54 protein-coding genes are annotated in these 55152 nt (G+C 72.4%); 27 read left to right on the top strand and 27 right to left on the bottom strand.

Going from position 1 to position 55152, the window contains the following annotated elements; genetic code table 11:
* Positions 1–90 precede the first annotated feature (90 nt).
* Positions 91–261 (top strand): 50S ribosomal protein L32, encoded by a 171-nt coding sequence (rpmF, locus tag AB0937_RS22765; protein WP_366714023.1) that lies wholly within the window; start codon positions 91–93, stop codon positions 259–261.
* Here rpmF and AB0937_RS22760 read toward each other — a convergent pair.
* A complete protein-coding gene (locus AB0937_RS22760) occupies positions 244–951 on the bottom strand; it encodes a nucleotidyltransferase domain-containing protein (protein ID WP_366714022.1) in 708 nt (235 codons plus the stop codon). The genes rpmF and AB0937_RS22760 overlap by 18 nt on opposite strands.
* A gap of 130 nt (positions 952–1081) precedes the next feature.
* On the opposite strand from AB0937_RS22760, the gene AB0937_RS22755 reads away from it, so the two are divergent.
* Both AB0937_RS22755 and AB0937_RS22750 read left to right on the top strand, forming a co-directional pair.
* A complete protein-coding gene (locus AB0937_RS22755; protein WP_366714021.1) occupies positions 1082–2068 on the top strand; it encodes an LLM class flavin-dependent oxidoreductase in 987 nt (328 codons plus the stop codon).
* 11 nt (positions 2069–2079) lie between these two features.
* Positions 2080–4425, top strand: coding sequence for an excinuclease ABC subunit UvrA (locus tag AB0937_RS22750; protein WP_366714020.1), 2346 nt, complete (start codon positions 2080–2082; stop codon positions 4423–4425).
* A 284-nt stretch (positions 4426–4709) separates the two neighbouring features.
* Here AB0937_RS22750 and AB0937_RS22745 read toward each other — a convergent pair whose 3' ends face one another.
* The gene (locus AB0937_RS22745) at positions 4710–5525 is read right to left on the bottom strand and encodes a lysophospholipid acyltransferase family protein (protein WP_366714019.1); all 816 of its coding nucleotides are present in this window, start codon (positions 5523–5525) and stop codon (positions 4710–4712) included.
* Positions 5525–6292, bottom strand: coding sequence for a GNAT family N-acyltransferase (locus AB0937_RS22740; RefSeq protein ID WP_366714018.1), 768 nt, complete (start codon positions 6290–6292; stop codon positions 5525–5527). The genes AB0937_RS22745 and AB0937_RS22740 overlap by 1 nt, the downstream gene beginning before the upstream one ends.
* Before the next feature lie 218 nt (positions 6293–6510).
* Between AB0937_RS22740 and gvpO the strand changes: the two genes are divergently transcribed.
* From gvpO to AB0937_RS22700, 8 genes are read left to right on the top strand one after another with little or no spacing between them, the layout of a single operon-like run.
* Positions 6511–6834, top strand: coding sequence for a gas vesicle protein GvpO (gene gvpO, locus AB0937_RS22735; protein WP_366714017.1), 324 nt, complete (start codon positions 6511–6513; stop codon positions 6832–6834).
* A gap of 37 nt (positions 6835–6871) precedes the next feature.
* Positions 6872–7354 carry a gas vesicle structural protein GvpA gene (locus AB0937_RS22730; protein ID WP_366714016.1) on the top strand — a complete coding sequence of 161 codons (483 nt, stop codon included), beginning with the start codon at positions 6872–6874 and terminating at the stop codon, positions 7352–7354.
* Positions 7351–8118 (top strand): GvpL/GvpF family gas vesicle protein, encoded by a 768-nt coding sequence (locus AB0937_RS22725; RefSeq protein ID WP_366714015.1) that lies wholly within the window; start codon positions 7351–7353, stop codon positions 8116–8118. The genes AB0937_RS22730 and AB0937_RS22725 overlap by 4 nt, the downstream gene beginning before the upstream one ends.
* 4 nt (positions 8119–8122) lie before the next feature.
* Positions 8123–8380 carry a gas vesicle protein GvpG gene (locus tag AB0937_RS22720; RefSeq protein ID WP_366714014.1) on the top strand — a complete coding sequence of 86 codons (258 nt, stop codon included), beginning with the start codon at positions 8123–8125 and terminating at the stop codon, positions 8378–8380.
* Positions 8377–8721: a gas vesicle protein gene (locus tag AB0937_RS22715; protein WP_366714013.1), complete on the top strand. Its 345-nt coding sequence runs from the start codon at positions 8377–8379 to the stop codon at positions 8719–8721. The genes AB0937_RS22720 and AB0937_RS22715 overlap by 4 nt, the downstream gene beginning before the upstream one ends.
* Positions 8718–9569 (top strand): GvpL/GvpF family gas vesicle protein, encoded by an 852-nt coding sequence (locus AB0937_RS22710; RefSeq protein WP_366714012.1) that lies wholly within the window; start codon positions 8718–8720, stop codon positions 9567–9569. The genes AB0937_RS22715 and AB0937_RS22710 overlap by 4 nt, the downstream gene beginning before the upstream one ends.
* Positions 9566–9814 carry a gas vesicle protein gene (locus AB0937_RS22705; RefSeq protein ID WP_366714011.1) on the top strand — a complete coding sequence of 83 codons (249 nt, stop codon included), beginning with the start codon at positions 9566–9568 and terminating at the stop codon, positions 9812–9814. Before AB0937_RS22710 ends, AB0937_RS22705 begins: the two co-directional genes overlap by 4 nt.
* Entirely contained in the window at positions 9811–10104 is a 294-nt protein-coding gene (locus AB0937_RS22700; RefSeq protein WP_030851265.1) for a gas vesicle protein K, read from the top strand. The genes AB0937_RS22705 and AB0937_RS22700 overlap by 4 nt, the downstream gene beginning before the upstream one ends.
* Before the next feature lie 179 nt (positions 10105–10283).
* Here AB0937_RS22700 and AB0937_RS22695 read toward each other — a convergent pair whose 3' ends face one another.
* Genes AB0937_RS22695 through AB0937_RS22685 form a run of 3 tightly spaced genes read right to left on the bottom strand, consistent with a single transcriptional unit; the run spans position 10284 to position 13685 of the window.
* On the bottom strand, positions 10284–11030 hold the full coding sequence (locus AB0937_RS22695) for a succinate dehydrogenase/fumarate reductase iron-sulfur subunit (RefSeq protein WP_234749664.1): 747 nt from the start codon (positions 11028–11030) through the stop codon (positions 10284–10286).
* The gene (locus AB0937_RS22690; RefSeq protein WP_366714010.1) at positions 11027–12976 is read right to left on the bottom strand and encodes a fumarate reductase/succinate dehydrogenase flavoprotein subunit; all 1950 of its coding nucleotides are present in this window, start codon (positions 12974–12976) and stop codon (positions 11027–11029) included. The genes AB0937_RS22695 and AB0937_RS22690 overlap by 4 nt, the downstream gene beginning before the upstream one ends.
* A 1-nt stretch (position 12977) precedes the next feature.
* Positions 12978–13685 (bottom strand): succinate dehydrogenase, encoded by a 708-nt coding sequence (locus AB0937_RS22685; protein WP_366714009.1) that lies wholly within the window; start codon positions 13683–13685, stop codon positions 12978–12980.
* Positions 13686–13767: 82 nt separating this feature from the next.
* On the opposite strand from AB0937_RS22685, the gene AB0937_RS22680 reads away from it, so the two are divergent.
* Complete coding sequence (locus tag AB0937_RS22680; RefSeq protein ID WP_366714008.1) at positions 13768–14652, top strand: LysR substrate-binding domain-containing protein; 885 nt, start codon at positions 13768–13770, stop codon at positions 14650–14652.
* 99 nt (positions 14653–14751) lie between these two features.
* Here AB0937_RS22680 and AB0937_RS22675 read toward each other — a convergent pair whose 3' ends face one another.
* The 4 genes from AB0937_RS22675 to AB0937_RS22660 all read right to left on the bottom strand — a co-directional run bounded on the left by AB0937_RS22675 (position 14752) and on the right by AB0937_RS22660 (position 19744).
* Complete coding sequence (locus tag AB0937_RS22675; protein WP_366714007.1) at positions 14752–16896, bottom strand: EAL domain-containing protein; 2145 nt, start codon at positions 16894–16896, stop codon at positions 14752–14754.
* Positions 16893–17705 carry an SAM-dependent methyltransferase gene (locus AB0937_RS22670; RefSeq protein ID WP_366714006.1) on the bottom strand — a complete coding sequence of 271 codons (813 nt, stop codon included), beginning with the start codon at positions 17703–17705 and terminating at the stop codon, positions 16893–16895. The genes AB0937_RS22675 and AB0937_RS22670 overlap by 4 nt, the downstream gene beginning before the upstream one ends.
* A gap of 334 nt (positions 17706–18039) precedes the next feature.
* Entirely contained in the window at positions 18040–19011 is a 972-nt protein-coding gene (locus AB0937_RS22665; protein ID WP_366714005.1) for an SCO0930 family lipoprotein, read from the bottom strand.
* 292 nt (positions 19012–19303) lie between these two features.
* Complete coding sequence (locus tag AB0937_RS22660) at positions 19304–19744, bottom strand: hypothetical protein (RefSeq protein ID WP_366714004.1); 441 nt, start codon at positions 19742–19744, stop codon at positions 19304–19306.
* Positions 19745–19772: 28 nt separating this feature from the next.
* Here AB0937_RS22660 and AB0937_RS22655 point away from each other — a divergent pair, with 28 nt between their 5' ends.
* The 3 genes from AB0937_RS22655 to AB0937_RS22645 all read left to right on the top strand — a co-directional run bounded on the left by AB0937_RS22655 (position 19773) and on the right by AB0937_RS22645 (position 21464).
* Positions 19773–19904 carry a hypothetical protein gene (locus AB0937_RS22655; protein WP_366714003.1) on the top strand — a complete coding sequence of 44 codons (132 nt, stop codon included), beginning with the start codon at positions 19773–19775 and terminating at the stop codon, positions 19902–19904.
* A gap of 24 nt (positions 19905–19928) precedes the next feature.
* On the top strand, positions 19929–20693 hold the full coding sequence (locus AB0937_RS22650) for a DUF4239 domain-containing protein (RefSeq protein WP_366714002.1): 765 nt from the start codon (positions 19929–19931) through the stop codon (positions 20691–20693).
* 222 nt (positions 20694–20915) lie between these two features.
* Positions 20916–21464, top strand: a complete 549-nt coding sequence (locus AB0937_RS22645; protein ID WP_366714001.1) for a hypothetical protein — start codon at positions 20916–20918, stop codon at positions 21462–21464.
* Between the two features lie 120 nt (positions 21465–21584).
* On the opposite strand, the gene AB0937_RS22640 is transcribed toward AB0937_RS22645, so the two are convergent.
* Entirely contained in the window at positions 21585–22106 is a 522-nt protein-coding gene (locus tag AB0937_RS22640; RefSeq protein WP_366714000.1) for a hypothetical protein, read from the bottom strand.
* 351 nt (positions 22107–22457) lie between these two features.
* On the opposite strand from AB0937_RS22640, the gene AB0937_RS22635 reads away from it, so the two are divergent.
* A complete protein-coding gene (locus tag AB0937_RS22635) occupies positions 22458–23126 on the top strand; it encodes a class F sortase (protein ID WP_366713999.1) in 669 nt (222 codons plus the stop codon).
* A gap of 39 nt (positions 23127–23165) precedes the next feature.
* Here the strand turns inward: AB0937_RS22635 and AB0937_RS22630 are convergent, their stop codons facing one another.
* Complete coding sequence (locus tag AB0937_RS22630) at positions 23166–23999, bottom strand: polysaccharide deacetylase family protein (protein ID WP_366713998.1); 834 nt, start codon at positions 23997–23999, stop codon at positions 23166–23168.
* An 89-nt stretch (positions 24000–24088) separates the two neighbouring features.
* Complete coding sequence (lysX, locus tag AB0937_RS22625; RefSeq protein WP_366713997.1) at positions 24089–27379, bottom strand: bifunctional lysylphosphatidylglycerol synthetase/lysine--tRNA ligase LysX; 3291 nt, start codon at positions 27377–27379, stop codon at positions 24089–24091.
* A 185-nt stretch (positions 27380–27564) separates the two neighbouring features.
* On the opposite strand from lysX, the gene AB0937_RS22620 reads away from it, so the two are divergent.
* Complete coding sequence (locus AB0937_RS22620; protein ID WP_366713996.1) at positions 27565–28026, top strand: universal stress protein; 462 nt, start codon at positions 27565–27567, stop codon at positions 28024–28026.
* Between the two features lie 29 nt (positions 28027–28055).
* Here AB0937_RS22620 and AB0937_RS22615 read toward each other — a convergent pair whose 3' ends face one another.
* Positions 28056–29207, bottom strand: a complete 1152-nt coding sequence (locus AB0937_RS22615) for a CapA family protein (RefSeq protein ID WP_366713995.1) — start codon at positions 29205–29207, stop codon at positions 28056–28058.
* A gap of 221 nt (positions 29208–29428) precedes the next feature.
* On the opposite strand from AB0937_RS22615, the gene AB0937_RS22610 reads away from it, so the two are divergent.
* From AB0937_RS22610 to AB0937_RS22595, 4 genes are all read left to right on the top strand, one after another.
* The gene (locus AB0937_RS22610) at positions 29429–29974 is read left to right on the top strand and encodes a sigma-70 family RNA polymerase sigma factor (RefSeq protein ID WP_366713994.1); all 546 of its coding nucleotides are present in this window, start codon (positions 29429–29431) and stop codon (positions 29972–29974) included.
* A 152-nt stretch (positions 29975–30126) separates the two neighbouring features.
* Entirely contained in the window at positions 30127–30639 is a 513-nt protein-coding gene (locus AB0937_RS22605; protein WP_366713993.1) for a hypothetical protein, read from the top strand.
* A gap of 151 nt (positions 30640–30790) precedes the next feature.
* Entirely contained in the window at positions 30791–31447 is a 657-nt protein-coding gene (locus AB0937_RS22600; RefSeq protein ID WP_366713992.1) for a zf-HC2 domain-containing protein, read from the top strand.
* 150 nt (positions 31448–31597) lie between these two features.
* Entirely contained in the window at positions 31598–32740 is a 1143-nt protein-coding gene (locus AB0937_RS22595) for a SpoIIE family protein phosphatase (protein ID WP_366714104.1), read from the top strand.
* A gap of 16 nt (positions 32741–32756) precedes the next feature.
* Here AB0937_RS22595 and AB0937_RS22590 read toward each other — a convergent pair whose 3' ends face one another.
* Positions 32757–33620, bottom strand: a complete 864-nt coding sequence (locus tag AB0937_RS22590) for a DNA-formamidopyrimidine glycosylase family protein (RefSeq protein ID WP_366713991.1) — start codon at positions 33618–33620, stop codon at positions 32757–32759.
* A 22-nt stretch (positions 33621–33642) separates the two neighbouring features.
* Entirely contained in the window at positions 33643–35730 is a 2088-nt protein-coding gene (locus tag AB0937_RS22585) for a SpoIIE family protein phosphatase (RefSeq protein WP_366713990.1), read from the bottom strand.
* Between the two features lie 296 nt (positions 35731–36026).
* Here AB0937_RS22585 and AB0937_RS22580 point away from each other — a divergent pair, with 296 nt between their 5' ends.
* A complete protein-coding gene (locus AB0937_RS22580; RefSeq protein WP_366713989.1) occupies positions 36027–37448 on the top strand; it encodes a lipase maturation factor family protein in 1422 nt (473 codons plus the stop codon).
* Between the two features lie 21 nt (positions 37449–37469).
* Here AB0937_RS22580 and AB0937_RS22575 read toward each other — a convergent pair whose 3' ends face one another.
* Positions 37470–37943 carry a carboxymuconolactone decarboxylase family protein gene (locus AB0937_RS22575; protein ID WP_366713988.1) on the bottom strand — a complete coding sequence of 158 codons (474 nt, stop codon included), beginning with the start codon at positions 37941–37943 and terminating at the stop codon, positions 37470–37472.
* 156 nt (positions 37944–38099) lie between these two features.
* Here AB0937_RS22575 and AB0937_RS22570 point away from each other — a divergent pair, with 156 nt between their 5' ends.
* From AB0937_RS22570 to AB0937_RS22560, 3 genes are all read left to right on the top strand, one after another.
* Positions 38100–39125 (top strand): prolyl oligopeptidase family serine peptidase, encoded by a 1026-nt coding sequence (locus AB0937_RS22570; protein WP_366713987.1) that lies wholly within the window; start codon positions 38100–38102, stop codon positions 39123–39125.
* A 140-nt stretch (positions 39126–39265) separates the two neighbouring features.
* On the top strand, positions 39266–40609 hold the full coding sequence (locus tag AB0937_RS22565; RefSeq protein ID WP_366713986.1) for an amidase family protein: 1344 nt from the start codon (positions 39266–39268) through the stop codon (positions 40607–40609).
* A gap of 207 nt (positions 40610–40816) precedes the next feature.
* The gene (locus tag AB0937_RS22560) at positions 40817–41236 is read left to right on the top strand and encodes a VOC family protein (RefSeq protein WP_366713985.1); all 420 of its coding nucleotides are present in this window, start codon (positions 40817–40819) and stop codon (positions 41234–41236) included.
* Between the two features lie 152 nt (positions 41237–41388).
* On the opposite strand, the gene AB0937_RS22555 is transcribed toward AB0937_RS22560, so the two are convergent.
* The 7 genes from AB0937_RS22555 to AB0937_RS22525 form a co-directional block, all read right to left on the bottom strand.
* Positions 41389–41841, bottom strand: coding sequence for a GNAT family N-acetyltransferase (locus AB0937_RS22555; RefSeq protein WP_366713984.1), 453 nt, complete (start codon positions 41839–41841; stop codon positions 41389–41391).
* Positions 41842–41896: 55 nt separating this feature from the next.
* Positions 41897–42070: a hypothetical protein gene (locus tag AB0937_RS22550; protein ID WP_366713983.1), complete on the bottom strand. Its 174-nt coding sequence runs from the start codon at positions 42068–42070 to the stop codon at positions 41897–41899.
* Positions 42071–42535: 465 nt separating this feature from the next.
* Positions 42536–44038 carry an SDR family NAD(P)-dependent oxidoreductase gene (locus tag AB0937_RS22545; protein ID WP_366713982.1) on the bottom strand — a complete coding sequence of 501 codons (1503 nt, stop codon included), beginning with the start codon at positions 44036–44038 and terminating at the stop codon, positions 42536–42538.
* A 104-nt stretch (positions 44039–44142) separates the two neighbouring features.
* Positions 44143–45486 carry a wax ester/triacylglycerol synthase family O-acyltransferase gene (locus tag AB0937_RS22540; RefSeq protein ID WP_366713981.1) on the bottom strand — a complete coding sequence of 448 codons (1344 nt, stop codon included), beginning with the start codon at positions 45484–45486 and terminating at the stop codon, positions 44143–44145.
* 260 nt (positions 45487–45746) lie between these two features.
* On the bottom strand, positions 45747–46967 hold the full coding sequence (gene glgC, locus AB0937_RS22535; RefSeq protein ID WP_351333395.1) for a glucose-1-phosphate adenylyltransferase: 1221 nt from the start codon (positions 46965–46967) through the stop codon (positions 45747–45749).
* A gap of 51 nt (positions 46968–47018) precedes the next feature.
* Complete coding sequence (glgA, locus tag AB0937_RS22530) at positions 47019–48170, bottom strand: glycogen synthase (RefSeq protein ID WP_366713980.1); 1152 nt, start codon at positions 48168–48170, stop codon at positions 47019–47021.
* Between the two features lie 39 nt (positions 48171–48209).
* Positions 48210–48965: a (2Fe-2S)-binding protein gene (locus tag AB0937_RS22525; RefSeq protein ID WP_366713979.1), complete on the bottom strand. Its 756-nt coding sequence runs from the start codon at positions 48963–48965 to the stop codon at positions 48210–48212.
* A gap of 210 nt (positions 48966–49175) precedes the next feature.
* On the opposite strand from AB0937_RS22525, the gene AB0937_RS22520 reads away from it, so the two are divergent.
* The gene (locus AB0937_RS22520) at positions 49176–50507 is read left to right on the top strand and encodes a DMT family transporter (protein WP_366713978.1); all 1332 of its coding nucleotides are present in this window, start codon (positions 49176–49178) and stop codon (positions 50505–50507) included.
* Here the strand turns inward: AB0937_RS22520 and AB0937_RS22515 are convergent.
* The gene (locus tag AB0937_RS22515) at positions 50497–51708 is read right to left on the bottom strand and encodes a transglycosylase family protein (RefSeq protein WP_366713977.1); all 1212 of its coding nucleotides are present in this window, start codon (positions 51706–51708) and stop codon (positions 50497–50499) included. The two genes, AB0937_RS22520 and AB0937_RS22515, sit on opposite strands and share 11 nt — an antisense overlap.
* A 349-nt stretch (positions 51709–52057) precedes the next feature.
* On the opposite strand from AB0937_RS22515, the gene gndA reads away from it, so the two are divergent.
* On the top strand, positions 52058–53497 hold the full coding sequence (gene gndA / locus AB0937_RS22510; protein ID WP_366713976.1) for an NADP-dependent phosphogluconate dehydrogenase: 1440 nt from the start codon (positions 52058–52060) through the stop codon (positions 53495–53497).
* Between the two features lie 682 nt (positions 53498–54179).
* On the opposite strand, the gene AB0937_RS22505 is transcribed toward gndA, so the two are convergent.
* Complete coding sequence (locus AB0937_RS22505) at positions 54180–54524, bottom strand: N-acetyltransferase (protein ID WP_366713975.1); 345 nt, start codon at positions 54522–54524, stop codon at positions 54180–54182.
* 33 nt (positions 54525–54557) lie between these two features.
* The gene (gene panD, locus AB0937_RS22500; RefSeq protein WP_366713974.1) at positions 54558–54977 is read right to left on the bottom strand and encodes an aspartate 1-decarboxylase; all 420 of its coding nucleotides are present in this window, start codon (positions 54975–54977) and stop codon (positions 54558–54560) included.
* Positions 54978–55152: the final 175 nt, after the last annotated feature.

The raw sequence follows: 55152 nt of genomic DNA, 5'->3' as shown, positions 1-55152 counted from the left end.
GACAGCGGTGGCGGACACCGGGACGCATATTGTTAATGGGATCCATTTTCATGTAGCGTCTCGGTGCCCGACCACCGAGGAGGAGTCCCCATGGCCGTCCCGAAGCGGAAGACGTCCCGCAGCAACACCCGCCACCGCCGCGCCCAGTGGAAGGCGGTCACCCCGGCGCTGGTCCCGGTCACCGTGGACGGCGTCCGGCACCTCGTACCGCAGAACCTGGTGAAGGCCTGCGAACGAGGCCTGCTACGCCCCGACGGCTGAACCCGTCTCCGCCCAGAAGCAGGCCCGTACCCGGCGCAGCCAGGCCTCGACCGGCGCCTCGTCGGGTTCGTCCGGCAGTGCTGTGGGCCCCTCGCCGAACGCGGCCTCGTAGTGTCCGAGCAGGGGCAGGGCGACCGACGGGTCGGCGGCGACGCGCTCGCCGAAGGCGTGGTACTCGTCCGGGTCCTCGACACGGATCGTCAACCGCCCGCTGGTGTAGAGCTCCAAGCCCTGCGCGCACAGCCGTTTGAGGTGCCGGGCGTGCTTCGCGGTGCGCCGCCGGGTGTCGGCGGAGAACGAACCGTCGCCGCGCGCCTCCAGCCGACGGAACTGCTGCGTGGCGTAACCGAGGTAGGCGTCCCTGACGCGCTTGGCGCTCAGGAACGCCGTTCGGATGCCGATGAGTTCGTCGCCGAGCGGGGTACGGACCTCGTACAGGTCGTCCGGGAGCCACACCAGCTCCATCGCGGTCGGGTTGCCGCCGAGGGCCAGCCGGCACCACTTGGCGGCCTCGTGCAGGGTGCGGTCCGGCGCCGTGCTGACGTGTGACTCCTTCGGCCGGCGCAGACCGTGCAGCTCTTCGGTGGGCGCGGCGAAGAGGCCGAGACGGTCGATGTCGGAGCCGGGGCGCGCGAGGCCGTAGGCGGTCGATCCGACGATGCCGGAGAGCAGGACATTGGGGACGGTCACGGTCGGCCGCCTTTCGCTACGGGGTACCGGAACAGTTTCCTGATCCGCCGGGACCCGGTCACCCCCTTTTCCGGCGGTGGGCGACACGGGGCGGCGGAATACCGGCGGCCCCGCCCGGCGTAGAACCGGTATGGATTCCGTGCGCCTGTCCGTCCTCGACCGCTCCCGCACGCGCGCGGGGCACACCCACCCCGAGGCGCTGCGCGACACCGTGCGGCTCGCGCAGGAGCTGGAGCGGCTCGGCTACCACCGGTTCTGGGTCTCGGAGCACCACGGCGTACCCGGGGTCGCCGGCTCCGCGCCGACGGTGCTGGCCGCCGCTGTGGCGGGCGCCACCCGGACGATCCGGGTCGGCACCGGCGGGGTGATGCTGCCCAACCACCGTCCCCTGGTCGTGGCCGAGCAGTTCGGCGTGCTGGAGTCGCTGTTCCCCGGGCGGATCGACATGGGCCTGGGCCGGTCCGTCGGATTCACCGACGGAGTGCGCAGGGCCCTGGGCCGCGACAAGGGCGACGCCGACGACTTCGAAGCCCAGCTCGCCGAGCTGCTCGGCTGGTTCCGGGGCACCTCCCCCACCGGGGTGCACGCCCGGCCCGCAGAGGGGCTGAGCGTGCCGCCGTTCGTCCTGGCCATGGGCGAGGGCGCCGGCGTCGCCGCCCGCGCGGGCCTGCCCATGGTCATCGGCGACCTCAGGAACCGCGACAGGATGCGGCGCGGCATCGACGCGTACCGCGAGTCGTTCCGCCCCTCCACCTGGGCCGCTGAACCGTACGTCGTCGTCTCGGGCACCGTCGCCGTGGCCGGCACCCCCGAGGAGGCCCGGCGGCTGCTGATCTCCGAGGCCTGGTCGATGGCGCACTCCCGCACCCACGGCACCTTCCCGCCGCTGCCACCCGCCGAGCGCGTGGCGGCGCTCACGATGACCGCCAAGGAACGCGGCTTCTACGAGTCCGGCCTGACCGGCCACATCGCCGGTACCGAGGAACAGGTGGCGCACGAGCTGGAGACGCTGCTGAAGGAGACGGGCGCGCAGGAGGTACTCGTCACCACCAGCACCTACGACCGTGAGGCCCTGCTGGACTCCTACCGGCGGCTGGCCTCGATCACCTCCGGTTAGAGTCGTCTGCCATGCACGACCGCGACCCCCATGACCCCTTCGTCCGTGTCCGCGGAGCCCGGGAGCACAACCTCCGGGGCGTCGACGTCGACATCCCCCGGGACGTACTGGCCGTGTTCACCGGCGTGTCCGGCTCGGGCAAGTCGTCGCTGGCGTTCGGCACGATCTATGCGGAGGCGCAGCGCCGCTACTTCGAGTCGGTGGCGCCGTACGCGCGCCGGCTGATCCACCAGGTCGGCGCGCCGAAGGTCGGGGAGATCACCGGTCTGCCGCCGGCCGTCTCGCTCCAGCAGCGCCGGGCGGCGCCCACCTCGCGCTCCTCCGTCGGCACGGTCACCAATCTCTCCAACTCCCTGCGCATGCTGTTCTCCCGGGCCGGCACCTACCCGCCCGGCGCCGAGCGCCTCGACTCCGACGCCTTCTCCCCCAACACCGCGGCGGGGGCCTGCCCGGAGTGCCACGGGCTCGGGCGGGTGCACCGCACCAGCGAGGAGCTGCTGGTGCCCGACCCGTCGCTGTCGATCCGGGACGGGGCGATCGCGGCATGGCCGGGGGCCTGGCAGGGCAAGAACCTGCGGGACATTCTCGACGCGCTCGGCCACGACGTGGACCGGCCGTGGCGGGAGCTGCCGGCGGTCGAACGGGAGTGGATCCTGTTCACGGACGAGCAGCCGGTGGTCACCGTGCACCCGGTGCGGGACGCCGACCGCATCCAACGGCCGTACCAGGGAACGTACATGAGCGCCCACCGGTACGTGATGAAGACGTTCTCGGACTCCAGGAGCCCGACCCTGCGGGCCAAGGCCGAGCGGTTCCTCACCAGCGCGCCCTGTCCGGCGTGCGGGGGCAGCCGGCTGCGCCCCGAGGCCCTGGCGGTGACGTTCGGCGGCAGGACCGTCGCCGAGCTGGCGGCGCTGCCGCTGGTGGAGCTGGCCGCCGGTCTCGACGCGACCTCGGAGGCCGCCCGGGTCCTCACCGGCGACCTGAGGTCCCGTATCGCGCCGGTCGTCGAGCTGGGTCTCGGCTACCTCAGCCTCGACCGGCCGACCCCCACCCTCTCCGCGGGCGAACTGCAGCGCCTGCGACTCGCCACCCAGCTGCGCTCGGGCCTGTTCGGGGTCGTCTACGTCCTCGACGAGCCGTCGGCCGGGCTGCACCCGGCGGACACCGAGGCGCTGCTCACGGTGCTGGAGCGACTGAAGTCGTCCGGGAACTCGGTGTTCGTCGTGGAGCACCACCTGGACGTGGTGCGTGGCGCCGACTGGCTGGTCGACGTGGGTCCGGGCGCGGGCGAGCACGGCGGGCGGGTGCTGCACAGCGGCCCGGTGGCCGGGCTGGCGGGCGTCGAGGAGTCGGCGACGGCCCGCTACCTGTTCGACCACTCCGCCGCCCCGGCCCGGGAGGTGCGCGAGGCGACCGGCCGGCTCACGACCGGCCCGATCACTCGGCACAACCTGCGCGGGGTGACGGCGGAGTTCCCGCTCGGCGTGTTCACCGCGGTCACCGGGGTGTCCGGCTCGGGCAAGTCGACGCTGATCGGCGAGATCACCGAGGAGTCGGCGGGGGTGGGCCGGCTCGTCTCGGTCGACCAGAAGCCGATCGGCCGCACCCCGCGGTCGAACCTCGCGACCTACACGGGTCTCTTCGACGTCGTACGCAAGGTGTTCGCGGCCACCGACGGGGCCCGCGCACGCGGTTTCGGCGTCGGGCGGTTCTCCTTCAACGTGGCGGGCGGGCGCTGCGAGACCTGCCAGGGCGAGGGGTTCGTCAGCGTGGAGCTGCTGTTCCTGCCGAGCACGTACGCACCGTGCCCGGACTGCGGCGGGGCGCGTTACAACCCGTCGACGCTGGAAGTGACCTACCGGGGGCGCAACATCGCGCAGGTGCTGGATCTGACGGTGGAGGGCGCGGCGGAGTTCTTCGCGGACACCCCGGCCGTGGCCCGAAGCCTCGCCACCCTGCTCGACGTCGGCCTGGGCTACCTCCGTCTCGGCCAGCCCGCGACCGAGCTCTCCGGCGGCGAGGCCCAGCGCATCAAGCTGGCGAGCGAACTGCAGCGCGGCCGTCGCGGCCACACGCTGTACCTCCTCGACGAGCCGACGACCGGCCTGCACCCGGCCGACGTGGACGTCCTGATGCGCCAGTTGCACGGCCTCGTGGACGCCGGGCACACCGTGATCGTCGTCGAGCACGACATGTCCGTCGTCGCGGGCGCGGACTGGGTGATCGACCTGGGCCCCGGCGGCGGCGACGAGGGCGGCCGGATCGTGGCGGCGGGCCCGCCGGGCGACGTCGCACGCTCGGCCGACAGCCGGACGGCGCAGTATCTGGCGCGCGCCCTGTCCGGGTCCCGCTGAGGCCGGGGAGCGCACCTGCGCACCCGGGACCGGCTGAGGGCACAAGACCAGCCGGGCACAAGACCAGCCGAGGGCACGCGGCCGGCCCGGGGCACCCGGCCAACCAGGGCACGCGGCCAACCAGGGCACGCGGCCGGCCAAGGGATGGCGGCCGGCCAAGGGATGGCGGCCGGCCAAGGGATGGCGGCCGGTCAAGGGCACCCGGTCAGCCAAGGACACGCCGCCGACCAAGGGCCCGGGGAGCAGCCAAGGGCCCTGGTCCGCCTGCGCGCGCCGGGGTCCGCCTACGCCACCAGCACGGTGTGTGTCCACGACGGTGCCGTCGTCTCCGGTGGCTGGGCGGCGCGCGCCAGGGCGCGGCGGTCCATGCCGCCGCCCGGCAGGATCGGGTCCCGGACCTCGACCTCGGCGACCAGGCCGCGGGCCGTCGCCACCCGCCACAGGGAGGCCAGCAGAGTGTCCGCACCGACGTAGGCGGGCGCCGTGGTGGTCGTGCCGTCCCCGAGCCGGTAGCGGAGCCGGACCGGCTGGACCGGCACCCGGGCGTCCAGGGCGGCCTGGAAGACGGCCCGGCGGAAGGTGCCCTGGGCCCGGCCGCACCAGGTGCTGCCCTCGGGGAAGGCCGCGACCGCGGTGCCCTCGCGCAGTGCCCCGGCGATCCGGGCGACGGTGTCCGGGAGGGCCCGCAGCCGGTCCCGTTCGATGAACAGGGTTCCGCCGCGTGCGGCCAGCGCGCCGGCGACGGGCCAGCGGCGCACCTCGGTCTTGGCCAGCATCCGGGCGGGGCGTACGGCGGCGAGCAGCGGTATGTCCAGCCAGGAGATGTGGTTGGCGACCAGCAGCAGTCCCCCGGTGGGGGCGGCGGCGCCGGTGACACGGACCCGGACACCGGCGGCCCGTACGATCCACCGGCACCAGCGCCCGACCAGCGACGCCGGTATCCGGGCCCCGAAGGGCGACAGCGCGATCCCCGCGAGCAGGAGCAGGACGACCGCGCCGAGCCGCAGCACGGCACGCGGCACGTCCCGCGCCCGCACCGCCGACGGTGCCCGGACACAGGCCTCGGGCGTGCAGGGCGCGGTGGGCAGCCAGGCGCTCATCAGGCCGGCACGAGGGACAGGAAGTGGCGCAGGTAGCGCCCGTTGACGCGGCTCATCGGCAGCAGCACGTACAGGTCGGCGACCCCGAAGTCCGGGTCGTGGGCCGGTGCGCCGCACACCCAGGCGCCGAGGCGCAGGTAGCCGCGCAGCAGGGCGGGCAGTTCGACGCGGACGGCGGGTGCGGGGCCCGGTGTCCAGGGCAGCAGCGGCCGCACCCGGAACTCCTCCGGCGAGAGGTGCCTCTCGCTCACCCGGTCCCAGGTGGCGGAGGCGAGGGCGCCGCCGTCTGCGAGCGGGACGGAGCAGCAGCCGGCGAGCCACTCGTGGCCGCGGTCGGCCATGTAGCGGGCGATGCCGGCCCAGATGAGGCTGATGACCGCGCCGTCGCGGTGGTCGGGGTGCACGCAGGAACGGCCGACCTCGACGAGCTGCGGCCGGATCCCGTCGAGCGCGGTGAGGTCGAACTCGCCCTCGGAGTACAGCCGCCCGGCGACCGCCGCGCGCTCCGGCGGCAGCAGCCGGTAGGTGCCGACGACCTGGCCGGTCGTCTCCTCCCGTACGAGCAGATGGTCGCAGTACGCGTCGAACGCGTCGGCGTCGAGGCCCGGCTGCGGGCCGGCCAGCAATGCGCCCATCTCCCCGGCGAAGACGTCGTGCCGCAGTCGCTGGGCGGCCCGCACGTCCTCCTCGTTCCGGGCGAGGGCGACGGTGTAGCGGGTGGGGGCCGTGGGCTGCGCGGGGCGGTCGGCGGTCAGTACGCCGGTCATGGCACTCTCCTGGTCACGGGCCGGTCGGTGAGGCGGTGCGGGGCGCTGAGCGGTGTCGTGCGGTCGTACGCCTCTGTTCTTCCGATGCCGGCTGACCTTCGCGTGTCATGTGCAGAGAGAACGGGTGTGAGGTTGCTGAACGGCTCGCGCCCGCCGGCGCGGCCCGGATGGCCTAGCTGCGCACGCGTACCCCGGCTCCTGCGGCGAGAGTGGGCTGCATGACAGAACCCGGAGCCGGCGGGCGACGCGGTGGCTCGGCCCCGTCCACCAAGCGCCGGCGCACCGTACGTGGTGCCGGTGAGGCCGCGCGGCGCGCCGCGGAGGCGCTGACGGAGCTGATCAGCCATCGCCTCGAAGGGGTGTCCGCGGTGCGCCCGGGCGAGGACGACGGCTGGGTCGTCGACGTCGACGTGCTCGAACTGGCCCGCATCCCCGACACCACCAGCCTGCTCGCGACGTATCAGGTGGAGCTGGACTCGTCGGGCGAACTGGTGCAGTACCGCCGGATCGCGCGCTTCCGGCGCGGCGCCCAGGACCAGTGACCGGACCGCCGCACCCGCTGACCGGAAGGACCGCCGCATGACCGTCTACAGCGATGAGATCGTCTGTTCGCCTCGCGCCGGAACGCTCTACGACGTGCTGGAGCTGATTCTCGACCGCGGCATGGTGATCGACGTCTTCGTGCGTGTCTCGCTGGTCGGGATCGAGATCATCAAGATCGACGCGCGCATCGTGGTCGCCAGCGTCGACACGTACCTGCGCTTCGCGGAGGCGTGCAACCGCCTGGATCTCGAGAACGACCCCCACACCAAGACCGTGCCCGAGCTGTTCGGCGGGCCGGTCTCCAAGGCCGTCGGCAAGGCGGGCGCCAAGCGTGCCGCCGGTTCCCTGACCGACAAGGTGCGCGACTTCCTCACCCCGGACGACGACACCGACGACACCGACGACGACGTGGACGACGAGGCCGAGGCCCGTACCGAGCGCGCCCCGCGGCCGGCCCGCAAGCGCCGCAGTGACGACGACCGCCCGCGGCCCCGGCGCCGCAAGGCCGAGGAGGAATGACCGTGACGGCCACCGCAGCCCTCACCACCGCCGGCACGCTCGGCACCCTGTACGTGTACGGCATCGCCCCCGCGGGCGTCCGGACCCCGCGGGCGTCCGGGGTGGACGGCGCGGCGGTGCGGCTGCTGACCGAGGACGGGCTCTGCGCCGCCGTCTCGGACGCCCCGGCGTCCGTCCGGGCGCGGCGAAGAGACCTGATGGCCCATCAGGCGGTGCTCGGCGAACTCGCCGCGCAGAGCCCCGTCCTGCCCATGCGGTTCGCCGTCCTGACTCCCGACGCGGAGTCGCTGCGCGGGCAACTGCGCACCGACCGAGCCCGCTTGGCGGCGCAGCTCGACGTGGTACGGGGCTGCGTCGAGATGAACGTCAAGGGCACCGTCGTGCACGGGCACTTCGCCGACCTCGTACGCCGGGACGACTCCCTGCGCACGCTCGCCCGCCAGACCCGGCACCGCCCCGGCTACGAGGCGAACGTGCGCCTGGGCGAGGCGCTCGCCAAGGGTGTCACGCGCGAGGCCCGGGGCGCGGCACGGGAGGTGCTCGCCCGCCTGGCTCCGCTCGCCGTGCGCACGGCGCCGGGTCCGGTCGACGACGAGCAGGTGCTGAGCACGTCGTTCCTGGTGCGTTCCGCCGACGAACAGCGCTTCCGGCAGGCGGTGGCCGCGCAGGCGCGCGACGTCGGTGACCGGCTGGCGCTCAGCGTGACCGGTCCGCTGCCGTGTTACAGCTTCGTCGACGCGCCGTCCGCCACGGCAGGCCGGTGACCCGGTGGGACTCGTGACCGGGCTCCTGCTGCTGCCGTTCGCCCCGGTGCGCGGCACGCTCTGGGTCGCCGACCACCTGCTCCAGGAGGCCGAACGTCAGGCCGGCGATCCGCGTGCGGTGCAGGCGCGCCTGGCTGCACTCAACCGGGCCCTGGAGGAGGGCGCCATCGACGAGGCGGCCTTCGAGGAAGAGGAGGAGCGGTTGCTCGCCCGCCTCGACAGTCCGGTCCGGTACACAGGACGTCGCGGGGGCGCTTCGTGACCGACCTCGGCACCTGGCCCGCGGGCCCCGGAGTACAGCCGGCCGGGCCGCCCTCCGGAAGCCTCGCGGACCTGCTCGAACGTGTCCTGGACAAGGGCATCGTCATCGCGGGCGACATCAAGATCGACCTGCTCGACATCGAGTTGCTCACCATCCGTCTGCGTCTGTTCATCGCCTCGGTCGAGACCGCCAAGAAGGCGGGCATCGACTGGTGGGAGACGGACCCGGCGCTGTCCTCGCGCGCGGCGCGGGACGCGCTGTCCGAGGAGAACGCGCGTCTGCGCGCCCGCCTCGAGGCCCTGGAGGACGCCGATACCGACCCCTCCGAGGTGGCTCGATGACCACGCTCCCGGCCGACCGGGCGCCCACGACCGGACCGGACGCGTCGCGCCCCACCGTCACCTGCGTGTTCGCCGTGACGGACACGCCTCCGCCGGACGAGGCGGTGTCGATGACACCGGGCCATGACGGCGGCGGTCCGCTCCGGGTCCTGGCCGCGGGCCCGCTGCACCTGATCGTGCAGGACGTTCCCGCGGCGGCCTTCGGCGAGGAGGCGCTCGCGGAGCGGCTGAACCGGCCGGACGAGTTGGAGCGCTGCGCCCGCGCCCACCACCGGGGCGTGGAGACGGCCGCGAGCGCGGGCCCCGTCGTTCCTCTGCCGATGGCGACGCTGTACCTGGACGACCGCAACGCGGTGCGGGCCGTCACCGCCCGGTCCGCGTCCCTGCGCACGCTGCTGGACCGGCTGCGCCACCGCACCGAGTGGGCGGTGAAGGTGCACGGCCCGGGAATCGCGCGCGCGTCCGGCGCCGCCGGGGACGGGCCCGCCGACGGGCGGTCCTACCTGCGCCGGGTGAGCGAGCGGCGGCGCACCGAGCGCGAGGAGCGCGAGCGGGCCCTGGCGCGGGCCCACGCCGTCGACCGGGAGCTGCGGCGCCACGCCGTCGCGGCGACGCGGCACCGGCCGCAGAGCGAGCAGCTGACCGGCAGGAGTGCCCCGCAGTTGCTCAACGCGGCCTATCTGGTCGACGACGGGCGGCGCGCCGAGTTCGTCAGGGCCGTCGGCGAACTGGCCCGCGACGCCCACCGGTCGGCCGTGGAGGTCACCATGTCGGGGCCCTGGATCCCGTACTCCTTCGCCCGCTCGGACGAGGCGGAGCGCGACGCGCTTGAGGAGGCCGGCACATGACGGTACCGGTGCCCGGCGGTGCCGACCGCACGGCGGTGCCCTGGGACGGCCCGGAGCCGTACGCGCCCATCGGGGTGCCGCTCGTGGACCTGCTCGACCGGGTGCTGGCGACCGGTGTCGTGGTCAGTGGTGACCTGGTGCTGGCCATCGCGGACGTGCCGTTGGTGCGGATCTCCCTGCACGCCCTGCTGGCGTCGGTCAGCGACCGGGTCCCCGCGCCCTGGCCGGACAGCGGGCCGCTGTGACCGCGCCGCGCACCCACGCGCTGGACCTCGATCCCGAGCGCGTCACGAACGATCTGGCGGCCCTGGTGCTGACCGTGGTGGAACTCCTGCGGCAGCTCATGGAGCGCCAGGCGGTGCGCCGATTCGACGAGGGGACGCTCAGCGCCGAGCAGGAGGACCGGCTCGGTACCGCATTGATGCTGCTGGACGAGCGCATGGACGAGCTGTGCGCGCAGCACGGGCTGCGGCGCAGCGACCTCAACCTGGACCTCGGCCCGCTGGGGCCCCTCCTCGCCGATCCCGGCCCGTGACGCACAGCAGCGAGACGGGGCCGGAAGAGCACCACACCCGGCCCCGCCCGTCCGCACCTGACGGCGAACGTTCACTGCACCCCTGGGGCGCGCGGAACCGCAACTCCCCAGGGGCGCGGGAAACGCGCGACCGGCCACCACCCATCCGCGGCCGCCGAACGACCGTCCCCGCAACCGCGCTACCGCTTCACCTTCCGCGCGGCCCGCAACCACTCCTTGTTCATGCTCGTGATGGACATCAGCGGAATCCCCTTGGGGCAGGCGGTGGCGCACTCGCCCGCGAGGGTGCACCCCCCGAACCCCTCCTCGTCCATCTGCTCCACCATGTCCAGCACGCGGGTCTCCCGCTCGGGCGCCCCCTGCGGCAGCACATTGAGATGGTTGATCTTGGCGGACGTGAACAGCATCGCCGCCCCGTTGGGACAGGCCGCCACGCACGCCCCGCACCCGATGCACTCGGCGTGCTCGAAGGCGAGGTCGGCGTCCGGCTTCGGCACGGGCGTGGCGTGCGCCTCGGGGGCCGCTCCCGTCGGCGCGGTGATGTACCCGCCGGCCTGGATGATCCGGTCGAAAGCCGACCGGTCCACGACCAGGTCCTTGATCACCGGGAAGGCCGACGCCCGCCACGGCTCCACGTCGATCGTGTCGCCGTCCTTGAACGAGCGCATGTGCAACTGACAGGTGGTGGTCCGCTCGGGCCCGTGCGCGTCGCCGTTGATGACGAGCGAACACGCGCCGCAGATGCCCTCGCGGCAGTCGTGGTCGAAGGCGACGGGGTCCTCGCCCTTGACGATGAGCTCCTCGTTGAGCGTGTCGAGCATCTCCAGGAAGGACATGTCGGGCGAGATGCCGTCCACCTCGTACGTGGACATCGTGCCGTCGGCGTCGGCGTTGCGCTGCCGCCAGACGCGCAGGGTGAGCTTCATGCGTAGCTCCGCTGGGTGGGGTGGACGTACTCGAAGACCAGGTCTTCCTTGTGCAGGACGGGAGCCGCGCCGGTGCCGGTGAACTCCCAGGCGGCGGCGTAGGAGAACTCCTCGTCCTTGCGGGCGGCCTCGCCGTCGGGTGTCTGGGACTCCTCGCGGAAGTGGCCGCCGCAGGACTCCTCGCGGTGCAGCGCGTCGAGGCACATCAGTTCGGCGAGCTCCAGGTAGTCGACGATGCGGTTGGCCTTCTCCAGCGACTGGTTGAACTCCTCGCCGGTGCCGGGCACCTTGATGCGCCGCCAGAACTCCTCACGGATCTGCGGGATGCGCTCCAGTGCCTTGCGCAGTCCCGAGTCGGTGCGGGCCATGCCGCAGAACTCCCACATGAGTTCGCCGACTTCGCGGTGGAAGGAGTCGGGGGTGCGGTCGCCGTCCACGGACAGCAGCAGGTTCAGCCGGTCCTGGGTGTCGGCCAGCACCTCCTGGACGACGGGGTGTTCGTCGGTCACCGCGTCGTGGTGCGGGTTGCGGGCCAGGTAGTCGTTGATGGTGGAGGGCAGGACGAAGTAGCCGTCGGCGAGTCCCTGCATCAGCGCGGAGGCGCCGAGCCGGTTGGCGCCGTGGTCGGAGAAGTTGGCCTCGCCGATCGCGAACAGGCCGGGAATCGTGGTCTGGAGGTCGTAGTCGACCCACAGGCCGCCCATCGTGTAGTGCACGGCGGGGTAGATCCGCATCGGCACCTCGTACGGATCCTCGTCGGTGATCCGCTGGTACATGTCGAAGAGGTTGCCGTACTTGGCCTCGACGGCCTTGCGTCCCATCCGCGCGATGGCGTCGGCGAAGTCCAGGTACACGCCCTGGCCGCCGGGGCCCACTCCCCTGCCCTCGTCACAGACGTTCTTCGCGGCGCGGGAGGCGATGTCCCGGGGCACGAGGTTGCCGAAGGACGGGTAGATGCGCTCCAGGTAGTAGTCGCGCTCGTCCTCGGGAATCTCGTTCGGGGGCCGCTGGTCGCCCTTCGCCTTCGGCACCCAGATCCGCCCGTCGTTGCGCAGCGACTCGCTCATCAGCGTCAGCTTGGACTGGTGGTCGCCGGTGCGCGGAATGCACGTCGGGTGGATCTGGGTGAAGCACGGGTTGGCGAAGTACGCGCCGCGCCGGTGCGCCCGCCAGACGGCGGTTGCGTTGGAGTTCATGGCGTTCGTCGACAGGTAGAAGACGTTGCCGTAGCCGCCGGAGGCGAGGACGACGGCGTCCGCGAAGTACGTGCCGATCTTGCCCGTGACCAGGTCCCGGGCGACGATCCCGCGCGCCCGCCCGTCGACGACGATGAGGTCGAGCATCTCGGTGCGCGGGTGCATCTCGACGTTCCCCGCGGCGATCTGCCGGCTGAGCGCCTGGTACGCGCCGAGCAGCAGCTGCTGTCCCGTCTGGCCGCGGGCGTAGAAGGTGCGGGACACCTGCACGCCGCCGAACGACCGGGTGTCGAGCAGTCCGCCGTACTCCCGGGCGAAGGGCACGCCCTGGGCCACGCACTGGTCGATGATCTCGACGGAGATCTGCGCGAGCCGGTGGACGTTGGACTCGCGGGCGCGGAAGTCGCCGCCCTTGACGGTGTCGTAGAACAGGCGGTGGACGGAGTCGCCGTCATTGCGGTAGTTCTTCGCGGCGTTGATGCCGCCCTGCGCGGCGATGGAATGGGCGCGGCGGGGCGAGTCCTGGTAGCAGAACTGGACGACTTGGTAGCCCTGTTCGGCGAGGGTGGCGCCGGCCGAGCCGCCGGCGAGGCCGGTGCCGACGACGATCACGGTGTGCTTGCGCCGGTTGGCGGGGTTGACCAGCTTGGCTTCGAACCGGCGCCTGTCCCACCGCTCGTGGACCGGGCCGGAGGGCGCCTTGGCGTCGACGACCGGCTCGCCGGTCACGTAGTCCGCGTAGGAGGTCATGTCAGCTCACCACTCCGGTCATGACGGCCACGGGTACGGCGATGAAGCCGGCCGTGAGCAGCAGCGCGAGGACGTTCGCGAGGGTCTTCAGGGCACGGTCGCGGGTGCGGCTGCCGACGCCGAGGGTCTGAGCGGCGCTCCAGAACCCGTGCCGGACGTGCAGACCGAGCGCCAGCATCGCGATGATGTAGACGACGTTGCCGTACCAGGTGGAGAACGTGTCCAGGACGTTCTGGTACGGGCGGCCCTCCTGGAAGCCGCCGGAGTGCACGGTGCCGGTCGTCAGGTCGAGGATGTGCCAGACGATGAACAGGCCGAGGATGATCCCGCCCCACCGCATGGTGCGCGTGGCGTAGCTCGCCCGCGGCTTCTTGTGCACGTACTTGCCTGGCCGGGCCCTGATGTCGCGGCGGCTGAGCTGGTACGCCGAGGTGGCGTGCGCGACGACGGCGACGACCAGCACGATGCGGACGAGCCAGAGCGTCCACTCGTAGTGCATGAACGGCTCGCCGACGGTGCGCAGCCAGTGGGCGTAGTGGTTGAACTCGCCCGCCCCGAAGAAGATCTTCAGGTTCCCGATCATGTGGACGACCAGGTACAGCAGCATGATCAGACCGCTGACCGCCATCACGGTCTTCTTGCCGACGGTGGAGTCCCACACGGTGCGTGCGAAGGACGGCCGCCGGTCCGTCCGCGTTGCCAGAGCCATGCACAGCACGCTACGGACGCGATGCCGATCGGTCCAAGACATGGACCGGCTTGATTCCATAGGCCGGGGCTATCGTGGGAGCATGCAGTTCCAGCAGCTCCAGTACTTCGTGGCCGTCGCCGAGACCCGGCACTTCACCCGGGCCGCCGACCTGGTCCACGTCGCGCAGCCGTCGCTGTCGCAGCAGATCAAGGCGCTGGAACGAGAGCTGGGCGCGGACCTGTTCCTGCGTGCCCGGGGCAACATCACGCTCACGGACGCCGGTGAGGCGCTCCTGCCGCTGGCCCGCCGCATCCTGGCCGACGCGGACACGGCCCGGCACGAGGTGCAGGAGCTGGTGCAGCTGCGGCGGGGCCGAGTCCGGCTGGGGGCCACGCCCAGCCTCTGCACGGGTCTGCTCCCGGACGTCCTGCGGTCCTTCCACGACCGCTATCCCGGCATCCAGCTGCTGATCGAGGAGGGCGGCTCGCACGACCTGGTGCGGGAACTCGCGCGCGGAGCGCTGGACCTGGCGCTGGTGGTCCTGCCGCTGCCGACCCCGTCGCCCGCGCTCACGACGGTGGAGCTGCTGCGGGAGGACCTGGTCGTGGTCTCCTCCCCGGACGCCCCGCGTCCCGGCCGGGGCCGCCGTGCGGTGCGCATCTCCGATCTGGAGGGCGAACGCCTGGTGATGTTCCGGCACGGCTACGACCTGCGCGAGCTGACGGTGGGCGCATGCCGTGCAGAGGGGTTCGAACCCGACTTCGCCGTGGAGGGCGGGGAGATGGATGCGGTGCTGGGGTTCGTGCGGGCCGGGCTGGGGGTCGCCGTGGTGCCGCGGATGGTGGCAACGAGGTCGGGGCGCGGGCTGCGGGTGACTCCGCTGGCCCGGCCCGGACTGCATCGCACGATCGCGCTGGCGCATCGCAGTGATGTGGCCCCGCCCCGGGCCGCCCGGGAGTTGCAGCGGATGCTGCTCGAGCGGTGAGGAGGTCTGTGCCATGAGCGCCGTGGAGTGCGGGAGCGCGGGGCCGTCGTGGCCGTCGTGGCCGTGCGCACAGTTCCCCGCACCCCCAGGCGTCACCCCCTAGCCCGTCGCGTCCACCAGTGCCAGCTCGTGCAGCCGTTCCGGCGGGCCCGGCCTCGCGTAGTACCAGCCCTGGGCCGTGTCGCAACCGAGGATGCGCAGTTGTTCGGCCTGGGCGCCCGTCTCCACGCCTTCCACCGTCACCGCCAGGTCCAGGCTGTGGGCCAGGGAGACGATCCCCTCGACGATCTTCAGGTCGACCGGGTCGGCCGGGAACTGCTGCATGCTCTGTGTGAAGGACCGGTCCAGCTTCAGGATGCTGACCGGCAGCCGCCGCAGGTTGGCGAGGTTGGAGTACCCCGTCCCGAAGTCGTCCAGGGCGATGTCGACGCCCATCTCCGCCAGCCGCCGCAGCGGCTTGAGCAGATCGTCGTCGGCCCCGATCAGCGCCGACTCGGTGACCTCCAGGCACAGCGCGTCCGGCTCGACGCCGTTGCGCTCCAGGATGTCGACGGTGTCCTGCACCAGACCGGGATGCGTCAACTGGCACGGCGACAGGTTCACGTTGATCCGCAGCGGACCCACCACCTCGGCGCCGCCCTGCAGTTCCCGCCACTCGCGGGCCTGGCGCACCGACTGCTCCAGCACCCACCGGCCCAGCGGCACGATGAGTCCCGTGTGCTCCGCGAGCGGGATGAACCGGTCCGGACCGAGCACCCCGTGCTGCGGGTGCAGCCAGCGCACCAGGGCCTCGGCGCCCCGGACACTGCCGTCGCCGAGGTGCACCAGCGGCTGGTACTCGATGAAGAACTCGCCACGCTCCAGCGCCGTCGGCAGCGCCGTGGTCAGTCCGTGCCGGGTGATGGCCCGGGCGTCCGCCTCGGGGTCGGCGAGTTCGAAGCGGTTGCCGCCCGCCGACTTGGCCCGGTACATGGTGATGTCCGCACTGCGCAGCACCTCCGCCGGACTGCGTTCCCCGGCCGGGCCCTCGACGATGCCGATGCTGCCGCGCACGGTCAGCTCCCGCCCGTCCACGCTGACCGGCGCCAGCAGCGCGTTCATGATGCGCCCGGCGAGCTCGTCGACGCCACGCTGGGTGTCGGGCCCGGTGGTCAGCGCCACGAACTCGTCACCGCCGAGCCGCGCGACCATCTCCCCCGGTGCCGTGGCGCAGGACTGCAGCCGGTCGGCGACCTCCACCAGCAGCCGGTCCCCGGCGGCGTGACCGAGGCTGTCGTTGATGGTCTTGAAGCCGTCGAGGTCCAGGTAGCACAGCCCGAACCGCTGGCCTTCCCCCGCGCCCAGCGCCTTCTCCAGGCGTTCGAAGAAGAACGTCCGGTTCGGCAGCCCCGTCAGCGCGTCGTGCGTGGCCTCGTAGCGCAGCCGCAGGTTGAGCAGCCGCCGCTCGGTGGTGTCCTCCATGAGGGCGAGCTGGTACTGCGGATCGCCGTCGGCGTCGCGCAGCAGGGAGACCGTCAGATTGGTCCACAGCACCGTCCCGTCGGGGCGGTAGAACGCCTTCTCCAGGTGGTAGTGCTCCCGCTCGCCGCGGACGAGTTCGTCGTAGAGGCGCCAGGTCTGCGGGGCGTCGTCGGGGTGGGTCCACTCCCGGACGTTGCGGCTGCGCAGCGTGTGTTCGGAGACCCCGAACATCCGCAGCAGCGCGCCGTTGACCTGCAGTATGTTGCCCTCGAGGTCGGCCATGCCGATTCCTATGGCCGCGCCTTCGAACACCGCGCGGAAACGTGCCTCGCTCGCGTGCAGCGCCTGAGCCACCACGCCCTGCGCCTTGAGGGCGGCCTGCGCGACGGCCTCCTGCTCGGCCAGGGTCCGCTCGCGCAGCGCCCGGGCGAAGCCGGCCGCCATCGCGTGCTGGATCCGCGCGCACCGGGCCCGCAGGTCCTCCTGGTCGCCGTCGCCCCCGCAGTACAGGACCAGGTAGGCGTCGACGCAGTCCAGGGTGCGGCTGAGCGCCTCGGGGTCGGTGCAGTGCACGTCCACCAGGGCGGCGCCGACCGCCCGGCCCGCCTCGGGGTCGAAGGCCCGGGCCCGCAGCGCATCGCTCAGCCGCCGGGCCTGGGGCAGCAGTTGTGCCTCGAACTCGGGGCGGGTCGACGACGTCGAGGTGACGGGGAAGACGGCACGGCTCCAGATCGTCGCGAACCGGCGCAGTCTGTCCTCCGGCCCGTCCGGTTCCGCGGTCACGCGGTACGCCCCACGCCCGCGAACCCGGAGAACGCGTACGGATCCTCGTCCTCCGGTGCGGCGTCGGGCCGCCAGCACGGCATCGCCACCAGTCCGGGTTCCACCATGTCGTACCCCTCGAAGAACCGCGCGATCTCCTCGCGCGAGCGCATGATCAGCGGGTTGCGGATGTTCTTGTACACGTCCACCGCACCCCCGGCCCGCTCCTGCGGCAGCGGGACCCCCTCGTAGGAGGCGTGGGTCAGCACGAGCAGGCTGCCGGGCGCGAGCGCCTCGCGCAGTTCGGCCACGGCCCCGTACGGGTCGTCCTCGTCCTCCACGAAGTGCAGTATGGCAACGAGGAGCAGCGCCACGGGCTGATCGAGGTCGATCAGCCGCTCCACCTCGGGGCTGCGCAGGATCTCCTGGGGCTTGCGCAGGTCCGCGGCGACGACGCCCGCGTCCTCGTTGCCCTCCAGGACCGCCTGGCTGTGCGCGACGGCCACCGGGTCGTGGTCGACGTAGACCACCCGGGCTCCGGGCCGGGCGGCCTGTGCCACCTCGTGGGCGTTGCCGAAGGTGGGGATGCCGGAGCCGATGTCGAGGAACTGGGAGATGCCCTGGTCGACGGCGTAACGCACGGCGCGGCGCATGAACGCACGGTTCGCCTGCATGATCTTGGGAAGCCCCGGCATGAACTCCATGGCCCGGCGGGCCGCTTCCCGGTCGACCTCGAAGTTGTGCGATCCGCCCAGGTAGTAGTCGTACATCCGGGAAACACTGGGCACCGAGATGTCGATGCTCCGTGGGGCCCAGGCGGGACGCTCCATCAATCTCTCCAAGGCGTAGGCGATCCGGTGTTCGAGCAGAGGCTACTGATCGCCCGCCAATGGAGCGACCTGAAACGGAAATTGACCATCCGTTCCCGGTCACTGCCTGCGGCACGTGCCGAATTGATACCCCTGCGCCTGCCCTTCGAACACATGACGAACAGTGCCCGGGGCATCCCGGAGAGTTCCGGTTCGGAAGAAGGGAGACCGTTCGGAATCCGATGACTTCAGGTGAAGCACGGCAAAACGGTCCGCCCCTCCGTGGAGCACGGAGGGGCGGACCGGGTCTGCGCGTCGGGTGGACGAGATGATCAACCCTGGGGAGGTTTCACCACTACTCCGACGCGCCGACCAGCTTTCCGTCGGGCCGGACGGCGTACCAGGTGCCGCCGACGCCCTGGCCGTTGGTGTCGCCGGGGGCCTTGTCCCCGGCGAAGGTGTAGATGGGCGAGCAGTTGATCGTCTGCTGCTTGCCCTTGCCGTCGGCCCGGTCGAAGATCATGTAGCCCTTCTTCTGGATGCCCTTGGTGTCGGCGAAGTCGACGGGCTCCACCAGGGGCCACTTCTCCAGGCACGCACCGGTGCAGTTGGAGACCGGCTTGGGCCAGGCCTCGTCCTTCTTGAACCGGTAGACCGTCATGCCGTTCTTGTCGACGACGATCTCGCCGAGCTTGGCGTCGTTGCGCGTGGACAGGCCGGCCTGGACCGCCTCGCCGCCGCCCGCACCACCCTGCGCCTTCTTGCCGTCGGGGGCGAGCGCGTACCACTTGCCGCCCACGCCCTGGCCCTTGACGTCACCGGCGTTGACGTCCTTGGCGTAGCGGTAGGCGGGCCAGCCGGCGACCGTGAGCTGCTTGGTGCCGTCGGCCCGGGTCACCGAACCGAGCAGTGCCTTGTCGATGCCCTCGCCGGCCTCCGCGTCGTCGGCCGGAACCGGCGGCCAGGTCTTGGCGCAGTCGCCGTCGCAGTTCGACTTGGGCGGCTGCTCGGTGTCCTGGTCGAACCGGTACAGGGTGAGGCCGAGGCTGTCGGTGACCACCTTGCCGACCTTCTCGGCGGTGGAGACGGACAGCTTGCCGGCGGGATTGGACGAGCTGGAGGCGCCCGGCGCGGCCGGCTGGCCGGTCGCGGTGCCGGCTGCTCCGTTCCCGGTGCCCGCACCGATGTTTCCGTAGTCCCCGGGCGCGGCCGTGGCGCCCACGTTCTGGCTGGCCGCCGGTGGGCTGTCCTGACCGCACGCCGTCGTCAGCGCCAGGACCGCCGCGGCGCTCGCCACGAGTGAGGCGCTCCGCCAGGAGGTCTTCATCGTCAACTCCCCATATTCGCAAGGGTGTTGCAGCGCCCTGCTGCGCCGCCGCACGGCCATGAGTACGCATGGGGACGCCGATTGTGTTCAACCGTCGGCCAAAAATCTTTCCGGAAACCCCGACGGGCCCCGCCGTGCCCTCGCACATCTGCGCACCTCGGACTCCTGGTCGGCGGCCGCCGATCGAACCGGCGATGCCGAATGTCCCTCTTTCGGGGCAATCCCCTTGCACCCCGGCACATCCTGACGGCACAGGGTTCATGATCTTCGTCGTGCATGGACCCCATTCCACTCAAACCGCCCTGGCGGTACGGACCTTGGCAGCTGCAACGCTGACCTGGGCGCTCGTCGGCGCGCCGGCCGGGGTCGCGGTGGCCGACGCCTGTGCGTACGCCTCGACGGGACCGGACGGCACGGAGGCGGTGGCGTACGCCGGGAGCGGGAAGACCTGGCCGTGCCCGACTCCCACGCCGACCCCCGCCCCCACACCGGCTCCCTCCCCCACGGCGAGCCCGTCCCCGACGCCGGCCCCTTCCCCCACGCAGAAACCGGCACCGTCGAAGCCGCCGCCGGATCCGCGGCCCTCGCCGAAGCCCCGGCCCCCGGATCCGGCCCCCACGGCCGGGCCCGCGCCCGCACGCCCCACGCCCCGTCCGACGCCGGCCTCGTCCCGGCCCGCCGCGCGGCCCGTGACGACGACACCCGCTTCCCGGCCACCGGCTCCGCCGGCCACGGCCGCACCCGGTCCGTCCGCGGCGCCCGTGCACTACCCGCGCTACCGCGCCGCACCGCCGCGGCCACGGCGGGCGAACGGCACGCTGGCGCCGCTCACCTTCGTCCTGCTCGTCACGGTGCCCGCGGTGGTGGCCGTCGCAGCGCTGCGCGCGCGCTGATCCCTGAAGCCCTGGAGGTACCTCTTGCCGGAATGGCTTGTTCTCACCCTCGCGATGCTGGCCGCCTGTGCCGTGGTGGTCGTCATCACCTTCGTACGCCACCGCGCGGCGCCCGAGGACGAGGATCCCAGTGAGACCCCGGACGTCATCGAGTACATGACGATGTGGATCGGCGTGGTCTACGCCATCGTCCTGGGCCTGGCGATCGCCGGCGTCTGGGAGGGCCGCAGCGCCGCACAGGACCACGTGCAGGCCGAGGCGACCGCGCTGCACGAGATCTCGGAGCGGGTGCGGGTGTATCCGGCCGAGGAACGCGACCGCATCCGGGAGGACGTCCGGACGTATGTCAGCCATGTCGTGACCACCGAGTGGGACACGATGGCCGACAAGGGCGAGGTGACCCCTCGCGGCACCGAGCTCTTCGAGCGGATCCGCCAGGACGTCACCGACTACGAGCCGGCGACGGACTTCGAGGCCCAGGCCTACCAGCCGCTGCTGGACCAGGTGACCGCGGCGAACCAGGCCCGGATCGGCCGGGCCGAGTCGACCGGGGAGACGATGCCGGGCGTGGTGTGGTTCGGGCTGATCGCGGGAGCCGTCATCACCATCGGGATGATCTTCGCACTGCAGATCCGCAGAACGACACGCGAACTGGTGCTCGCCGGGCTGTTCTCGGCGCTGATCGCCTTCCTGCTGTTCCTGATCTGGGACTTCGACTCGCCCTACAGCAGGGGCGTGACCGCCTCGGCGGACCCGTTCCTGAACCTCTTCCCGGGCGTCGGTGACTGACGGCGCACCCACCACAGACACCGGCCGGGGGACCGCGACACGCCGTCACGGTCCCCCGGCCGCGTCAGCGGCGTTCCCCCGGCCGGCCCACACGTGTGCCCCATTCGCGCTACTGCGATCGCGCCAGCACGCACACTTTCTTAGCGTTTCGGGCATCGAGGTGCATGTGTGACGTGAGCGGAACAGGTCCGCGGCTGCCCCTCGGGACCCGGAGGATTGACCATGCGCGCGATATGCCTCGCCTCGGCCGTACTGCTGGGCGCCGGTGCCCTCACCTCCTGCGTGCCCGCCGACGCGGCGATCCGGACCGACTTCGGCTTCAGTGTCGTGCCCTCCACCGTGGCGGCGGGGGGCGAAGTCACCGTGCAAGTCGTCCGCAACCAGGCGTGCCAGGGGGAGGCGGCGGTCAACTCGCAGGTGTTCGACCTGGTCACCATCCCGCCGGACGAGTCCTGGGCGACGGCGGTCGTCGACTGGGACGCCAAGCCCGGCGCCGTGTACGACGTGGAGTTCGAATGTGACGAGTCGAGCGGCACCGCGCGGCTGACGATCGCCGGCGGCCATCCGACGCACCACCCCACACATCACCCGACGCACCACCCCACCCACCACCCGACGCACCACCCCCACAAGGGTGTGCACGCCGGTGAGGGCGGCACTCTCGCCGGCTTCGACCTCAAGGAGATCGGCCTCGGCGCGGCGCTGATCGCCGGGTCGCTCGGCGTCGCCTACCACTTCTCGCGCCGCCGCACCGACGAGGACGCCGGCTGACACACCCCGCGGCAGGTCTTTCGCCCCGGCTCCCCTGGTGAGAGGGAGCCGGGGCGAAAGGCGTCACGTGCGGGGCGGCGACCGCCGTCGGGACGAAGCACGGCGAGGCGCGCGTGTGCGTCAGATGCGCCGCTCGGCCCGGCGGCGCATCCAGAACACGCCTCCGCCGACGAGCGCCGCGGCCACGAGACCACCGCCGATGGCCATGTCCGTCGGCGTCGCACCGGTGGTGCTGCTGCCGCCGATGCCGCCGCGGACACCGCCGATGACGGTGAAGGCCTGCGGCTTGGTGATCCGCCTGCCGTTGCAGTCGACCGTGATGTCGTACGGCCCCGGGCGGGCGTCGCTGTTGATGGTGGCGGTGCCCCGCGCGGTCCCGCTGCCGGCGCCGCCCCGGTCGCCCTCGTTGCCCTTGCCGCCGCCGCCGACCGGCGAGAGCTGCGTCGGCGAGAACGCGTTGGACGTCGCCGTGCCGCCGTTGCGGCAGCCGTCGACCGTGATGGTCAGCTGGCCGCCACGGGCGATCACGCTGGGCAGGGCGGTGATGTTGCTGGGCGTGTCCCACGCGACGGCCGCGGGGGCGGAGAGGCCGAGGGCGGCGACCGCTGCGCCGGCGACCGCCAGGGCACGAGAGTTACGCATGTGAACCTCCGCGGAAGACGCCCCGGGACCCGTCCCCGGTCGATCGGCGAGAAAGCGCCTCCCAGAAAGACAGTCAGTTGCCGTGCCGCGAGCCGCATTTCGGGAATGGTCCGTCCCGGTGAGCGAAGGCCGTGCGGGAGGAGCTTTCATTCGGACATCGCCGCAGGTCACGGACCGTCAGAAATTTCTGCACGGCGGCAACTCGGATGGCGCACCTCATGTCCCCGCACCGCCCCTCACCTCCCCCGGCCACCCGTTCGCCGCCGCCCCGTCGCCGGTTTGACGCACGCCACTTAGCGTGTCGCTATGCGCGATGGACACGGCGACGGCCGCGTCGAGAGGGGATGGCGAATGTCTGCGTCCGAGCTGGCCCAGGCGGAAGAGGAGGCCCGGCCCAGGAAGCGCGCCCCGTGGGGCGTGATAGCGCTGGTCCTGCTGACCGGTCTCGCCCTCATCCGTAACGGTTCGGGGGAGTTCGACGAGGGTCCGCCCCAGCCGGCGACGGCGGCGGCTGCGGACAGCCGGGTACCGGGCGGCACGTTCGCGGGTAACGTCCGGCCCTTGCCCTACGCCCTCCCGGACCGGGTCAGGATTCCGGCGATCCAGGTCGACGCGCCGATCATCCCGGTGGGTCTGGACGCGGACGGCTGGGTCGGCGCGCCGCCGCCGGAGGACCCCAATCTGGCCGGCTGGTTCACCGGTGCCGTCACCCCCGGCGAGAAGGGCACGGCGGTCGTGGTCGGGCATGTCGACAACCAGCAGGGCCCGGCCGTGTTCTACGGACTCGGGGCGCTGAAGCAGGGCAATCGCGTCGAGGTCGCCCGGCAGGACGGGAAGACCGCCGAGTTCGAGATCTACGGCGTCGAGGTGTTCGAGAAGAACAACTTCCCCGGCGACCGTGTCTACGCCTCCAAGGGCGCGCCGGAACTGCGGGTCATCACCTGCGGCGGCGGTTTCTCCAAGCAGGAGGGCTATGCGGGGAACGTGGTCGCCTTCGCCCGCCTGGTCGCGGTGCGCTGAGCGCTCCCGGCCCGGCGGGCGAAGGCCCGGAGGCGCCCCTCAGGCGTAGTGCCGCCGGGGCACGGTGACGTGGTAGCCGGAGTCCAGCAGTTCGGGCAGATAGTGCCGCAGGGCCCGCACGCTCTGCGAGCGGTCGCCGCCGGCGTCGTGCGAGAGCACCACGACCCCGGGTGCGGCGCCCCGTTCCACCCGGTTCGCGATGGACCTGACTCCGGGGGTGGCCCAGTCGAGGGTGTCCACCGTCCAGGCGAGGGGCTCCATGCCCAGTTCGGCGCCGAACTGGAAGGCGGCCCGGTTCCAGGCTCCGTAGGGCGCGCGGAACCACTCGGGGCGCTCCCCGTAGGCGTCCTCGATGACATCGCTGGTGCGTTCCATCTCGGAGCGGATCTGCCGCCGGGTGAGCCGGGTGAGCAGCGGGTGGGACCAGGTGTGGTTCCCCACGACATGTCCCTCGTCGGCCATGCGGGCCAGCAGGTTCCGGCCGCCGGCGACCATCTCGCCGCACACGAAGAACATCGCCCGCACGTCGTACTCGGCCAGGATGTCCAGGATATGCGGGGTGTAGCGGGGATCGGGGCCGTCGTCGAAGGTCAGCACCATGGTGCGGCCGCGGCCGGACACGCGCAGTGGCGCCTCACGGCGTACCAGGGTCCGGCGGGGTGCGGCGCGCGGCGGGCCATAGCCGGTCAGGGGCTCCAGCCGGTAGGCGGATGACGTGACGGGGCGCCGGGCCTGGGGGCCCGCGGCGGGGGTGGAGGGGGCGGGTCCGTCCCCGGTGACCGCCGTGACCACTCCGGCGGTCGCGGCCGCTCCCACGGCTCCGGCGCCCGCGATCAACGCCCGGCGCCGGGTGAGCAACTGATCCTTCTTCATGACTCATCAGTCGCCCGGCGGACGGCCGACGCACGCGAGCAACACCGGTGCGGCGGCACGCATTCACCCGTTCGGCGCACGCAAATGGATCAGCGGCGGCGCACCAGGGGGAAGGGCAGGGTCTCGCGGATGGTGAGGCCGGTGAGGAACATGACCAGCCGGTCGACGCCGATACCGAGTCCGCCGGTGGGGGGCATGGCGTATTCGAGCGCGTCGAGGAAGTCCTCGTCGAGTTCCATCGCCTCGGGGTCACCTCCGGCGGCGAGCAGGGACTGGGCGGTGAGGCGGCGGCGCTGCTCGACGGGGTCGGTGAGTTCCGAGTAGGCGGTGCCCAGTTCGGTGCCGAAGGCGACGAGGTCCCAGCGTTCGGCGAGACGCGGGTCGGTGCGGTGCTGCCGGGTCAGCGGGGAGACCTCGGTCGGGAAGTCCTTGTAGAAGGTGGGCAGCTCGGTCTTCTCCTCGACGAGCCGCTCGTACATCTCCAGGACGACGTCGCCGTGGCCGTCGTCGGGGGTGTACGGCACGCCGGCGCGGTCGCAGAGCCGGATCAGCTCCGGCAGTTCGGTGCCGGGGTGGATCTCCTCCCCGAGGGCCTCGCTGATGGCGCCGTAGACGGTCTTGACGGGCCACTGCCCGGAGATGTCGTACTCCTCGCCGTCCTTGCGGGCGACGGGCTTGCCGAACGCGGCGGTGGCGGCGCCCTGGATCAGTTCGCGGACGAGGTCGAGCATCACGTCGTAGTCGGCGTACGCCTGGTAGGCCTCCAGGATGGTGAACTCGGGGTTGTGCTTGTAGTCCGTGCCCTCGTTGCGGAAGGTGCGGCCCATCTCGAAGACCTTCTCCACTCCGCCCACGCACAACCGCTTGAGGTACAGCTCGGGGGCGATCCTCAGGTAGAGGTCGAGGTCGTAGGCGTTGATGTGGGTGGTGAAGGGCCGGGCGTTGGCGCCGCCGTGGATCTGCTGGAGCACCGGCGTCTCGACCTCCAGGTAGCCGCGTGCCAGCAGGCCCTGGCGCACGGCCTGGACGGCGGTGGAGCGGGCGCGGACCACGTCGCGGGCGGCGGGGCTGGCGGCCAGGTCGAGGTAGCGCATGCGGACCTTGGCCTCGGGGTCGGCCAGGCCGCGGCGCTTGTCGGGCAGCGGGCGCAGGCACTTGCCGGTGAGCTGCCAGGAGGTGACGAAGACGGTCGGCTCGCCCTTGTCGCTGACGCCCGCCCGGCCGGTGACGGTGACGAGGTCACCGATGTCGGTGTCGGCGGTGAAGCGGTCCAGGGCGGGGCCGGAGCGGTCGCGTGTCAGGGCGAGTTGGTGGTCGCCGGACCAGTCCCGCAGGACGACGAAGACGATGCCTCCGAAGTCGCGGACCAGCATGATCCGGCCGGCGACGGTGACCTCCTCGCCCCTCGGGACCTCGGCGAGGGTGTGGGTGCGGGCCGGGATGCCCACCGGGTAGGGGTCGGTGCCGTCGGCGCGCAGCCGGTCGAGCTTGCGGTGCCGGACGCGGACCTGGTCGGACAGGCCGGAGAGGGGGTCGGCGGGCTCGGTCCCGTCCCCTCCGGCGAGGCCGAGCGCCGCCAACGACGGCAGCCCCTCCGTGGTGGCGGGCCGCTGCCCGCCCTTCGGGTGCCCCTTTCCCTTGCCCCACAACGTGCGCATCGACGGTACGGAGACGAAGCCCTCGGCGATGCCGGAGGCGAGTCCGACCCGGGCGAGGGAGGCGGCTTCCGCATAGCAGAGGAAGCGGGGGTACCACTCGGGGTGGTACTTGGCGTTGGAGCGGTACAGGGCCTCCAGCTGCCACCACTTGGAGAAGAACAGCAGCATGCGACGCCAGAGGCGCAGGACCGGTCCAGCGCCGATGCGGGCGCCCTCCTCGAACACGGAGCGGAACACGGCGAAGTTCAGCGAGACCTTGCGCACGCCCAGTTTCGGGGCGACGGCGCACAGTTCGGCGACCATGAACTCCATGACGCCATTGGGGGCGGTGCGGTCACGGCGCATCAGGTCCAGGGAGACGCCGTCCTTGCCCCAGGGCACGAACGACTGGATGGCGAGGAGCCGGCCCTCCCGGTCGAGGGCCTCGGCGAGGAGGCAGTCGCCGTCGGCGGGGTCGCCGAGGCGGTCCAGGGCCATGGAGAAGCCTCGTTCGGTCTCGGTGTCGCGCCAGGCGTCGGCACGCTCGACGAGCTGGCGCATCTCCTCCTCGGAGAGAGTGGAGTGGCGGCGGACGCGGCAGGTGACGCCGGTGCGGCGGACCCGGTTGACGGCCTGGCGGGTGACGCGCATGTCGCGGCCGTCCAGGTCGAAGTCGAGGACGTGCAGGATGGCCTCGTCGCCGAGCTGGAGCGCGCCGAGCCCGGCACGGACGTAGGCCCGGGCGCCCTCCTCGGAGGCGCCCATCACGGCCGGGACCCAGGCGTAGCGGCGGGCCACGTCCTGCCAGGCGGCGATCGCGTGCGGCCAGGCCTCCCGGTCGCCCACCGGGTCGCCGCTGGCCAGGCACACCCCGGCCTCGACGCGGTAGGTGACGGCGGCCTTGCCGCTGGGTGAGAAGACGGCGGCCTTGTCGCGGCGGGTGGCGAAGTAGCCGAGCGAGTCCTGGTCGCCGTAACGGCCGAGGAGGGCCCGGATGCGGGCCTCCTCGTCGTCGTGCAGGGCGGCTTCGAGGCGCTGGGAGCGGAACAGGGTGGCGGCGGCGTTCAGCAGGGCCAGCGCGCCGAACAGGCCGAGCAGGAAGTACAGGGCGTGCGGGGGCCGGCCGTCGAAGCTGCCGGCGGGGACGAGACCGCCGCAGACCCGGTTCGCGGCCCAGGCCAGGCGCTCTCCGCTGGGCAGGCTGCCCGGGAAGGCCTTGACCAGGGCCCAGCCGACCAGGATCGCGACGACCAGTCCGGCCACCAGGACGACCAGGGCGCGTCGTACCGCGGCGCGGCGGGAGGCGGCGTAGAACTCCTTGCGGGCGTAGACCAGCAGGATCAGGGCGAGGCCGCACACCACGAAGGAGGGGACCGACTCGGCGAACTCGCCCACGGCCATGCCGAGGATGTCGGTCAGGACCAGCAGGCCGAGGTAGACGACGACCAGCCACCAGGCGATCTTCTTGCGGGCGCCGGTCGCGGCGGCGAGCAGGAAGAGGAAGACCGCGTAGGCGAGGTTGGCGCTGACCGGGACGAGCAGGAGGTCCAGGAAGTGGACGAGGGGACGCAGCGCCGTGCGCAGCGGGGGGATCAGCGCCAGCAGGGCGCAGAGGAAACCGAGGGCGGCGAAGAAGACCGCGAAGCCCTCGGGTACCCGGCTCAGGAAACCATGCGCCCGGCGGGGCGGCCGTATGGCGCCGGAGATGTCCTCGGCCGTCCCGGTGTCCGCGATGACACTCATGCCTTCGACTCTAGAAACACCTGCGCCACCTCGCCCGTCGAGCGCTCCCGCCCCGCGCGCCACAGGAAACCGGACCGAGGCCCTGGGTCCGGCGCGGCGTCTGCCGGCTCACCGGCCCCGGGTGCCGTCCGCCGGACCCCGTCCCGCCCGGCGGCCGGAGCTGGTCGTTCCGATAGCCTCGCGGCGTGACGGAACAGCACTCCCCCCGGTTCGAACGGGGCACGGACGGGCCGAAGGTGATCGTGGCGGGGGTCGACGGCTCCGACTCCTCCCTGCGGGCCGCGGCCTACGCCGCCGGCCTGGCCCGGCGCCAGCACGCGCTGCTCGCCGTGGTGTACGTGCAGCCGGTGCTGGCGGCCGGTACGGCGCTGGGGGTGCCGGTGGCGGAGACGACGGACGAGATCGCCGAGGACCTGGTGGCGCAGATCCGGGACTCGGCCGAGCGGCTCAAGGGGATATTCGAGGTCCGCTGGGAGTTCCACACCTTCCGCGGCGACCCGTACAACGGCCTGGTGGCGGCGGCCGACGAACTCAAGGCGGACGCGGTCGTCGTGGGCGCCTCGGAACAGGCGGGCCACCGCATCGTCGGCTCGGTGGCGGTACGCCTGGTGAAGGCGGGGCGGTGGCCGGTGACGGTGGTGCCGTAGGCCGTACGGCACCCGGGTCGCGGGGGCCGCTACTCCCCCATCACCAGTCCGTCCTCAGCCGCGCCGCGGCTGAGCACCACGTCGCGGATGCGGTCGCGGACGGCCCGGACGTCGGCGCCCTGGGTGAGCGCCCGGTTGAGGTTCACGACCCGGCCGGCGTCGACGTCGAAGAGCTGCGGGACGAACTCCGCCTTGGTCACCTGCCAGCGCTCTCCCGGCCGGGCCGGCGGGGCGAAGGTGAAGCGGCCGAGGGTGGACTGGTTGCCGCGCGGGTCCTTGACGCCCTCGTAGTTGGTCATCTCGCCGGCGATCTGATCGCCCATGCCGTAGATCACCCAGGTGCCGTTGACCCTCTCGTAGGCCTGCGGGACGTGCGCGTGGGTGCCGAGGATCAGATCGATGTCGGGGCGGCCGCCGGTGCGCGCGGCGGTGAGGTTCCGGGCCAGGGTCTGCTGCCGGTCGTCGGGGGCGTCCAGCCACTCGGTGCCCCAGTGCAGGGAGACCACGACCACGTCGGCGCCCGCCCGGCGTGCGGCCCGGGCGTCCTCGACGATCCTGTTCTCGTCGGTGAGGTTGACGGCCCAGGGCTGCCCGTCGGGGAATGCGATGCCGTTGGTGTCATAGGTGTAGGCGAGGTGGGCGACCTCGGCCGGGCCCGCTCGGAGGACGGTCGTGGTGCGTGCCTCCTCCTCGGTGCGTGCGGAGCCGGCGTGCCGTACGCCCGCGCGGTCGAGGGCGTCGAGGGTGCGGCGGATTCCGTCGGCTCCGTCGTCGAGGCTGTGGTTGGAGGCGGTGGAGCAGCCGTCGTAGCCGGTGGCGGCGAGGGCGCGGGCCACCTCGGGCGGGGACTTGAAGGTGGGGTAGCCGGTGTAGACGCCGTTCGCGCCGTAGACGGTCTCCATGTGGCACAGGGCCACGTCGGCGCGTGAAACGACGGAGCGGATCCCGGAGAGCATCGGCCGGAAGTCGTAGCCGGTGCCGCCTGCGTCGAAGCGGGCCCGGTCGATGATCGTGCTGTGCGGGAGGACGTCACCGGAGGCGACGAGTGTGAAGCCGCGGGGCCCGGCGGCCGGTGCCGGGCGTCCGCGGTCGGGCTTGTCGTGGTCGCGGGCCTGGCAGGCGGCGCCTGCGGCGAGGACGACGGTCAGGGCCAGGGCGATCTGTCGACTGCGCGCGAGCATGCATTCACCCCACTGTGGGCGTTGTGGTCATATTTACGCACCATCAGGAAAGAAGGCTCCTGGCGTCCCACGCGTCCCCGACACGCTCATCAGCCCGTCGGCCACCCGCATGGCCGGGTGCCCGACCGTTCGTCGAACCGTTCGTCGACGCGATCGACCGTCCGTCGCACAGCCGGGTACGTGCCCTGTGCCGGGGCCGCGCGCTGCGGTGCCATACGGCCATGACGGCCGGATCCACTCTCACGAACGGAACGACCGCCGAGCACGAGCTCGCCGCACTGCAGCGCGAGCACGGCCGGCCCCTCTTCGCGCTGCTGCTGCGGCTCTGCGACGGCGACCGGCAGCGTGCGGAGGACCTCGTCCAGGAGACGCTGGTGCGTGCCTGGCAACACCCCGAGGCCCTGCGCGCCGACGACTTCGACTCCGTGCGGCCCTGGCTGATGACCGTCGCGCGCCGGCTCGCGATCGACGCCCGGCGGGCCCGCCAGGCCCGTCCGCCCGAGGTCGGCGACGCGGTGCTGGAGAACGCGCCGGTCATCTCCGACCACGCCGAGCGGGCAGCCGCGATGCTCGACGTCCGCGAGGCTGTGAAGACACTCACTCCGCAGCACCGTGAAGTCCTGGTGCTCGTGTACTTCCAGGGGGCGAGTGTGGCGGAAGCAGCGGCAACCCTCGGGATCCCGCCCGGTACCGTGAAGTCCCGCGCGTACTACGCGCTGCGCGCCCTGCGCAGGGTGCTACCGGGATACGCCGCCGACCTGCGATGAAACCGATGGGTGGGTCAAGCCTCCGTAAAGCGCCTTGCCGATGACCCCGGTTGAGTAATCGGGTGTTCTCATCCGTGTTCCGGAGGGGGCCGTCAGCGCTCCCGGGGCCCGGTGTCGGGCGACGCGCACGTACCGGAGGAAGGCAGGAAGGGATGCTGGACGAAGAGCAGGGGGGCACGGACGGTGCCGACGGTGAACTGACCGTCCCCATGGCGTGGTTGTACGCCGAATACATCGCCGACGAGCTGCTGCGGACCGGCGATCTGATGCCGCCGACGTCCTTCGAGTTCCGCGCCGGGCGGGATGCCCTGGCGCTGACCATCTTCCTGTCCGACACCGACGGGGAGCTCTCCGGCATCCGGGTCGTCACGCAGCTCGAGACGTGGCTGTCGCTGACCGCCTACGACCAGCCGTGGCAGGAGTGGGTGCGCGAGCGGCTGGCCGAGCTCGCCACCGGCGCCGCGGCGTCGGGCCGGCCCGCGCCGGACCTCGGCCTCGCCGAGGAGGCCTGGCGCTGGCTGCAGGAGACGGAGCTGCTCGCGCCCGATCTGAACGCGGTGCCGGGAGGCGCGCCGGTGGCCGGGGAGGACGAGGGACCGAAGGTCTGGACGCCCGCCTGGCAGCTCGGACTGCCGCTGGGACACCTCGCGATCCATCTTTTTTAGACTTCTGCGGCCCCGGACCAATCCGCGGGCCGGAGGGCTCCGAATCCTTTGGTTGCGATTGTGTCACCGGCTTGAGTGATTCCGCTGCCTGGTCCGTACCGGTGGGAGCAAGGAGTAACCCCACCCGCACCCAACGGCACGAGGATTCGGCATGAGGTCCCTGGAGAGGCATCGCGACGTCGCGGCCTACGCGCTCGGCGTGCTGGACGAGGCGGAGGCCTTCCGCTTCGAGGACCACCTCATGGAGTGCCCTCGGTGCGCTGCAGAGGTGACGGAATTCGGCGCGACCACACGGCAGTTGATGCTGTACCGGCGGTCGACGCCACGGTTCGTGCACCCGCTGGCCCAGCCCGGGCCGCGCATGCTGGACGGGCTGCTGGCCGAGGTGGCGACCCGGCGGCGGGCCGGACGCAGGCGTCTGCTGTTCGCACTTGCCGCCTCGGTCGTCTTCGCGGCGTCGGTCCCCGGCATCGCGATGATGGCGGAGGGCAGTGCCGAGGAGCAGCCCCGGACCGTTGCGGCGACCGACACACGGACGGGAGTGTGGGCGCAGGTCACGACGGAGGACGAGGCCTCGGGCAGCCAGGTCGAGCTGAAGGTCAGGGACGGCTCGGGCCCGCGCGCCTGCCACCTGGTGATCATCGGCCACGACGGCGCCGAGGAGACCGCCACCAGCTGGCACGGGCCCGGGCACGACGAGCGCCCCAACACGATGATGGCCAGCTCCTCCATGCATCCGGAGGACATCGCCCGCTACGAGATCCGCTCGGCCGCCGGCGAGGTCCTGTGGAGGATCCAGCCGAGCTGACCGTCCGTCCGCCCCGTGTCGCCGGGCGCCGGGCGTGCCCCGGTCTGAGACTGCTGGACGACGCACCCGGGTGATCGCCGGGTGCCGGCGGTCCCGGCGAGGGGAGACGAGGTGACGGCAGAGACCGGGGACGGCCGCCTGGAGGACTTCCTGGCCGACCCGGAGAACGCGACCCTGGACCTGCCCACCGCGGCGGCCCGCTGCACCAAGGCCCTCGGCCTGCAGAGCTCCGTGGTCTACCTCTCCGACATCCAGCAGCGCCGGCTGGTGCCGCTCACCGACGTGGTCCCTCCCCTGCTCATCGACAACTCACTCGCGGGCTGGACCTACCGCACCCAGTCCCTGCGCGTGGCGGTGTCCGAGGAGAAGGTTGGCATGACGGCCTGGCTCCCGCTCGTGGACGGCGCGGAACGCCTGGGCGTCCTCGCGGTCGACTCCCCCGCCCTGACACCCGATGTCCTGCGCCGCGCCCGCGCCCTGGCCACGCTGCTCGCCATGATGATCACGTCGGCGCGGGCCTACCAGGACTCCTTCGTACGGCGTCTGCGCACCCGGCCGATGCGTCTGCCCGCCGAGATGCTGCGGGCCTTCCTCCCGCCCCGGACGATCGGCACCTCACACGTCGTGTCGACGGCCGTGCTGGAGCCGGCCTACGAACTCGGCGGCGACGCCTTCGACCACTCGCTGACGGAGACGACGCTGCACGTCGCGGTGCTCGACGCCATGGGGCACAACCTGGCGTCCGGGCTCACCACGGCGGTGTCCCTGGCCGCGTGCCGCAACGCCCGGCGCACCGGGGCGGACCTGCCCGAGCTGGTGGAGAGCGTCGACGACGCGCTGTCGCAGTGGCTCCCGGACCAGTTCTGCACGGGTGTTCTCGCCCAGCTGGACCTGGCGTCGGGGATGCTGCGGTGGGTGAACTGCGGGCACCCCACCCCGCTGCTCATCCGCGACCGGCGGCCGCTGGTCGACGCCATGCGGCGCGAGGCGAGCCCGCCGATGGGGATGCCGTCCCTGCTGACCGAGCGGCGGCGCGAGACACACGAGATCGTGCTGAAGCCCGGCGACCGGGTGCTGATGTACACCGACGGGGTCACGGAGGCCAGGGCCGTCGACGGCGCGGAGTTCGGGCTCGAACAGTTCGCCGAGTACATCATCGGGGCGACGGCCGCGGGCGAGCTGCCGTCCGAGACGCTGCGACGGCTCATCCACTCCATCCTGGACTCGCCGACGAGCCGGCTGCGGGACGACGCGACCATCCTGATGTTCGAGTGGTCACCGCCGTCCCGGTAGCCGGGACCCGGCCGGGTCACTTCAGCAGCCGGGACATCCTGCGGTCCGCCAGCGGCTTGCCGCCCGTCTGGCAGGTCGGGCAGTACTGGAGCGAGGAGTCGCTGAAGGACACCTCACGAATGGTGTCGCCGCACACCGGGCAGGGCTCACCCGTGCGGCCGTGGACGCGCAGTCCGCTCTTCTTCTCGGCCTTGAGCCGTCCCGCCGCCACGCCCCGGGAACGCTCGACCGCCCCGGTGAGCGTGTCGCGCAGGGCCGCGTACAGCCGCCCGGTCTCCTCCTCGCTCAGAGATGCCGCCAGTTTGAACGGCGACATCCTCGCCACGTGCAGGATCTCGTCGCTGTAGGCGTTGCCCACGCCCGCGATCAGGCTCTGGTCGCGCAACGCGCCCTTGAGCTGCCGCCGTTCACCGGCCAGGAGCTCCGCGAGGCGCCGCTCGTCGAAGTCGTCGGCGAGCGGGTCCGGGCCGAGCCGGGCCACGCCCTCGACCTCCTGCGGGTCGCCCACGACATACACCGCGAGCCGCTTCTGGGTGCCGGCCTCGGTCAGGTCGAAGCCGGCGCCGGTCTCCAGGGCCACGCGCAGGGCGAGGGGGCCCTTGCCGGGGCGGGGCGGGCCGTCGGGGAGGCGGTCCTTCCAGTGCAGCCAGCCCGCGCGGGCCAGGTGCGTCACGAGGTGCAGGCCGTCCGCGGTCGCGAGGTCGAGGAACTTGCCGTACCGGCGTACGGCAGTGACCTCGTGGCCCTCCAGCGCCGACAGGGGAGGGTCGTACGTCTTCAGCACGCTGATCGCGACGGGCAGCACCCGGACGATCTCGTGGCCGACGAGATGCTCGGTCAGGAAGTCCTTGAGCGCCTCTACCTCGGGGAGTTCCGGCATAGGTCCAGAGTGCCACGCGGGGTCAGTCCCGGCCGGGCACCACGAACTCGCACCACACGGCCTTGCCGCCGCCCCGGGCCTCCACGCCCCAGACGTCGGTGAGCAACTCGACCAGGAGCAGGCCCCGCCCGGAGACGCCCGAGTCGCCCGCCTCGCGGCGGCGCGGCAGGGCGCTCGAGGAGTCCTCGACCTCGACGCGCAGCCGGCGCTCGGAGCCGGTGAAGGCCCGCAGGGTGACGACCGCGGAGCCCTCGGTGTGCATCAGGGCGTTGGTGATCAGCTCGTCGGCGACCAGTTCGATCTCGTCGGCGCGCTCGCCCGCTCCCCAGGCGGCGACCGCGGTGCGGATCATGTGCCGGGTCCCGGCGAGGGCCCCGGGGTCGCCGGGGGCCACGCGTCTTTGCAGCCGGCGGCCGGACTGCGGGCCCTCGGGTCCGCGCCGGCGCAGCAGGAGCAACGCCACGTCGTCGTCGCCGCCGCGCTCGGCGGCCACGTCGATGAGCCGCTCGGCGAGGTCCCGTACGTCGTCGGGGCCGGTGGCGACGAGCGCGCTCAGGGTGCGCATACCGTCGTCGAGGTCGGCGCCGGGCTGCTCCACCAGGCCGTCGGTGCACAGCAGCAGGGTGTCGCCGGGGTCGAGCTCCATGCTGGTCACGGGGTAGTCGAGGCGGCCGAACTCGGCGGACAGGCCGAGCGGCAGCCCGCCGGGGACGGTGACGCGGCGGCAGGAGCCGTCGGGGTGGCGCACCAGCGGATCGATGTGGCCGGCCCGGACCACCTGGAGCACGCCGGTGGACAGGTCGGCCTGCGCGTAGAGGCAGGTCGCGGAACGGTCGGTGTCGAGTTCGTGCAGGAAGACGGAGGCCCGGGCCATGACGGTGGCCGGGGGGTGTCCCTCGGCGGCGTAGGCGCGCAGCACGATGCGCAACTGGCCCATGACGGCGGCCGCGTGCGTGTCGTGGCCCTGGACGTCGCCGATGACGGCGCCGACCCGGCCGCCGGGCAGCGGGATCAGGTCGTACCAGTCGCCGCCGATGTCCCGGCCGACGGAGCCGCCGATGGTGGCGGCGCGGTAGCGCACGGCGACGTCGGCGCCGGGCACGCTCGGGATGGTCCGGGGCAGCATGGCCTGCTGGAGGCCCTGCGCGAGGTCCATCTCCTGTTCGTAGAACATGGCCCGCTGCATGCTCTGCGCGATGCTGCTGCCGAGGGCGACGAGGATGTTGCGCTCCTCGGACGTGAAGCCGTACCGGTCGCTGTAGAGCAGGCCCATGACGCCGATCGGCCGGGCCTGGACGATCAGCGGCAGGTAGGCGGCCGAGGTGATGTCGAGGCCGGTGATGTGCGGCCACAGGATCGGATAGCGCTCGGCGAACTCCTCCGGCGACTCGATGAAGCACGGGCCGAGGGTGCGGACGGCCTCGCTCATCGGATAGGGCTCGTCGATCCGGGTGACGCGGGTGCCGGGGACGAAGCTGTCGGAGGGGCCCTCGGCGACCAGGCGGATGCGGCCGGCCTCGACCAGGCCCATGACGAGACTGGTGGCGCCCAGGTGGACCAGGCCATGGGTGTCCTTGAGGACGTCGATGACGTCCTGGACGGTGCGGGCGTGGGCGAGGGCGGCCGTGGTGAGCTCGACGACACTGGTCTGCTGCCGGCGGGCCTCGTCCTTGGCGGCCTGGTCGCGGCGGGCGTCGATCTCGCCGAGCTCCTGGGTGGCGTCCCGGATGATGCCGATGATGCGGCGGGGGCGGCCGGTGTCGTCGCGCCGGATGTAGCCCTGGGTGTGGGTCCAGCGCAGGGTGCCGTCGCGGCGGCGGATGCGGAAGTAGGCGCCGTAGTTCTCGCTGCCGTCCTTGAGCGCCTGCGAGACCGCTGTGTCCAGGCGCCGGGACTCGTCGGGGGGCACGCGCTTGGCGAGGGTCTCGGGGTGGTCGTCGTACTCGTCGGAGCGCACGTCGAAGACCTCGTGGGCCTGGGCGTCCATCTGCATCAGGCCGGTGTCCAGATCCCAGTCGAAGCTGCCCATCCGGTTGAGCGCGAGGATCGGATCCGGGTGGGCGGGCCAGTCGTCCGGGAGGGACAGGGCGCTCGCTCCCCGATCAGCCATGGGCCCACCTTGCCAGGGTTCGTCCGATTCTTCGACCGGATGTGCCGAGTGTACGGGCCGCTGTGCCGGATCGGCCCTCGGTCACTGGAGACACCCGAGGGGCCGCCGGGGATGCGCTCGGCGGCCAGGCCGCCGGACATCAGCCCGGTTTCGACGGGCGGATCCGGGGTGTCCGGTACGACGTCGGGCCCGGCACTATTGTTTGCTTCGGCCACTGCGGTCACGCAACCGGAGCGACGGGACACCGAGCGTGACGGCCCGGCCCCGCGCCGTACGGGAAGGAGGGCCCCACGGCCGTGGAATGGTTCGCCGCATCCGACTACTGGCTGACCCGGCTGGTCTTCCAGCGGGCCCTGGCGGCCGTGTATCTGGTCGCCTTCCTGACGGCGGCGCTCCAGTTCCGCGCGCTGATCGGCCGGCGCGGCATGCTGCCGGTGCCGCGGTTCGTCGAACGGGTGCCGTTCCGGCGCGCGCCGAGCCTGTTCCAGTGGCACTACTCGGACCGCTTCTTCGCGGTGTGCGCCTGGACGGGCTGCGCGGTGTCGGCGGCGCTGCTGGCCGGGCTGGACTCCCTGCTGCCACTGTGGGCCGGCATGGTGCTGTGGCTGGTGCCGTGGGCGCTGTACCTGTCGATCGTCAACGTCGGACAGACCTGGTACGCGTTCGGCTGGGAGTCGCTGCTGCTGGAGGTCGGGTTCCTCGCGGTGTTCCTCGGCAACGACGAGGTGGCGCCGCCGGTCGTCGTGCTGTTCCTGCTGCGGTGGATCCTGTTCCGGGTGGAGTTCGGCGCGGGGCTGATCAAGATGCGCGGCGACGCCTGCTGGCGCAAGCTCACCTGCCTGGACCACCACCACGAGACCCAGCCGATGCCGGGCCCGCTCAGCTGGTTCTTCCATCGTCTGCCCAAGCCCGTGCACCGCGTCGAGGTGGCGGCGAACCACGTCACCCAGCTCGTGGTGCCGTTCCTGCTGTTCACCCCGCAGCCGGTCGCGACGGCCGCCGCGTCACTGATGATCGTCACCCAGCTGTGGCTGGTGCTGTCGGGCAATTTCTCCTGGCTGAACTGGATCACGATCGTGCTGGCGCTGGCGGCGGTGCGGTTCCCGGCCGATCCGCCGCAGGTGCCCGACGCCCCGCTGTGGTACGTCGTCGTGGTGCTCGCGGTGTCGGCGCTGCTGCTCGCCCTGGGATACCGGCCGGTGCGCAACATGCTCTCCCGCCGCCAGGTCATGAACCGCTCCTTCGACCCGCTCCATCTGGTCAACACCTACGGGGCGTTCGGCAGTGTGAGCCGGGTGCGGTACGAGGTGGTGGTGGAGGGCACCGCGGACGACGCGCCGCACGCGGACTCGGGGTGGCGGGAGTACGAGTTCAAGGGCAAGCCGGGCGATCCTCGGCGCTGGCCGCGCCAGTTCGCGCCCTACCATCTGCGGCTCGACTGGCTGATGTGGTTCGCGGCCCTCTCCCCCGGCTACGCGGACTCCTGGTTCGGGGCGCTGGTGGAACGGCTGCTGGAGAACGACCGGGACACCCTGAAGCTGCTGCGCCGCTCCCCGTTCCCGCCGGACGAGCCCCCCCGGTACGTGCGCGCCCGCCTGTTCCGCTACCGCTTCACCTCGTGGCGCGAACTGCGGGAGACGGGCGCGTGCTGGGAGCGGACGTACGTACGGGAGTACCTGCCGCCGACCCGGCTGGCGGGGCCGGGTCGGCGGCCGTGACCCGGCCCCGGCGCTCTTCGGCTACGCGAACTGGCCGGGCCGGTAATCGCCCGCCGGCTGCTCGAGCATGACGTTCAGCCGGTTCGCCGTGTTCATGAAGCTGATCAGGGTCACCAGTGCCATGAGCTGTTCCTGGTCGTAGTGCTCGGCGGCTCGCCGCCACACCGCGTCCGGCACGCCGCCCGCGCCGTCGGCGATCCGCGTGCCCTGCTCGGCCAGTTCCAGCGCGGCCCGCTCGGCCTCGGTGAAGACCGTCGCCTCCCGCCACGCCGCGACAAGATGGAGACGTACGGAACTCTCCCCGGCGGCGGTGGCTTCCTTGGTGTGCATGTCGATGCAGACCGCGCATCCGTTGATCTGGCTCGTGCGGAGCGAGACCAGTTCCCGGGTGGTGGCCGGCAGCGGCGACTCCACCACCAGCCGTCCCAGGGAGTGGAACTGCTTGACGATCCTGCTCGCGCTCGGGATCGCGAAGACGTCCAGTCGTGCGCTCATGGTGAGCTCCTCAGCCGTTGTCGGTGCCGTACACCCCTATGAGGCGGCGGCCCCCTCCCGATGTGACATGGACGCATGTGACCTGCGCCATAAGCACTGAGCCCCGGGGGCGGCAGGTCCTGTCCTGCGGCGCCGAGGGGGGTCACACTGGACGGTATGCGGCTTCGGGGCTCCGCCCGCGCGGCCGCCGGGCTGCTGCTGGCCGTCGCGCTGGGCTGTACCGGCGGTGCGGGCGACGGCGTGTCCGAGGCGGCTCCTTCACCGGCCCGGGCCACCGTTGAGAGCCCGCGGACCGCGCCCTCCCCCACCACGGCCGACCCCGTCTCCCTCCAGGCCCTGATGCAGCGCGAGCACACCGGCTCCGGCCTGCGCCTCGGCGCGGTACTCGACCGCACGGACGCCTACACCCGCTACGCCGTCACGTACGAGGCGAACGGCATGACGATCTCGGGGATCATGAACATCCCCGAGGGCGAGGGGCCGTTCCCGGCGGTGGTGCTGGCTCACGGCTACATCGACCCCGGTGTCTACGTCAGCGGCCAGGGCATGCCGCGCGAGCAGGACCGCCTGGCCCGCCGCGGATACGCCGTCCTGCACACCGACTACCGCAATCACGCCCGCTCCGACAAGGACCCGGACAACGACGTGAACCTGCGCCTCGGCTACACCGAGGACGTCATCGGCGCCGCCCTGGCCCTGCGCGACTCCGGGCGCCCGGACATCGACGGCGAACGCATCGGGCTGTTCGGGCGCTCCATGGGCGGCGGAGTCGTGTACAACACGCTGGTCGTGGCGCCGGGCCTGTTCGACGCGGCGGTGGCGTACGCCCCGGTCAGCGCGCGGCCGGAGGAGAACATCGACCACTTCCAGCGGCCCGACGGCGACCCCGTCGTCGTCGAGATCGAGGACAGGCACGGCACGCCCGCGGACAACCCGGCGTTCTGGCGGGGCGTCTCGCCCCTCACCCACGCCGGCCGCATGACAGAGCCCCTGCTGATCCAGCACGGCACCGCGGACGGCACCTGCCCCCTGGCCTGGTCGCGCGAGGCCGCCGCCACGTTCCGGAAGGCGGGCAAGGACGTCGAACTGCGCACCGTCTCCGGCGAGGGGCACACGTTCGGGCCGAAGTGGGCCGCCTCGATGGACGTCACCGAGGCCTTCCTCGCACGCCACCTGCGCTGAACCGGCCGCGGCAGGCCCCTCGCCGACGGCACCGGCCGCCCCGGCACGATCGGCGGCCTCGACGCGCGGTCCCCGCCGGGTGCACAGTTCTCCCAACGTACTCGTCAGTAAGTCCGCCCTCTCCCCTCCGAGGAGCCGCTGTGACCACCTGGGCCGGCCGTACCGCCGCCGAGATAGCCGCCGCCGTACGCGACAAGCGGGTCACGCCCCGGGAGGTGGTCACCGAGCACCTCGCCCGGATCGAGCGGCTGGACGGCCGGGTCGGCGCCTTCCGTGCGGTGCGCGCCGAGGCGGCCCTGGCCGAGGCCGACGAGGTGGCCGCGCGCGGCGACTTCGCCGAACTGCCCCTGGCCGGGGTGCCCGTGGCCGTCAAGGACAACCTCGCCGTGCGCGGCGAGTCCCGGCGGATCGGCTCGGCCGCCACACCGGACACACCGGCCGCGCGCGACCATGTGACGGTGGCCCGGCTGCGGGCGGCGGGCGCGGTGGTCGTGGGGGTCACGAACGTCCCCGAGCTGTGCGTCTTCGGCACGACGGACGGTGTGCTGGGCATCGCCCGCAACCCCTGGGACCTCACGCGTTCGGCGGGCGGTTCGTCGGGCGGCAGTGCGGCGGCCGTGTCCGCCGGGATGGTGCCGCTCGCCCTCGGCAACGACGGGATGGGCTCCCTGCGCATACCGGCCGCCAACTGCGGCCTGGTGACCATCAAGCCGGGCCAGGGGGTGATCCCCACCGGCGAAGGGGACAGCACCTGGTTCGGCATGGCGGAGAACGGGCCGCTCGCCACGACCGTCGAGGACGCCCGCCTGATGTTCTCGGTCCTGGCCGGCACCGAACCCGGCCCCGCACCCGAGCCCGGCGTCCTCAGGGTCGCCGTGTCGCTGCGCAGTCCCCTGGCCGGCGTCACCGTCAGCCGTCCGTACGCGGCGGCCGCCCGGGACGCGGCGGGGTTGCTGATGAGGGCGGGCCATCAGGTCCGGCGTGCCGACCCGCCCTACCCGATGTCGCTCGCCACGACCTCCCTGGCGCACTGGACGGCCGGCACCGCCGCGGACGCCCTGCCGCTCGACCCCCGGCTGCTGACGCGCCGCACCCGCGTCCACGCCCGGCTCGGCCGGCCCTTCCTGCGCACCGTGAGCTCCGGGTCGGCCCGCGAGCGGCTGCGCCGCCGGCTGGAGCCGTTCTTCGCCGAGCACGACGTGCTGCTGACGCCCGCGCTCGCCCGCCGCTCCCCGAAGGCCGGGCCCTGGCACGAGCGGGGCTGGCTGAGCAACGTGCTGGCGAACACGAACTACTCGCCCCTGACGCCCCCGTGGAACCTGACCGGCTGGCCCGCCATGTCCGTCCCCTGCGGCAGCCTCCCCTCGGGCGCCCCGTGCGCCGTGCAGCTGGTGAGCCGCCCCGGCACGGAGTCCCAACTGCTGGCTCTGGCCGGGCAGCTGGAGGAGCGAAACCCGTGGCAGCGTACGGCGCCGATGGACTAAGGTCGGCCGGGTGACTGCCGGGTCGGCCGTAGGCCATGCACGAGTGAGGCGCCCGGCCTCGGAGTGAGCGCGGCGGGGATCGCCCCGCCCGGGCCCGCCCGAGAGCCGGAGAGGGCACGCGCCCCGCCTCCCGTCTTCGTGTCCCCATCCCCGCGCCCCTCATCGGCGCTTCCACACGGATCCCTAGACCCGGAGACGAACTCACGCATGTCCCGCACCCCGCAGGCCCCCGAACTCCCGACCACGGTCGCCCGCCTCGACCACACCGCCGTCTACGCCTCCGACCGCCGGCTGTCCGCGGAGTTCCTCGCGGCCGTCCTGGGTCTGGAGGTCGGCGCCCCCTTCGGCCCGTTCCTGCCCGTCGACCTGGGCAACGGTGTGACCCTCGACTACTACGAGAAGACCGACGAGCCGATCCAGTCGCAGCATTACGCGTTCCTCGTGCCCGAGGAACGGTTCGACGGCATGGTCGACCGCCTGGAGGCGCTGGGGGTCACCTACTACGCCGACCCGAACCACACCCGCCCGGGCCGGGTCAACGACCTCTTCGGCGGTCGCGGCGCCTACTTCGAGGACCCGGACGGCCACAACATGGAGATCATGACCCGCCCGTACGCCCGGCCCTGACGGACTCCGCCGGAACGTCGCGGCGCACCACCCAGGGGTGCTTGCCCAGGCGTCCTTCTCGCAGCCGCGCCAAGTGCTGGAGCGGGGCATTTCGGAGGGCGGCATGCGCGCCACCCGGGCGGACCAGGCTCTCCTTCGGGAGCGGTTCTGCCCTATATCGCCCGGTACATGATGTGCAGGGCCTCTGGGACGGTGCCGAGGATCGTGAAGCCCAGGGAAGTCCACAGTGTCACAGCGGGATTGGTCTCGACGACGGCGTTGAAGACCATGCCCCGGAAACCGGCGTTCCGGGCTTCGGCCAGGAGGTGTTCGGCCAGGGCCCGGCCGTGGCCCCGGCCGCCCTGGCCGGGGTCGACCATGAAGCCCGCGTTGGCGATACCGGCGGCGGGGCCGCCGTAGTTGGGGGTGAGGTAGGCGGAGGCGACGACGGCTCCGCTGTCGTCCTCGACGACGTAGACGCGTTTCGCCGGGTTCATCCACAGGACCCGGGCCTCCTCCTCGGAGGTGCCCGGGTCCCATGCGTAGGTCTCGCCCGCGGCGACGATGCGGTGCCAGAACGGCCAGATGCGAGGCCAGTCGTCAGCCGTTGCTTCCCTGATCAGCATGGCCGTGAGTCTGGCACGGCCATGCGCTCGGAGGTCGCGGTGGGTGCGCCCGCCGTCAGTCGACGCTGGGCAGGATGTGGGGCTCTGCGAGGTCGTCCTCGTAGCCCGCGAGGCGGATCGGGGCCGAACGGGCCCACACGTCGAGGCTGCCGAGCTCGTCGGCCTGTCGGCCGGCGCGCTCGCCGCGTTCCTTGGGGCGCTGATCGCGATTCGTCTTCTCCGGTGTCACCGCGCACTCCTTATGTGTCGGTCACCCTCGGGACGTACGCGCCGGTCCTGCTGCGCCTGACGCCCACTCGGGCCTCTATGCCAAATGCAGTTCGGACGCGGTGGCGCCGGTCGACTCACGGGAGAGCAGGCCGTGGTGAACCGGCTGGTCCCATGACGGACCGTGGGTGTGGGTAGGACCCCTGCTGCTGTCCGTCCGCATCAGACTAACCAAATGAGCAGGGCCCCGCTCGATGGGGCTGAAAACAACCGGTAACGATCGCGCGTCATCCCGCGTTCAACTCCGGTTTACGCACCGATTTGTAGGATTACGGGCGTTTCGCGAATCACTCGAACGGCGTACGTCGACGACGAGGCCTTCCTGACGGCTGCGCGGTTCACGCCCGGCGGGCCGCGTCGCGACCTGCCTGCCTGGAGCCCCAAGTCGTGCTCCTGGCAGGCGGCATGACCACCCCGGGGAGCGCGCTTACCACTTACCGGGCGCGTAGTCCTTCAGGAAGACTCCGTACAGGTCCTCTCCCGCCTCGCCCCGCACGATCGGGTCGTAGACCCGGGCCGCGCCGTCGACCAGGTCGAGCGGCGCGTGGAACCCCGCCTCGGCGAGCCTCAGCTTGTCGTAGTGCGGCCGCTCGTCCGTGATCCAGCCCGTGTCGACCGAGGTCATCAGAATGCCGTCGGTCTGGAACATCTCCTGCGCGCTGGTCCGCGTCACCATGTTCATCGCGGCCTTCGCGGCGTTGGTGTTCGGATGTCCGGCACCCTTGTACCCGCGCCCGAAGACCCCCTCCATCGCGGACACGTTGACCACGTACGCGCGTCCGCTCTCCGCCTTCTCAGCGGCCTCGGCCATGGCCGGCCGCAACGCGCTGATCAGGATGAAGGGCGCCGTGTAGTTGCACAGCTGGGTCTCCAGCAGCTCCACGGGCGAGATCTGCTCGATGGTCTGCACCCAGGTGTTGGAGTCGACCACGTCGGGCACGAGACCGCCCGCGTCGATCGCCGTGCCGTCCAGGTGCCGTTCGACACTGGCGTTGCCCGCGACCAGGGCGAGGTCGGCGACCTTCTGTGCGTCGAGCCCGCTGGTTCCGAGCGGCAGCGCCGCGATGCCGTCGACCGCGCCGGAGTTGAAGGCGCCGATGACGTGGTGGGCGGGCAGCTCGCCGGCGGGCAGCGGGGCGCTCTCGCCCTCGACCAGCGCGGCGTACGCGGAGGGCAGGCGGCGCACGGTCTGCGTCGCGTTGTTGACGAGGATGTCGAGCGGACCCGCATCGGCGACCTGTTCCGCGAGGGCCACGGCCTGCGCGGGGTCGCGCAGATCGATGCCGACGATCTCCAGGCGGTGCATCCAGTCCGCGGAGTCGTCCATGGCCTTGAAGCGGCGGATGGCGTCCTTGGGGAAGCGCGTGGTGATCGTGGTGTGCGCGCCGTCGCGCAGCAGCCGGAGCGCGATGTACATGCCGATCTTGGCGCGGCCGCCGGTGAGCAGGGCCCGCTTGCCGGTGAGGTCGGCGCGGGCGTCGCGCTTCTCGCGGTTCAGACGGGCGCAGTCCGGACAGAGCTGGTGGTAGAAGTAGTCGACTTCCACGTACCGGGTCTTGCAGGTGTAGCAGGAGCGCGGGCGCTGGAGTATCCCCGCGATCCTGCCCTCCTCGGTGGTCGACGTCGGCAGCAGGCCCTCGGTCTCGTCGTCGATGCGCTGGGCGGAACCGGTCGCCGTGGCCTCCGTGACCGCCTTGTCGTGGGCGGTCTTGGCGGCCCGCCGCTCCTGGCGGCGGCGCTGCTTGACCGTGCGGTAGACGCCGGCCGTGGCCCGGCGCACCGCGATGGCGTCCGGGTGGTCGACCTCCAGCTTGTCGAGTTCCTCGAGCACACTGAGGCAGACGGCCAGGCGATCCGGGTCGATGCCGGGTCCGTACGAGAGCCCGTCGGCCCCGTCCATGGCCTGCGGACCGTCCTGTGTCACCGTCATCGCCGCTGTCGTTCCCTGCTCTGCCCTCGCGGCGCGCCGGTCGCGCCCGCTTTCGAAGGGCGGATTTTACTTCAGCGCCGGGCCTCACCGCCAAACCCGCCTGATCACGACCGGCAGGCCTTGATCAGCGTCGCCACCTCCTTGGACACGGCGGTGGCGAACAGGTCGAGGTCGGGGACGGCCTCGCCGTCGGCGACCAGGCCGTAGTGGACGCTCCCCCGGTACGTGGAGACCGCGACCGCCAGGGAGTGGCCGGGGGCCAGCGGGGCGAAGGGGAAGACGGCGGTGAGGGGGTGGCCGCCGAGCTTCAGGCCCAGGCTGGGCAGGGGCACGCTGGTGACCAGCAGGTCGAACCAGAGACGGGCCGCCTGGCCGACCAGGGGGCCGCCGAGCCGGTGTGCGAGGGCGGGGACGTGGTCGGCGAGCAGGGCTACGGCGCCCGCGCCCCGGTTGGGGCCGGCGTCCTTGTTGCGGTCCATGGCGTCCCGTACCGAGGCCAGCCGGGCCAGCGGGTCCGGGTCGTCCACCGGAAGCCGTATCAAGTACCCGGAGAGCCGGTTGCCCTGCGGGTACGCGGTACGCGGGCGGCGCTTGGAGACAGGGATCAGCGCACGGGGCGCGACGCCCTCACTGCCGTCGCCGCGCCCGTCGAGCCAGCGGCGCAGGGCGCCCGCGACGACCGCGATGAGGACGTCGTTGACGGTGCCGCCCACGGTCTTGCGCACCCGGTGGACGTCGTCGAGGTCGAGCACCACGCCGGCGGTGCGGCGGGTGCCGCTCGGCTCACAGGTGAGGGCGGGGGTGGAGCGCACGTCGAGCGAGGAGCGGGCGACGGCGGCGCCGATGTCGAGGGCGCGGCTCATGTCGGACAGGGCACCGCGCATCATCGCGGGCAGATCACGCACGTCCGGCACGAGACCCCGCGGGGTCGCGGCGGGGCGCGGCCGGGGCGAGGGCAGGTCCATCGGGTCCATGACGCCCGCGGCGAGGGTCAGCGCCCGCAGCCCGTCGGCGAGGGCGTGGTGGAACTTGAACAGCACGGCGAAGCAGACGCCGTCCTCGCCCGGCAGCACATGGGCCTCCCACGGCGGCCGGTCGCGCTCCAGGGGGCGTCCCATGAGCCGGCCCGCGACCGCCTGGAAATCGGCGGTCGGGGCGTGCAGCCGTACGTGGTTCAGGGGGTCGAAGTCCGGGTCCGCCTCACGGGCCGCGCCGCCGAAGGCGAGCGGCCGGCGCAGCGCGGAGGGCAGCGGCTGCCACACGTCGCGGATCCGCATCCGCAGCCCGGGGACCCCGGCCGCCCGGGCCGCGAGCAGGTCCGCCGCATGGGCGCCCGCGGCGGGCGAGTGGGCCGAGAAGATCCCGAGGGCACCGAGGTGCATCGGGTGCTCGGCGGACTCGAGGTTCCAGAACGCCAGGTCGAGAGGAGCGAGCAGGTCAGCAGTCAAGGGCTTGCCTCGCGTCGACGACGGGTGGGCCAGCAGTCAACCGCCCCCTGCCGATTACGGTCAAGTACGATCGGGCTACGTACAGTTAACAGCAGATTACGTCCCACCCCTTCATACGGGGCGGGACTCATGGTGCATGTGCCGTCAGTCCAGCACAGGTTGCGCCGCCGGACACCCCGGGCGAGTCACCCGGGAGGCGTCAATGGGCGCCGCACGTCACTCCGAGCGCATGTCAGGACAAAGACCGGGCCCCACCGGTGTCAGGTGACCAACTGGCCCTTGCCCAGGGCGATGACCCCGCCCTTCGACACGGTGTACAGCTCCGCGTCCCGCTCCGGGTTGACCCCGATCGTCGCACCGGGCGGCACCTCGACGTTCTTGTCGAGGACGGCACCGCGCACCACCGCGCCCCGGCCGATGTGCACGTTGTCGTGCAGCACCGAGCCCTGCACCACCGCCCCCGGGTCGACCACCACGCCCGGCGACAGCACGGACCGCGTGACCTGCCCGCGCACCAGGCAGCCGGCGCTGATGATCGACTCGCTGGCGATGCCACCGGCGTTGAAGCGGGCCGGCGAGAGCTGGTACGAGTGCGTGTAGATCGGCCAGCTGCGGTTGTACAGGTTGAAGGCGGGGCGTTCGGCGATCAGGTCCATGTGGGCCTCGTAGTAGGCGTCCAGCGTGCCGACGTCCCGCCAGTAGCCCTGGTCGCGGGTGGTCTCGCCGGGGACGTGGTTCGCACTGAAGTCGTACAGCGCGGCCTCGCCCCGGTCCGTGAGCTGGGGCAGGATCGAGCCGCCCATGTCGTGCACGGACGACTCGTCCTCCGCGTCCCGCTTGAGCGCCTCGATGAGGGCTTTGGTGGTGAAGATGTAGTTGCCCATCGAGGCGAAGACGCAGCTGGGGTCGTCCGCGAGACCCGGCGGGTCGGCCGGCTTCTCCAGGAAGCGCTCCACCGTCTGCCCGTCGGAGCCCGGCGTGATCACCCCGAAGGAGGAGGACTCGGTGCGCGGCACCCTGATCCCCGCGACCGTGACGCCCGCGCCGCTCTCGATGTGCTGGGCGAGCATCTGGCGCGGGTCCATGCGGTAGACGTGGTCGGCGCCGAAGACGGCGACGTACTCGGGGCGCTCGTCGTAGATCAGGTTCAGCGACTGCAGGATCGCGTCGGCGCTCCCCAGGTACCAGCGCGGGCCCAGACGCTGCTGGGCGGGCACGGGCGTGACGTAGTTGCCCAGCAGGTTCGACATCCGCCAGGTGGTCGTGATGTGCCGGTCCAGCGAGTGCGACTTGTACTGCGTCAGGACGCAGATGCGCAGGATGTCGCCGTTGACGAGGTTGGACAGGACGAAGTCGACCAGACGGTACGTGCCGCCGAAGGTCACCGCCGGTTTGGCCCGGTCCGCGGTCAGGGGCATCAGCCGCTTGCCCTCGCCGCCCGCCAGCACGATCCCCAGGACCGAAGGACCACCACCACGCATGGCCGCTCCCCTCACGCCGATTTCCCGATGCCTGCCCCTGAGCAGTACCCGCTAAGCCTGTTTGACGATCTCCTCGTAGAGCCGGACCGTGCGCCGGGCCACCGCGTCCCAGCCGAACTCGCCGACCGCGCGCTCCCGCCCGGCCTCGCCCATCCGCCGTGCGGCGCCGGGATCGCCCAGGACGGTGTCCATGGCCCGGGCCAGACCCGCCTCGAACCCGTCGCCGGGTGGGACGAGCAGCCCGGTCGTGCCGTCGTCCACGACCTCGGGGATGCCGCCCACCGCCGAGGCCACCACCGGCGTGCCGCAGGCCATCGCCTCCAGGTTCACGATGCCGAGCGGCTCGTACACCGACGGGCAGACGAACAGGGCGGCGTGTGTGAGGAGCTGGATCACCTCCGGGCGAGGCAGCATCTTCGGGATCCAGAACACGCCGTCGCGGACCGCGCTCAGCTCCCCGAAGAGCTCGCGGAACTCCTGGTCGATCTCCGGTGTGTCCGGGGCTCCGGCGCACAGCACGACCTGTGCGGCCGGGTCGATGTCCCGCACCGCGCGCAGCAGGTGGGGGACGCCCTTCTGACGGGTGATGCGGCCGACGAACAGCACGTACGGGCGGGTGCGGTCGAGACCGATCCGGTCCAGGGCGTCCGTGCCGTGGTCGGGCAGGTACAGGCTCGTGTCGATGCCGTTGTGGACGACGTGGACCCGCTCCGGGTCCAGCGCCGGGTAGCAGCCGAGGATGTCCTCGCGCATGGCGGCGGACACGGCGATCACCCCGTCGGCGGCCTCGATCGCGGTGCGTTCGGCCCAGCTGGACAGTTCGTAGCCGCCGCCGAGCTGCTCGGCCTTCCAGGGGCGCAGCGGCTCCAGGGAGTGCGCGGTCATCACGTGCGGGATGCCGTACAGCAGCTTGGCGAGGTGACCGCCGAGGTTGGCGTACCAGGTGTGGGAGTGGACCAGTTCGCGGCCCTCGAGGGCGGCCGTCATGGCGAGGTCGACGGAGAACGTGCGCAGCGCGTCGTTGGCCCCGTCGAGCGCGGACCAGGGACGGTGCCGCCGGACGCCGTCGACGCGGCCCTCGCCCCAGCAGTGCACGTCCAGGTCGACGAGCGGTCTGAGCTCGCGGGCGAGGAACTCCACATGGACGCCTGCACCGCCGTACACGTCCGGCGGGTACTCCCGGGTCAGCAGTCCGACGCGCACCCGCAACTCCCTGCTCTCAGCGGCCGTTCCCTTTCATGGTCACCCAGATGGGGCGCGTGGGGAAGAGCGGGGAGGCCGCGTGAAGCAACAGTCGCCGCAGACGCCCCCGCCCGGCACCCGGTAGTACAAGCAGCAGCTGCGGCGCCGGAAGGTCGTGCCGGTGAGGGTTCCGGCGCCGTCGAGCAGCGGGTGCGCGAGGAGTTCCGAGGTCAGGGAACGGGCCCGGGCTGCGACGCCCGTACGGCCGTTTCGCAGGGCCCAGCGGTCCAGTTCCCGGGCGGCGCCGGCCAGCGCGGAGGCGGCGTTGCCGCGCAGCAGGCCGGGGGCGAGGCCGTGGCGGGCGCGCAGGGCCTTCGCCAGGGGGACGAGGTGGCCGCGCAGGACGACGTCCGCGACCGTCGGCGCGTCGCCGGGAAGGGGCGTCACGTCTCTGAGCCACAGGTCGTCGGGGGCGCTGCCGTCGGCGTCCCAGTGCAGCAGCCGGGCGTCGAGGTCCGGGACGTGGCCGTACAGCGCGGCACAGCCGAGGCCGATCGACCAGAGCCGGGCCGCGAGGCCCTGGTGGGTCACGGACGCGGCGACCCGCGCCTCCGGGGCCCGCAGGGCGGTCGCGACCTTCCGGACACGAAAAATCAGAGGATTTCCTGACACATCCGGTGACGCGGTGGCGTACGCCTGTGCGAGAGTGGGAAGAGCCCCGCCCGGTGCTCCTCCTGTGCGCAGCACGAAGAAGCCGGCGAGCGGGCGGAGCGCGATGAGGTCGGGGTCGAGGTCCACGAAGAGCAGTAGTACCAAGGCCCCTAAGGGACGCGACCCGGTGGCCCCCGGCCGGTCTCCCCCACCCTGGGGATGACGGGGGTCCCCTCGTACTCCATCGGCAGTAGGACCCAATGAGTGCTCAGGGACGACGACGGGAACACCCGGACAGGGCAGGGTGTTGGTCATGAAAGCAGACCTTTCGCCGCGCCGGGCCGAGCGCCCCCGCCTCCCGCAGAGGAGCAGCCGATGAGCGCCCTCGCGTTGTCCGTTCTGCTGTCCGTCGTCTCCGCGTTCGCCTACGCGGGCGGGGCGATCGTGCAGGAGCGGGTCGCGGAGACCTCGCCGGGCGAGCAGTACGCGCCGCTGCGCCGGCCGGGCTGGTGGGCGGCGGTCGCGCTGAACGGCCTCGGTGGGCTGCTGCACGTGGTGGCGCTGGCGTACGGTCCGCTGAGCCTGGTGCAGCCGCTCGGTGCGCTGACCATCGTGCTTGCGCTGCCCATGGCGGCACTGTTCGTCGGCCGCAAGGCCGGCGCCACGGCCTGGCGGGGCGCGATCATGGCGACGGTCGGACTCGCCGGTCTGCTGTCCCTGGTCGCCGCGGCCGACGCGCGGTCCCTGGACACCACGCAGCGGGTGGCCATCGCCGTCGCCACGGCGGGCGTGGTCGTGGCTCTGATGATCGCCGCCCGGGCGGCGCACCGTCATCCGGCGGTCCGCAGCATGCTGCTGGCGACGGCCTCCGGTATCGCGTTCGGCATGTCCTCGGTGTTCACCAAGACCGTCGCGGTCGACTGGACCGGCGGTGTGTCGGCGGCGGACGTGCCCTCCCTCGCGGTGATCGGCGTCCTCGCCACAGCCGGCATGCTGCTGTCGCAGGCTTCCTACCGGGGCGCGGGCCTCGCGGCGCCGCTGGCCACGCTGACGGTCGTGAACCCGGTGGTGGCGGCCGCGGTCGGCATCACGATGTTCGGTGAAACCTTCCGCTACGGCACGGCGGGGACGGCGCTCGCGCTGAGCTGCGGTGTGGTGGCGGCGGGCGGCCTGATCCTGCTGACGACGGAGCGCCTCACGCACGAGCAGCCGGCAGCCGTGCCCGGTTCCGCGAAGGAGACTGACGAGGCGGACCGCGATCTGCCCGAGCCGGTGGGCGCCTTCCCACTGAGCCCGGTCGAGGTGACAGAGCCGGTGGGCGTGGCGGCGGAGAGCCCGGTGACCCTGCCCGCGCCGGTGGGCGGGCTCTCGCGGAGTCCGGACCGTGTGGCCGAGCCGGCCGGGGCCGGAGCCGTGCGTGCCGGTGGGCGGCCCCGCGCGGAGGACGTGCCGGTACCGGTGCCGGGGACGGCGGCGCTGCTCGCCCCTGTGCCGAGGTCGCCCGCCGCCGCGCGCGTGCCGGCACCGGCCGCGGTGCCCGTGCCGGAGCCGTCGGGGGCGCCGGGCACGGATGCCCGGTACGGGAGCGGGGAGCTGTCGGCGGTGACCGCCGGCGACGAACGCCCGCTCCTCTACGTCCCCTTCTACGACATCCCGTACGTCCCGCTCCCCACGGTCGACCGGCACCGCATACGCGTCAGATCGTGACGCCGCCGGCCCGCAGGTACGCCACCGGGTCGACATCCGAGCCGAAACCGGGCCCCGTCCGCACCTCGAAGTGCAGATGCGGGCCCGAGCTGTTGCCGGTGGAACCGGAACGGCCGATGCGCTGGCCGGCGCTCACCGACTGCCCGTCCCGCACGGAGATCGCGGACAGGTGGGCGTACTGGCTGTAGCGGCCGTCGGCGTGCCGGACGACGACCTGATAGCCGAACGAGCCGCCCCACCCGGCGCTGACGACGCTGCCCGCCGCGACCGACTTGACCGACGTGCCCGTGGGCACGGGGAAGTCGATGCCGGTGTGATAGCCCTTCGACCAGGAGGAACCCGCCTTGCGGTAGGGCGTACCGAGGGAGGCGCTCACGGGGGCGACGAGACCCTGCCGGGTGGCCGTGGAGCGGCCGGCCCGCTCGTCGCTCTTGTCCCGGGTCCGCTCCTTCGGCCGTTCCTTGGCCCGGTCCTGGGCCGGCTTCTTCGTAGCGGGCTTGGCCGACGGCGACGGCTTGTGCGCCGGGCGCGTCCTGGTGGCGCCCTCACCGCGCAGTGCGAGGCGCTGGCCGGGCACGATCAGATCGGGGTCGGACCCGATGGCCGACCGGTTGGCGGCGTACAGTCCCCGCCAGCCGCCCCGGACGTCCTGGTCGTCCGCGATGCCGGAGAGGGTGTCGCCGCGGACCACGGTGTACATCTCGGCGTTGCCCGCCCGGGACTGCGGCGTGGACTGCGGCCGTACCTCCTCGATGGAGGTCTTCTTCTTCGCGTCCCTCTGCTTCGTGCGCTCGGTGGCCGGCCGGATGTCCGGCTCGCCGCCGCCCCGGGTCAGTCCCGCCCGTACGGAACACACCGGCCAGGCGCCCGGGCCCTGCCCGTCGAGCACCTTCTCCGCGACGGCGATCTGCTGGTCCTTGCTCGCCAGGTCGGCGCGCGCCGCGTAGGCCCGCCCGCCGTAGGCCTCCCACGTGGACTGGGTGAACTGCAGTCCGCCGTAGAAGCCGTTGCCGCTGTTGATGCTCCAGTTGCTGGTCGACTCGCAGGCGGCGACCTTGTTCCAGGTGTCCGTGTCCGCCGCCTGGGCGGCGCCGGTGCCCATGAACGGCAGTGCCATGCCCGCCCCGCCCGCCGTGACGGTGAGTGAGGCGCGGTTGATCCTGTTCGGCTGATACCGGCGATGCCGGCCGCGTACGGCCATCGATAGCCCCCCTAGACATGCGTCAGGAGGGGCAAAAGTAAGCGCTGCGAACCGGCCAGAACAAGACGCCTATCGGCCGCCCGGGGGCCCAAATGGCCGGTATGAGGCCCCTGTTGCGCGACGTGCGCCCCGGCGGTGCACCGTGTACGGCACCCGGTGCGCGGGTGCGGCGTGCGCGGGGACGCATGCATCGGCTGAGCGCGGCGGGGCTCTCGTCCGTATCAGCCTGCGCGACGTCGTGCGACCCGCGCGTGCGGACGATGTAGTGGCACGTCAGGATGGTCGACGGGGGCATGCTGGTGGGGCCCCACCGGCAGCACCGATACCGAGGTCTTTAGGAGCGAACCGAATGAGCAGTACAGCGCAGATCGGCGTCACGGGTCTCGCGGTCATGGGCCGCAACCTCGCCCGCAACTTCGCCCGCAACGGCTACACGGTCGCGGTGCACAACCGGACGCCTGCGCGCATGCACGCCCTGGTGGACGAGTTCGGCGGCGAGGGGGAGTTCGTCGCGTGCGAGAGCGCGAAGGACTTCGTCGCGGCGCTGGAGCGGCCGCGGCGTCTGGTCGTGATGGTCAAGGCCGGTGAGCCCACCGACGCGGTGATCCAGGAGTTCGCGCCGCTGCTGGAGCCCGGCGACATGATCATCGACGGTGGCAACGCGCACTTCGCGGACACCCGGCGCCGGGAGCGCGACCTGCGCGAGCAGGGCATCCACTTCGTCGGCATGGGCGTCTCCGGTGGCGAGGAGGGCGCGCTGAACGGGCCGAGCATCATGCCGGGCGGCCCGAGGGAGTCCTACGACTCGCTCGGCCCGATGCTGGAGAAGATCTCGGCCAAGGCCGCAGACGGCTCGCCGTGCGTCTCCCACGTCGGCCCGGACGGTGCCGGGCACTTCGTGAAGATGGTGCACAACGGCATCGAGTACGCGGACATGCAGCTCATCGGCGAGGCGTACCAGCTGCTGCGGGATGTCGCCGGGTACTCCCCCGCCGAGATCGCGGAGATCTTCCGGACCTGGAACCGGGGCCGTCTCGACTCCTACCTGATCGAGATCACGGCCGAGGTGCTGTCGCACGTGGACGCGGAGACGGGCAAGCCGTTCGTGGACGTGGTGGTCGACCAGGCGGAGCAGAAGGGCACCGGCCGCTGGACCGTGCAGATCGCGCTGGACCTGGGCGTGCCGGTGTCCGGTATCGCCGAGGCGGTCTTCGCGCGCTCCCTGTCGGGCCACGCCGCGCTGCGGGACGCCTCGCGCGGGCTGGCCGGGCCGAAGGCGCAGCCGCTGAGCGAGGCGGAGGCCCGGGCCTTCGCGGACCGGGTGGAGCAGGCGCTGTACGCGTCGAAGATCGTGTCGTACACGCAGGGCTTCCACGAGATCGACGCGGCGCGCGGCGAGTACGGCTGGGACATCGACCTCGGTGCGGTGTCGGCGCTGTGGCGGGGCGGCTGCATCATCCGTGCGGCGTTCCTGGACCGGATCCGGGCCGCGTACGACGCCCGGCCGGACCTGCCGAGCCTGTTGTCGGACTCGACGTTCGCGCAGGAGATCGCGGATGCCCAGGACGACTGGCGCGAGGTACTGGTCGCCGCGACCCGCCAGGGTGTGCCGACGCCCGGTTTCGCCGCGGCCCTCGCCTACTACGACGCCCTGCGCGCGGAGCGTCTGCCGGCGGCGCTGACGCAGGGGCAGCGGGACTACTTCGGTGCGCACACGTACCGGAGGGTGGACCGTGACGGCTCGTTCCACACCCTGTGGGGCGGGGACCGGTCGGAGATCTCCGCGTAGGCGGTGCCGCCGACGCAGCGGTGCGGGGCGGTGGACGGCAGGAGATGCCGTCCACCGCCCCGCTGGTGTTTCGGGGTCAGGACAGGGGCGGCCCGGGCTCCGGGCTCGGTACCGGTTCCGGTCCCGGGGGGATCGGAGACGGGTCGGGTCCCGGCACGGGGCCGGGGCCCGGGGGCGCCGGCGGGGTGGGCGCGGGCGGCGGCGGGGTCGGCTCCGGGCCCGGCGGGGGCTGCGGGTTCGGCACCGGGTCGGGGTGCGGATCCGGGTGCTGGGGATCCGGGCCGGGCGTGGGCGCCGGCGGCACGGGGTCGGGAATCGGGTTCGTCATCAGGTCCTCCAGCCAGTAGGACGACTCCGGCTCTGGACTCCTCCCCGCCTACCCGGCCACCCCTGTCCGCAGTCACTCCCCTGCAGGACGGGGAGAGGACCAGGTGGGGTAGCGAGGGCGGGCGGGGTCGTGCTTCGGGGGGGGCCGGGGTCGTGGGTCGGAGAGGGACGGGCCAGGGTCGTGCGGCAGGGCCGAGCGCCGGAGAGGGACGGGCCCGGGGCGCGTGACCGCGGGAGGGACCCGGCCGGGGCGCGCGGTCGCGACAGGGACCCGCCCGGGGCGCGCGTGTCGCGACAGGGACGGGCCCGTACCGTCCGCCGCCCGGACCGTGCGGTCGGGAGAAGCCGACCCGGGTCAGAAGCGCCCGGGGTGGGCCCTCAGCCACTCCTTCGCCGCCACGAGCAGGTCCTGATCGGCCGGCGCGGCCTCGTCGGGGTGGCGTTCGACCCACTTGGTGACGTACGGGCAGAGCGAGGCGACCGCGCTGTGCTCGCGGCCGGCGAGGGCGAACAGCTCGCGCGCGAGCGAACCGGTGATGCCCTTGCCCTCGTGGGCCGGCTCGACGACCGTGTGGACGGGCACCAGCGCACGCCGGGGGCTTTCGAGCACGAAGTACTCGATGCGGCCGACGACTTCACCGCCGGACACGGCCTCCAGCCGGCCTGCCGCCCGGTCGTCGCGGATCTCCGGGTCGCTCATGGACACGCTCCTCCTGCGCTGCGGATGCGTCCGTCAGGCCTCGACGGCCTGCGGACTGCGCTGCTGGTCCGAGCCCGGAACCGGCTCGGAAGGGTCGGCACCCAGGGCCACGATCCGGTTGTCGTGGTCGACGTGCACGACCCGGGGGACGAGTGCCCGCGCCTCGGCGTCCGTCACCTGGGCGTAGCTGATGATGATCACGAGATCGCCGGGGTGGACGAGATGGGCCGCGGCCCCGTTGATCCCGATCACGCCGGATCCGCGCTCACCCTCGATGACGTACGTCTCCAGGCGGGCGCCGTTGGTGATGTCCACGATGTGCACGAGCTCGCCGGGCAGCAGATCGGCGGCGTCGAGCAGGTCGGCGTCGATGGTCACGGATCCCACGTAGTGCAGGTCGGCCTGGGTGACGGTGGCTCGGTGGATCTTGGACTTGAACATGGTGCGCAGCATGTTGAACTCCTGGAAGACGGCTCCCTGCTAGCTTCTGCAGGTCAGGGGCGCCCGTAGTGTACATCGGCATGCCTTCGCCTCGAAGACTTCGTAGAACATCGTGCGCCGCGGCGAGCAGGCTTCTCACCTGCGCGATCTGCGCGAAGCAGGCTGCCGCGAAGCCGTCAACCGGGAG

The sequence above is a fragment of the Streptomyces sp. NPDC047880 genome (assembly GCF_040706515.1).
GTDB lineage: Bacteria > Actinomycetota > Actinomycetes > Streptomycetales > Streptomycetaceae > Streptomyces.
This window is presented reverse-complemented; position numbering and strand designations above follow the sequence as displayed.

Excerpts from the sequence above, each read along its gene's own strand:
- AB0937_RS22705 (WP_366714011.1), top strand. The coding sequence starts at position 9,566 with ATGACGGTACCGGTGCCCGGCGGTGCCGACCGCACGGCGGTGCCCTGG.
- AB0937_RS22710 (WP_366714012.1), top strand. The coding sequence starts at position 8,718 with ATGACCACGCTCCCGGCCGACCGGGCGCCCACGACCGGACCGGACGCG.
- panD (WP_366713974.1), bottom strand. The coding sequence starts at position 54,977 with ATGCTGCGCACCATGTTCAAGTCCAAGATCCACCGAGCCACCGTCACC.
- AB0937_RS22685 (WP_366714009.1), bottom strand. The coding sequence starts at position 13,685 with ATGGCTCTGGCAACGCGGACGGACCGGCGGCCGTCCTTCGCACGCACC.
- AB0937_RS22755 (WP_366714021.1), top strand. The coding sequence starts at position 1,082 with ATGGATTCCGTGCGCCTGTCCGTCCTCGACCGCTCCCGCACGCGCGCG.
- AB0937_RS22590 (WP_366713991.1), bottom strand. The coding sequence starts at position 33,620 with ATGCCGGAACTCCCCGAGGTAGAGGCGCTCAAGGACTTCCTGACCGAG.
- glgC (WP_351333395.1), bottom strand. The coding sequence starts at position 46,967 with ATGCGTGGTGGTGGTCCTTCGGTCCTGGGGATCGTGCTGGCGGGCGGC.
- AB0937_RS22505 (WP_366713975.1), bottom strand. The coding sequence starts at position 54,524 with ATGAGCGACCCGGAGATCCGCGACGACCGGGCGGCAGGCCGGCTGGAG.
- AB0937_RS22575 (WP_366713988.1), bottom strand. The coding sequence starts at position 37,943 with ATGAGCGCACGACTGGACGTCTTCGCGATCCCGAGCGCGAGCAGGATC.
- AB0937_RS22680 (WP_366714008.1), top strand. The coding sequence starts at position 13,768 with ATGCAGTTCCAGCAGCTCCAGTACTTCGTGGCCGTCGCCGAGACCCGG.
- AB0937_RS22555 (WP_366713984.1), bottom strand. The coding sequence starts at position 41,841 with ATGCTGATCAGGGAAGCAACGGCTGACGACTGGCCTCGCATCTGGCCG.
- AB0937_RS22730 (WP_366714016.1), top strand. The coding sequence starts at position 6,872 with ATGACCGTCTACAGCGATGAGATCGTCTGTTCGCCTCGCGCCGGAACG.
- AB0937_RS22520 (WP_366713978.1), top strand. The coding sequence starts at position 49,176 with ATGAGCGCCCTCGCGTTGTCCGTTCTGCTGTCCGTCGTCTCCGCGTTC.
- AB0937_RS22610 (WP_366713994.1), top strand. The coding sequence starts at position 29,429 with ATGACGGCCGGATCCACTCTCACGAACGGAACGACCGCCGAGCACGAG.
- rpmF (WP_366714023.1), top strand. The coding sequence starts at position 91 with ATGGCCGTCCCGAAGCGGAAGACGTCCCGCAGCAACACCCGCCACCGC.
- AB0937_RS22640 (WP_366714000.1), bottom strand. The coding sequence starts at position 22,106 with ATGCGTAACTCTCGTGCCCTGGCGGTCGCCGGCGCAGCGGTCGCCGCC.
- AB0937_RS22725 (WP_366714015.1), top strand. The coding sequence starts at position 7,351 with ATGACCGTGACGGCCACCGCAGCCCTCACCACCGCCGGCACGCTCGGC.
- AB0937_RS22745 (WP_366714019.1), bottom strand. The coding sequence starts at position 5,525 with ATGAGCGCCTGGCTGCCCACCGCGCCCTGCACGCCCGAGGCCTGTGTC.
- AB0937_RS22635 (WP_366713999.1), top strand. The coding sequence starts at position 22,458 with ATGTCTGCGTCCGAGCTGGCCCAGGCGGAAGAGGAGGCCCGGCCCAGG.
- gndA (WP_366713976.1), top strand. The coding sequence starts at position 52,058 with ATGAGCAGTACAGCGCAGATCGGCGTCACGGGTCTCGCGGTCATGGGC.
- AB0937_RS22515 (WP_366713977.1), bottom strand. The coding sequence starts at position 51,708 with ATGGCCGTACGCGGCCGGCATCGCCGGTATCAGCCGAACAGGATCAAC.
- AB0937_RS22645 (WP_366714001.1), top strand. The coding sequence starts at position 20,916 with ATGCGCGCGATATGCCTCGCCTCGGCCGTACTGCTGGGCGCCGGTGCC.
- AB0937_RS22600 (WP_366713992.1), top strand. The coding sequence starts at position 30,791 with ATGAGGTCCCTGGAGAGGCATCGCGACGTCGCGGCCTACGCGCTCGGC.
- AB0937_RS22560 (WP_366713985.1), top strand. The coding sequence starts at position 40,817 with ATGTCCCGCACCCCGCAGGCCCCCGAACTCCCGACCACGGTCGCCCGC.
- AB0937_RS22740 (WP_366714018.1), bottom strand. The coding sequence starts at position 6,292 with ATGACCGGCGTACTGACCGCCGACCGCCCCGCGCAGCCCACGGCCCCC.
- AB0937_RS22570 (WP_366713987.1), top strand. The coding sequence starts at position 38,100 with ATGCGGCTTCGGGGCTCCGCCCGCGCGGCCGCCGGGCTGCTGCTGGCC.
- AB0937_RS22695 (WP_234749664.1), bottom strand. The coding sequence starts at position 11,030 with ATGAAGCTCACCCTGCGCGTCTGGCGGCAGCGCAACGCCGACGCCGAC.
- lysX (WP_366713997.1), bottom strand. The coding sequence starts at position 27,379 with ATGAGTGTCATCGCGGACACCGGGACGGCCGAGGACATCTCCGGCGCC.
- AB0937_RS22585 (WP_366713990.1), bottom strand. The coding sequence starts at position 35,730 with ATGGCTGATCGGGGAGCGAGCGCCCTGTCCCTCCCGGACGACTGGCCC.
- AB0937_RS22545 (WP_366713982.1), bottom strand. The coding sequence starts at position 44,038 with ATGACGGTGACACAGGACGGTCCGCAGGCCATGGACGGGGCCGACGGG.
- AB0937_RS22690 (WP_366714010.1), bottom strand. The coding sequence starts at position 12,976 with ATGACCTCCTACGCGGACTACGTGACCGGCGAGCCGGTCGTCGACGCC.
- AB0937_RS22630 (WP_366713998.1), bottom strand. The coding sequence starts at position 23,999 with ATGAAGAAGGATCAGTTGCTCACCCGGCGCCGGGCGTTGATCGCGGGC.
- AB0937_RS22750 (WP_366714020.1), top strand. The coding sequence starts at position 2,080 with ATGCACGACCGCGACCCCCATGACCCCTTCGTCCGTGTCCGCGGAGCC.
- AB0937_RS22670 (WP_366714006.1), bottom strand. The coding sequence starts at position 17,705 with ATGGAGCGTCCCGCCTGGGCCCCACGGAGCATCGACATCTCGGTGCCC.
- AB0937_RS22665 (WP_366714005.1), bottom strand. The coding sequence starts at position 19,011 with ATGAAGACCTCCTGGCGGAGCGCCTCACTCGTGGCGAGCGCCGCGGCG.
- gvpO (WP_366714017.1), top strand. The coding sequence starts at position 6,511 with ATGACAGAACCCGGAGCCGGCGGGCGACGCGGTGGCTCGGCCCCGTCC.
- AB0937_RS22615 (WP_366713995.1), bottom strand. The coding sequence starts at position 29,207 with ATGCTCGCGCGCAGTCGACAGATCGCCCTGGCCCTGACCGTCGTCCTC.
- AB0937_RS22605 (WP_366713993.1), top strand. The coding sequence starts at position 30,127 with ATGCTGGACGAAGAGCAGGGGGGCACGGACGGTGCCGACGGTGAACTG.